Annotated in this window: 59 protein-coding genes and 3 tRNA genes (2 of these 62 cut by a window edge); 19 read left to right on the top strand and 43 right to left on the bottom strand. The window is 71.9% G+C overall.

All coding sequences use genetic code 11. The features are described from left to right. The 20 genes from MUB56_RS08315 to MUB56_RS08220 form a co-directional block, all read right to left on the bottom strand. On the bottom strand, positions 1-404 hold the 5' end (the start) of the coding sequence (locus MUB56_RS08315; protein ID WP_244931431.1) for a DNA-directed RNA polymerase subunit beta. The gene continues 3,076 nt to the left of window position 1, outside the view; only the first 404 of its 3,480 coding nucleotides appear in the window; it begins with the start codon at positions 402-404; its stop codon lies off the left edge, out of view. A 239-nt stretch (positions 405-643) separates the two neighbouring features. After that, positions 644-1,408 carry a DnaJ domain-containing protein gene (locus tag MUB56_RS08310; RefSeq protein ID WP_244931430.1) on the bottom strand — a complete coding sequence of 255 codons (765 nt, stop codon included), beginning with the start codon at positions 1,406-1,408 and terminating at the stop codon, positions 644-646. Then, positions 1,405-2,061, bottom strand: a complete 657-nt coding sequence (locus tag MUB56_RS08305) for a hypothetical protein (RefSeq protein ID WP_244931429.1) — start codon at positions 2,059-2,061, stop codon at positions 1,405-1,407. The genes MUB56_RS08310 and MUB56_RS08305 overlap by 4 nt, the downstream gene beginning before the upstream one ends. Further along, positions 2,058-3,344, bottom strand: coding sequence for an MlaD family protein (locus MUB56_RS08300; RefSeq protein WP_244931428.1), 1,287 nt, complete (start codon positions 3,342-3,344; stop codon positions 2,058-2,060). The genes MUB56_RS08305 and MUB56_RS08300 overlap by 4 nt, the downstream gene beginning before the upstream one ends. Continuing rightward, entirely contained in the window at positions 3,341-4,741 is a 1,401-nt protein-coding gene (locus tag MUB56_RS08295) for an MCE family protein (protein WP_244931427.1), read from the bottom strand. The genes MUB56_RS08300 and MUB56_RS08295 overlap by 4 nt, the downstream gene beginning before the upstream one ends. Beyond that, positions 4,738-5,874 carry an MCE family protein gene (locus MUB56_RS08290; protein ID WP_244931426.1) on the bottom strand — a complete coding sequence of 379 codons (1,137 nt, stop codon included), beginning with the start codon at positions 5,872-5,874 and terminating at the stop codon, positions 4,738-4,740. The genes MUB56_RS08295 and MUB56_RS08290 overlap by 4 nt, the downstream gene beginning before the upstream one ends. Then, the gene (locus MUB56_RS08285; RefSeq protein WP_244931425.1) at positions 5,871-6,854 is read right to left on the bottom strand and encodes an MCE family protein; all 984 of its coding nucleotides are present in this window, start codon (positions 6,852-6,854) and stop codon (positions 5,871-5,873) included. Before MUB56_RS08285 ends, MUB56_RS08290 begins: the two co-directional genes overlap by 4 nt. A 67-nt stretch (positions 6,855-6,921) precedes the next feature. Beyond that, positions 6,922-7,956: an MlaD family protein gene (locus MUB56_RS08280; RefSeq protein ID WP_244931424.1), complete on the bottom strand. Its 1,035-nt coding sequence runs from the start codon at positions 7,954-7,956 to the stop codon at positions 6,922-6,924. Continuing rightward, a complete protein-coding gene (locus MUB56_RS08275) occupies positions 7,953-9,224 on the bottom strand; it encodes an MCE family protein (protein ID WP_244931423.1) in 1,272 nt (423 codons plus the stop codon). The genes MUB56_RS08280 and MUB56_RS08275 overlap by 4 nt, the downstream gene beginning before the upstream one ends. Before the next feature lie 5 nt (positions 9,225-9,229). Continuing rightward, complete coding sequence (locus MUB56_RS08270; RefSeq protein WP_244931422.1) at positions 9,230-10,057, bottom strand: ABC transporter permease; 828 nt, start codon at positions 10,055-10,057, stop codon at positions 9,230-9,232. Positions 10,058-10,223: 166 nt separating this feature from the next. Then, entirely contained in the window at positions 10,224-11,009 is a 786-nt protein-coding gene (locus MUB56_RS08265) for an ABC transporter permease (protein WP_244931421.1), read from the bottom strand. A gap of 9 nt (positions 11,010-11,018) precedes the next feature. After that, a complete protein-coding gene (locus MUB56_RS08260) occupies positions 11,019-11,972 on the bottom strand; it encodes an ABC transporter ATP-binding protein (RefSeq protein WP_244931420.1) in 954 nt (317 codons plus the stop codon). A gap of 338 nt (positions 11,973-12,310) precedes the next feature. Continuing rightward, positions 12,311-12,700 (bottom strand): 50S ribosomal protein L7/L12, encoded by a 390-nt coding sequence (gene rplL / locus MUB56_RS08255; RefSeq protein ID WP_244931419.1) that lies wholly within the window; start codon positions 12,698-12,700, stop codon positions 12,311-12,313. Positions 12,701-12,789: 89 nt separating this feature from the next. Beyond that, positions 12,790-13,461 carry a 50S ribosomal protein L10 gene (gene rplJ / locus MUB56_RS08250; RefSeq protein WP_244931418.1) on the bottom strand — a complete coding sequence of 224 codons (672 nt, stop codon included), beginning with the start codon at positions 13,459-13,461 and terminating at the stop codon, positions 12,790-12,792. A gap of 261 nt (positions 13,462-13,722) precedes the next feature. Continuing rightward, positions 13,723-14,673, bottom strand: coding sequence for a D-2-hydroxyacid dehydrogenase family protein (locus MUB56_RS08245; RefSeq protein WP_244931417.1), 951 nt, complete (start codon positions 14,671-14,673; stop codon positions 13,723-13,725). Positions 14,674-14,741: 68 nt separating this feature from the next. After that, positions 14,742-15,458: a 50S ribosomal protein L1 gene (gene rplA / locus MUB56_RS08240; RefSeq protein ID WP_244931416.1), complete on the bottom strand. Its 717-nt coding sequence runs from the start codon at positions 15,456-15,458 to the stop codon at positions 14,742-14,744. Positions 15,459-15,552: 94 nt separating this feature from the next. Next, on the bottom strand, positions 15,553-15,981 hold the full coding sequence (gene rplK / locus MUB56_RS08235; protein WP_244931415.1) for a 50S ribosomal protein L11: 429 nt from the start codon (positions 15,979-15,981) through the stop codon (positions 15,553-15,555). A gap of 153 nt (positions 15,982-16,134) precedes the next feature. Beyond that, a complete protein-coding gene (gene nusG / locus MUB56_RS08230; protein ID WP_244932368.1) occupies positions 16,135-16,881 on the bottom strand; it encodes a transcription termination/antitermination protein NusG in 747 nt (248 codons plus the stop codon). Between the two features lie 252 nt (positions 16,882-17,133). Further along, a complete protein-coding gene (gene secE, locus MUB56_RS08225; RefSeq protein WP_244931414.1) occupies positions 17,134-17,382 on the bottom strand; it encodes a preprotein translocase subunit SecE in 249 nt (82 codons plus the stop codon). Between the two features lie 51 nt (positions 17,383-17,433). Continuing rightward, a tRNA-Trp gene (locus tag MUB56_RS08220) sits at positions 17,434-17,506 on the bottom strand. 296 nt (positions 17,507-17,802) lie between these two features. Between MUB56_RS08220 and MUB56_RS08215 the strand changes: the two genes are divergently transcribed. From MUB56_RS08215 to MUB56_RS08190, 6 genes are read left to right on the top strand one after another with little or no spacing between them, the layout of a single operon-like run. Then, positions 17,803-18,714, top strand: a complete 912-nt coding sequence (locus tag MUB56_RS08215; RefSeq protein WP_244931413.1) for a MetQ/NlpA family ABC transporter substrate-binding protein — start codon at positions 17,803-17,805, stop codon at positions 18,712-18,714. 43 nt (positions 18,715-18,757) lie between these two features. Continuing rightward, a complete protein-coding gene (locus tag MUB56_RS08210; RefSeq protein ID WP_244931412.1) occupies positions 18,758-19,786 on the top strand; it encodes a methionine ABC transporter ATP-binding protein in 1,029 nt (342 codons plus the stop codon). Beyond that, positions 19,786-20,466, top strand: coding sequence for an ABC transporter permease subunit (locus tag MUB56_RS08205; RefSeq protein ID WP_244931411.1), 681 nt, complete (start codon positions 19,786-19,788; stop codon positions 20,464-20,466). Before MUB56_RS08210 ends, MUB56_RS08205 begins: the two co-directional genes overlap by 1 nt. A gap of 25 nt (positions 20,467-20,491) precedes the next feature. Next, positions 20,492-21,712: a pyridoxal phosphate-dependent aminotransferase gene (locus MUB56_RS08200; protein ID WP_244931410.1), complete on the top strand. Its 1,221-nt coding sequence runs from the start codon at positions 20,492-20,494 to the stop codon at positions 21,710-21,712. Between the two features lie 2 nt (positions 21,713-21,714). Next, positions 21,715-22,746, top strand: coding sequence for an adenosine deaminase (locus MUB56_RS08195; RefSeq protein ID WP_244931409.1), 1,032 nt, complete (start codon positions 21,715-21,717; stop codon positions 22,744-22,746). Next, on the top strand, positions 22,743-23,237 hold the full coding sequence (locus tag MUB56_RS08190) for a DUF4190 domain-containing protein (RefSeq protein ID WP_244931408.1): 495 nt from the start codon (positions 22,743-22,745) through the stop codon (positions 23,235-23,237). The genes MUB56_RS08195 and MUB56_RS08190 overlap by 4 nt, the downstream gene beginning before the upstream one ends. Positions 23,238-23,390: 153 nt before the next feature. Here MUB56_RS08190 and MUB56_RS08185 read toward each other — a convergent pair whose 3' ends face one another. The 7 genes from MUB56_RS08185 to MUB56_RS08155 all read right to left on the bottom strand — a co-directional run bounded on the left by MUB56_RS08185 (position 23,391) and on the right by MUB56_RS08155 (position 27,171). After that, positions 23,391-24,419, bottom strand: coding sequence for a UDP-N-acetylmuramate dehydrogenase (locus MUB56_RS08185; RefSeq protein ID WP_244931407.1), 1,029 nt, complete (start codon positions 24,417-24,419; stop codon positions 23,391-23,393). A 10-nt stretch (positions 24,420-24,429) separates the two neighbouring features. Beyond that, complete coding sequence (locus tag MUB56_RS08180; protein ID WP_244931406.1) at positions 24,430-24,807, bottom strand: MaoC/PaaZ C-terminal domain-containing protein; 378 nt, start codon at positions 24,805-24,807, stop codon at positions 24,430-24,432. Continuing rightward, positions 24,804-25,205: a MaoC family dehydratase N-terminal domain-containing protein gene (locus MUB56_RS08175; protein ID WP_244931405.1), complete on the bottom strand. Its 402-nt coding sequence runs from the start codon at positions 25,203-25,205 to the stop codon at positions 24,804-24,806. The genes MUB56_RS08180 and MUB56_RS08175 overlap by 4 nt, the downstream gene beginning before the upstream one ends. 78 nt (positions 25,206-25,283) lie before the next feature. Continuing rightward, positions 25,284-25,454 (bottom strand): 50S ribosomal protein L33, encoded by a 171-nt coding sequence (rpmG, locus tag MUB56_RS08170; RefSeq protein ID WP_182525673.1) that lies wholly within the window; start codon positions 25,452-25,454, stop codon positions 25,284-25,286. 47 nt (positions 25,455-25,501) lie between these two features. Beyond that, positions 25,502-25,575 (bottom strand) — tRNA-Met (locus MUB56_RS08165). 52 nt (positions 25,576-25,627) lie between these two features. Then, positions 25,628-25,700, bottom strand: a tRNA-Thr gene (locus tag MUB56_RS08160). Between the two features lie 46 nt (positions 25,701-25,746). Next, positions 25,747-27,171, bottom strand: coding sequence for an amidase (locus tag MUB56_RS08155; RefSeq protein ID WP_244931404.1), 1,425 nt, complete (start codon positions 27,169-27,171; stop codon positions 25,747-25,749). 17 nt (positions 27,172-27,188) lie between these two features. Between MUB56_RS08155 and MUB56_RS08150 the strand changes: the two genes are divergently transcribed. Further along, positions 27,189-28,079, top strand: a complete 891-nt coding sequence (locus MUB56_RS08150; protein WP_244931403.1) for an alpha/beta hydrolase — start codon at positions 27,189-27,191, stop codon at positions 28,077-28,079. On the opposite strand, the gene MUB56_RS08145 is transcribed toward MUB56_RS08150, so the two are convergent. The 6 genes from MUB56_RS08145 to MUB56_RS08120 form a co-directional block, all read right to left on the bottom strand. Next, positions 28,068-28,763 (bottom strand): LrgB family protein, encoded by a 696-nt coding sequence (locus MUB56_RS08145; protein ID WP_244931402.1) that lies wholly within the window; start codon positions 28,761-28,763, stop codon positions 28,068-28,070. The two genes, MUB56_RS08150 and MUB56_RS08145, sit on opposite strands and share 12 nt — an antisense overlap. Continuing rightward, positions 28,760-29,104: a CidA/LrgA family protein gene (locus tag MUB56_RS08140; RefSeq protein WP_244931401.1), complete on the bottom strand. Its 345-nt coding sequence runs from the start codon at positions 29,102-29,104 to the stop codon at positions 28,760-28,762. The genes MUB56_RS08145 and MUB56_RS08140 overlap by 4 nt, the downstream gene beginning before the upstream one ends. Positions 29,105-29,270: 166 nt before the next feature. Next, positions 29,271-29,849 (bottom strand): DNA-3-methyladenine glycosylase I, encoded by a 579-nt coding sequence (locus MUB56_RS08135; RefSeq protein WP_244931400.1) that lies wholly within the window; start codon positions 29,847-29,849, stop codon positions 29,271-29,273. Between the two features lie 76 nt (positions 29,850-29,925). Next, positions 29,926-30,978 carry a pirin family protein gene (locus tag MUB56_RS08130; protein ID WP_244931399.1) on the bottom strand — a complete coding sequence of 351 codons (1,053 nt, stop codon included), beginning with the start codon at positions 30,976-30,978 and terminating at the stop codon, positions 29,926-29,928. Then, positions 30,975-31,220: a DUF1272 domain-containing protein gene (locus MUB56_RS08125; RefSeq protein WP_244931398.1), complete on the bottom strand. Its 246-nt coding sequence runs from the start codon at positions 31,218-31,220 to the stop codon at positions 30,975-30,977. Before MUB56_RS08125 ends, MUB56_RS08130 begins: the two co-directional genes overlap by 4 nt. Positions 31,221-31,333: 113 nt before the next feature. After that, entirely contained in the window at positions 31,334-33,712 is a 2,379-nt protein-coding gene (locus MUB56_RS08120; protein WP_244931397.1) for an FdhF/YdeP family oxidoreductase, read from the bottom strand. Positions 33,713-33,854: 142 nt separating this feature from the next. Here MUB56_RS08120 and MUB56_RS08115 point away from each other — a divergent pair, with 142 nt between their 5' ends. Both MUB56_RS08115 and MUB56_RS08110 read left to right on the top strand, forming a co-directional pair. Continuing rightward, positions 33,855-34,643, top strand: a complete 789-nt coding sequence (locus MUB56_RS08115) for a hypothetical protein (protein WP_244931396.1) — start codon at positions 33,855-33,857, stop codon at positions 34,641-34,643. Between the two features lie 94 nt (positions 34,644-34,737). Further along, on the top strand, positions 34,738-35,862 hold the full coding sequence (locus MUB56_RS08110; protein WP_348536717.1) for a glycosyltransferase: 1,125 nt from the start codon (positions 34,738-34,740) through the stop codon (positions 35,860-35,862). 79 nt (positions 35,863-35,941) lie between these two features. On the opposite strand, the gene MUB56_RS08105 is transcribed toward MUB56_RS08110, so the two are convergent. Continuing rightward, positions 35,942-37,123, bottom strand: coding sequence for a homogentisate 1,2-dioxygenase domain-containing protein (locus MUB56_RS08105; RefSeq protein WP_244931395.1), 1,182 nt, complete (start codon positions 37,121-37,123; stop codon positions 35,942-35,944). Between the two features lie 66 nt (positions 37,124-37,189). On the opposite strand from MUB56_RS08105, the gene MUB56_RS08100 reads away from it, so the two are divergent. Then, complete coding sequence (locus tag MUB56_RS08100; RefSeq protein WP_244931394.1) at positions 37,190-37,984, top strand: hypothetical protein; 795 nt, start codon at positions 37,190-37,192, stop codon at positions 37,982-37,984. Then, positions 37,977-39,092, top strand: a complete 1,116-nt coding sequence (locus MUB56_RS08095; protein ID WP_244931393.1) for a fumarylacetoacetate hydrolase family protein — start codon at positions 37,977-37,979, stop codon at positions 39,090-39,092. Before MUB56_RS08100 ends, MUB56_RS08095 begins: the two co-directional genes overlap by 8 nt. Here MUB56_RS08095 and MUB56_RS08090 read toward each other — a convergent pair. Both MUB56_RS08090 and mptB read right to left on the bottom strand, forming a co-directional pair. Next, positions 39,014-40,165 (bottom strand): glycosyltransferase 87 family protein, encoded by a 1,152-nt coding sequence (locus MUB56_RS08090; RefSeq protein ID WP_244931392.1) that lies wholly within the window; start codon positions 40,163-40,165, stop codon positions 39,014-39,016. The genes MUB56_RS08095 and MUB56_RS08090 overlap by 79 nt on opposite strands. Then, positions 40,165-41,616: a polyprenol phosphomannose-dependent alpha 1,6 mannosyltransferase MptB gene (gene mptB / locus MUB56_RS08085; protein WP_244931391.1), complete on the bottom strand. Its 1,452-nt coding sequence runs from the start codon at positions 41,614-41,616 to the stop codon at positions 40,165-40,167. The genes MUB56_RS08090 and mptB overlap by 1 nt, the downstream gene beginning before the upstream one ends. Positions 41,617-41,696: 80 nt before the next feature. On the opposite strand from mptB, the gene MUB56_RS08080 reads away from it, so the two are divergent. Beyond that, positions 41,697-42,167 (top strand): nitroreductase family deazaflavin-dependent oxidoreductase, encoded by a 471-nt coding sequence (locus tag MUB56_RS08080; RefSeq protein ID WP_244931390.1) that lies wholly within the window; start codon positions 41,697-41,699, stop codon positions 42,165-42,167. A 9-nt stretch (positions 42,168-42,176) separates the two neighbouring features. After that, positions 42,177-43,115: a phosphodiesterase gene (locus MUB56_RS08075; protein ID WP_244931389.1), complete on the top strand. Its 939-nt coding sequence runs from the start codon at positions 42,177-42,179 to the stop codon at positions 43,113-43,115. Positions 43,116-43,132: 17 nt separating this feature from the next. Here the strand turns inward: MUB56_RS08075 and MUB56_RS08070 are convergent, their stop codons facing one another. From MUB56_RS08070 to MUB56_RS08060, 3 genes are all read right to left on the bottom strand, one after another. Then, positions 43,133-45,127: an FAD-dependent oxidoreductase gene (locus MUB56_RS08070; protein ID WP_244931388.1), complete on the bottom strand. Its 1,995-nt coding sequence runs from the start codon at positions 45,125-45,127 to the stop codon at positions 43,133-43,135. Between the two features lie 8 nt (positions 45,128-45,135). After that, positions 45,136-46,239: a hypothetical protein gene (locus MUB56_RS08065; RefSeq protein WP_244931387.1), complete on the bottom strand. Its 1,104-nt coding sequence runs from the start codon at positions 46,237-46,239 to the stop codon at positions 45,136-45,138. Positions 46,240-46,323: 84 nt separating this feature from the next. After that, entirely contained in the window at positions 46,324-46,623 is a 300-nt protein-coding gene (locus MUB56_RS08060) for an STAS domain-containing protein (protein WP_244931386.1), read from the bottom strand. 160 nt (positions 46,624-46,783) lie between these two features. On the opposite strand from MUB56_RS08060, the gene MUB56_RS08055 reads away from it, so the two are divergent. The 3 genes from MUB56_RS08055 to MUB56_RS08045 are packed head-to-tail and all read left to right on the top strand — an operon-like array spanning position 46,784 to position 49,058. Further along, on the top strand, positions 46,784-47,209 hold the full coding sequence (locus MUB56_RS08055; RefSeq protein ID WP_244931385.1) for an adenylyltransferase/cytidyltransferase family protein: 426 nt from the start codon (positions 46,784-46,786) through the stop codon (positions 47,207-47,209). Next, entirely contained in the window at positions 47,206-48,804 is a 1,599-nt protein-coding gene (locus MUB56_RS08050) for a class I SAM-dependent methyltransferase (RefSeq protein WP_244931384.1), read from the top strand. The genes MUB56_RS08055 and MUB56_RS08050 overlap by 4 nt, the downstream gene beginning before the upstream one ends. Next, positions 48,801-49,058, top strand: coding sequence for a DUF6752 domain-containing protein (locus tag MUB56_RS08045; protein WP_244931383.1), 258 nt, complete (start codon positions 48,801-48,803; stop codon positions 49,056-49,058). The genes MUB56_RS08050 and MUB56_RS08045 overlap by 4 nt, the downstream gene beginning before the upstream one ends. Here the strand turns inward: MUB56_RS08045 and MUB56_RS08040 are convergent. Next, on the bottom strand, positions 49,055-50,302 hold the full coding sequence (locus MUB56_RS08040) for an FAD-dependent oxidoreductase (protein WP_244931382.1): 1,248 nt from the start codon (positions 50,300-50,302) through the stop codon (positions 49,055-49,057). The two genes, MUB56_RS08045 and MUB56_RS08040, sit on opposite strands and share 4 nt — an antisense overlap. A gap of 103 nt (positions 50,303-50,405) precedes the next feature. Between MUB56_RS08040 and MUB56_RS08035 the strand changes: the two genes are divergently transcribed. From MUB56_RS08035 to MUB56_RS08025, 3 genes are read left to right on the top strand one after another with little or no spacing between them, the layout of a single operon-like run. After that, positions 50,406-51,140, top strand: coding sequence for an antibiotic biosynthesis monooxygenase (locus MUB56_RS08035; RefSeq protein WP_244931381.1), 735 nt, complete (start codon positions 50,406-50,408; stop codon positions 51,138-51,140). 37 nt (positions 51,141-51,177) lie between these two features. After that, a complete protein-coding gene (locus tag MUB56_RS08030; protein WP_244931380.1) occupies positions 51,178-51,510 on the top strand; it encodes a bifunctional 3-phenylpropionate/cinnamic acid dioxygenase ferredoxin subunit in 333 nt (110 codons plus the stop codon). Further along, a complete protein-coding gene (locus MUB56_RS08025; protein ID WP_244931379.1) occupies positions 51,507-52,475 on the top strand; it encodes an aldo/keto reductase in 969 nt (322 codons plus the stop codon). Before MUB56_RS08030 ends, MUB56_RS08025 begins: the two co-directional genes overlap by 4 nt. A 302-nt stretch (positions 52,476-52,777) precedes the next feature. Here the strand turns inward: MUB56_RS08025 and MUB56_RS08020 are convergent, their stop codons facing one another. The 3 genes in view from MUB56_RS08020 to MUB56_RS08010 are tightly spaced (at most 17 nt apart) and all read right to left on the bottom strand, a layout consistent with a single transcriptional unit that may run on beyond the window. Further along, positions 52,778-53,326, bottom strand: coding sequence for a 3-phenylpropionate/cinnamic acid dioxygenase subunit beta (locus MUB56_RS08020; protein ID WP_244931378.1), 549 nt, complete (start codon positions 53,324-53,326; stop codon positions 52,778-52,780). Positions 53,327-53,343: 17 nt separating this feature from the next. Further along, positions 53,344-54,465, bottom strand: a complete 1,122-nt coding sequence (locus MUB56_RS08015) for a VOC family protein (protein WP_244931377.1) — start codon at positions 54,463-54,465, stop codon at positions 53,344-53,346. Beyond that, positions 54,462-54,561 carry the 3' portion of an aromatic ring-hydroxylating dioxygenase subunit alpha gene (locus MUB56_RS08010; protein ID WP_244931376.1) on the bottom strand. Its footprint extends 1,223 nt past the window's final position, so the window shows 100 of its 1,323 coding nt (coding positions 1,224-1,323); its start codon lies off the right edge, out of view; its stop codon occupies positions 54,462-54,464. The genes MUB56_RS08015 and MUB56_RS08010 overlap by 4 nt, the downstream gene beginning before the upstream one ends.

The raw sequence follows: 54,561 nt of genomic DNA, 5'->3' as shown, positions 1-54,561 counted from the left end.
ACGGTCTGGCCCTTGATCTCACCGGTGTCGTTGTTGGTGAACTCCGCCGAGACGTAGAGCGGAGCGGAGTAGGTGAAGTCCTTCTCCTTGCACTCGTCCACGGTGTACTTCGGGTCGTAGAAGACCGGGTTCTCGAACGAGAGGGACATCGTCTCGGAGAAGTCCTCGATCGGGGAGATCTCCTCGAAGATCTCCTGGAGACCGGACTTGCTGGAGACGTCCTCACCCTCGCTGCGGCGACGCTCTACGACGGCGTCCCACTTCTCGTTGCCGATCAGCCAGTCGAAGGCGTCGGTCTGGAGAGAGAGGAGCTGAGGGACCTCGATCGGGTCCTGGATCTTGTTGAACGAGATGCGACGGTTGCCCTGAGAGTTGGCAGGTCCGGAGGTGCTGCGCGCGGCCAAGAGGTGTCCTTCGACAGTTCGCACTGGATCGCGTCCAGGCCCACCACTAAGTCAACCACCGGGCAGGAGACTCGCATTTGAGGGCAGACGCAAAGCGCTACGATACCCCGAACCAGGGCGCCACACAATATCTGCGTGCGCCGGGAATGACGAGCTTGGCGTCGATCATGCGGTGCGTCGGCTCCCAGGTCAAGCGGTTCCGCACAAACCCACCCCGCGTGTCGCCCGGACGATCCGGCTCAGACCACCCGCATCGCGGCCACCAGCCACTCGTCCTCGACGCGCTCCATGGTCATCGTCACCCAGGTGCGGGTGACCTGCGGCTCGGTCTGCTCCTTGTTCGTGGCGGCCTGGTCGATGAAGAGGAACACCTGCACCCGGTCGTCGTCGGTGGCCCGGACGATGCTGGAGTCGACCACCGAGGTGGCCAGCCTGGTGCCGGTGTTCGGCGCGTTCGCGTCGATGACCTCCTCGAAGAGCTGGTCGCGCTCCTTCTGGTACGACGCGGTGAGGTACGCCGCTGCCGCCGACCGCGAGCCCTCGAGGTCGGCGGCGTCGTAGGACAGCACCGGGGGCACGGCCCGCTCCGCCGCGGCCTGGGCGGCCCGGGCCGCGTCGGCCACCGCGTCGTCGGACGGCTGGCGGGCCAGCAGGGCCGCCGCGACGACCAGCGCCGCCGTGAGCACGCCGACACCGAGCAGCATCCAGGCCGGCACCACCCGGCGCCGCGGGCCGGAGGTCGGCACCGGCTTCGCGACGGTCTCCTCCGCGGTCTCCTCCCAGGGCTCCCCCACGAGCTCGTCGACCGGCTGCTGCGCGGCGAGCTCGGCGTCGTACGCCGCCCGTCGGACGGGGTCGAGCAGCACCTCGGCCGCCTGGTTGAGCGTGCGGAAGCGTCGGTCGCCCGGGTCGAGCTCGGCGATCGCGCCCTTCCAGGCCCCGCGGATCTCGGCCTCGGGAGCATCGGGATCGACGCCGAGCAGGTCGTACCAGGTGGGCGTCATCGGCCGGCTCCGTCGGTGGGCGAGGGAGTCGGCGAGAGAGCCGGAGTGTCGGCGGGCGAGCCGGACGGTTCGGCATCGGGCGACGCGGCGGAGGCGATGTTGGAGTCGTCGACCAGCCAGGCGCCGTCGACCTTGACCAGGTCGACGACCATCCGGAAGGTCTGGGTCTGGACGTCCTGGGTGCTGCCGTCCTCCGCACGCTGGGTGAAGGTCGACTCCCCCGCCACGAGCGCGCGGGCCGAGTCGCCGTCGAGGTACTGCACGCCGACGCCGTGCACCTGCGCGGACTGCCCGACGCCCTGGCTCTTGACCAGCTGCTCGATCGCGGCGATCGACTCCTCGTAGGCGGCACCGAACTTGTCGGACACGACCTCCTCGACCTGGGCCCGGTTCTCGGCCAGCCGGCCGGCCTCGTCGAGGTCGTCGGGACCGTAGGTGTAGCTGCGGAGCATGAACTGGCGGGCCTGGCTCATCACCGCGTCGCGCTGGCCCTGTCGGTCCTCGGCGTCGCCGCCGCGGGCCGCGAGCAGCCAGACGACGGCGCCGGCGGAGCAGAGCAGCAGCACGACCAGGGCGACGAGGAGCACGGCCCGGAACCGCGCGGAACGCGGCGCCGCGGCGCTCCCGGCCGGGTCGTGCGGGCTGCTCGTCACGGTCGGGCGAGCAGGGGCTGAAGGTAGAGCCATTTCCACGACTCCTCTCCGGGTGAGGGTGGGGCCACCGTGTCGGGACGGGCGGGGTCCGCCGTCCCGTTCGGCAGCCAGGTCAGCTCGCCGCTCCCCCGGTCGTACGACGCCACCACCGGCGCGTCGTAGTCCGCGGGCGCGCGGGGGGCGAGGTTCTGGGGACCGCGGGCGTTGCTCGTGCCGGCCGGCTCGGTGCAGCCGGCCTTGGCGTTCATCGGCCGGTCGTCGCGGTCCTGGGGGGTCCGCCTGTCGGTGCTCTCGTAGCCCTGGCGGCAGCTGGGGTGCGTGGTGAGGATCAGCCCGAAGTGCGCGTCGTACAGGCCGGTGTCGGGCGACTTCGAGACGACGGTGTAGCCGCCCTCGACGATGTAGGGATAGACCACCAGCAGCTGCTCGATGCCGGGGAGGTTCGCGGTGACGACCTCGCCGGTGGTGACCAGGTTGTTGATGAGGTCGCCGAGCTCGACGCCGTTCTGCTTCAGGAACGTGCGCAGCTCGGTGGCGGCCAGCGAGCCGGTCTCGATGAGCCGGCGCAGTGCGGGGTCGGAGGCGGCCAGCTCGCCGGTGAAGAGCTTCAGCCGGCTGGCGAAGGTGCGCAGCGCGCCGGCGCTGTCGACCTGGCCCTGCAGCACCGTGTTGCTGTCGCGGATCAGCGCGGCGGTGACGTCGAAGTTGGCGTTGGCGGTCTCCAGGAACGAGTTGCCGGTGTCGATGATCCGCTGCAGGTCCGGCCCCGTGCCCTCGAAGGCGTCACCCAGCTCGGAGACGGTGGTGCGCAGCGCCTCCCGGTCGACGGAGCCGGCCGTGTCGGAGAGGTCGGTCAGCAGCTTCTCGGTGGCGATCGGGATCCGGGTCGCCTCCTCCTCGATCTCGGAGGACTCCGCGAGGTAGGGGCCCTTGTCGACCTGCGGCTGCAGCTCGACGTACTGCTCCCCCACGGCAGAGCGGTTGCCGACGACGGCGAGGGTGTCGGCCGGGATCCGGTCCTGGTCGTTGTCGATGGACAGGTGGACGTCGACGCCGGCGTCGGTCAGCACGAGCTCGCTGACCTCCCCGACCTTCACCCCCCGGTACGACACCTCGCCACCGGCGAAGATGCCGCCGGAGTCGGGGAAGTGGGCGACGACGGCGTAGCTGTCGTCGATGAAGAGCCGGTCGAGGCGGGCGTAGCGGGCGCCCACGAAGCTGACCCCCACCAGGGTGACGATCACGAAGACCAGCAGCTGGACCTTGGTACGACGGGTGATCATCGGCTCACCATCCCCGGAACGAGCAGGTTGACCAGGCCCGGGTCGTAGGCCTCCGCCAGCTGACCCAGGGTGGGCCCGCCGCCGGCGGCCCCCTCGCCGGTCGCCGGCCGACCGAGGCCGAGCCCGCCGAGGAGGTCGTTGACGCCCGGGACCGGGAGCGAGGGCAGGCCGGGCACCTGGTTGAGCAGCCGGCAGACCACGGTGTCGCGGTTGGCGGGCTTCTGGCACTCCGACTTCAGCTTCAGCAGCGCCTCGACACTGCCGAGCACCTTGCGGCACGCGGCGCTGTCGAGCCCCGCACTGGTGATGCAGCGCAGCACGTTGTCGAGGATCACCGTCGGGTCGATGTCGCTGGGCAGCAGCGTCGGGAGCTGGGTCGCGCCCGGGGTCAGGCCGAGGGAGAGGTCGAGGTCGAGCTCGACGGAGAGGTTGGTGTAGTCGCCCATGTGCAGGTTGCGCGCGACCTGGGGGTCCCGGCCGACGACCTCGTCGACGAACGGGTAGGTCAGGAAGACGTGGAACGCCTTGACGAAGGAGTCGCCCGACCTGGCGAGCTGGCGCAGCGTCGGCTCCAGCTGGGTGAGCGTCGAGATCGTCGCGTCCTTGGTCTGCTCGATGACCCGGACGCCGACGTCGCCGAGCTCGTTGAGGCTCCGCAGCATCTTGACCAGGTCCTCGCGCTGCCGGTCCAGGGAGTCCAGCGCGCTGGGCAACTCGTCGAGGGCAGCGTCGATGGTGCCCTGCTGCTCCTGCGCCGTGCGGGCCAGCCGGTCGAGGGACTCGATGGCCCCGACGATGTCGGCCTTGCCGGCGTCGAGGTTGGCCATCAGCGTGTCGACCTGGGTCAGCACGGACCGGGCCGCCCCCTCGCGGCCCTCCAGGGCCTGGTTGAGCTCGCCCGCGATCGTCTTCAGCTGGGCGATCCCGCCGCCGTTGAGGACCAGGCTCAGCGCGCCGAGCACCTCCTCGACCTCAGGGTTGCGCCCGGTGCGCTCCAGGGGGATGGTCTCGCCGCTGGTCAGCTCCCCCTCAGCACCGGACGCGGGTGCGCTGAGGGAGACGAACTTCTCGCCCAGCAGGCTGGTCTGCCGGATCTCCGCGATGGTGTTCTCGGGGAGCCGGGTGTCCCCACGGAGCTCGAGGGTCACCTCGGCGACGTACCCGGACAGGTTGACGTCGGTGACCTGGCCGACCGAGACGTCGTTGACCTTCACCGTCGACTTGGGCACCAGGTCCAGCACGTCGGTGAACATCACCGTGACCTCGATGGCGTCGTCGCCGGCGTCGGTGCCACCGGGCAGCGGCAGCTGGTAGACGTCGAAGTCGCAGCCGGCGAGCAGCACCGAGCCCAGCAGCACCCCCAGCAGGGCCTGTCCGCTCCTGCGCAGCCGCCTCATCGCTTCGCCTCCACGAGTCCGCCGAGGGTCGGGTCGAGGACGGCCGACGGGTCCGCCGGCGCCCGGCCCGACAGCGCGCCGGCCCGCGGCAGGATGCCCTGCACCAGCTGGCACAGCGTCCCGGTGGGGTCGTTCTGGGCGAGGATGCTGCACAGCAGCAGCCCGGGGTCGGAGACGATCTCATTGGCCAGGTTGCCGATGTTGGCATTGGTGTCGAGGGTGCCGGCCTCCGGGTTGTAGGTCAGGTAGAGGTTGTTCAGCGCCAGCGGACCTGCTTTCAGGATCTCGTCGAGCGCGCCGCGCTGCTTGACCAGCACCTTGGCGACCCGGTTCAGCCCGGCGATGTCGCGTCCGAGCACCTCGCGGTTGTCGCTGACGAAGGTCGAGACCTCCCCGAGGGCGGCCGAGAGGTTCTCCAGCGAGGCCGAGAGCTCCTCCCGCTCCCCGGCGAGCATCGTGGACACCTCGCCGAGCGAGGTGTTGAACGACCGCACGGTCTGGTCGTTCTCGGCCAGGGCGCTGATGAACGACTCCAGCTGGGTGGCCGACTTGAACAGCTCGTCCTTGTTGTCGTCGAGGGTCGTGCTCAGCTTGCCGAAGTCCTTGATGGTCTGGTTGAGCTGCACGCCCTGGCCTGCGAAGTTCTGAGCCGTCGTCTCCAGCAGGTCGGTCAGCGCGCCGTTCTTGTTGGCGCCGCTCGGCCCGAGGGCGACGGTGAGGTCGTCGATGCTGGAGTAGATCTGGTCGAGCTCGAGCGGGACCGAGGTGCGGTCGGCCGTCAGCGTGGCCGAGTCGGCGAGCACCTTGCCCTTCTCGTACGCCGGGGTCAGCTGGATGAACCGGTCGCCGACGATCGACGGCGCCACGATCACCGCCCGTGCGTCGGCCGGGACGTCGACCTCGGCGTCGTACTCCATCTCCACGACGACGTCGGTGCCCGAGGGCGTCACGCTGACGACCCGACCGACGGGGACCCCGAGCACTCGCACGTCACTGCCCTCGTATATCGAGACCGTGCGCGGGAAGTGCGCCGTGAGGCGCTTGTGGTCCTCGGAGCCGAGCATGGTCAGCCCGGCGGCGGCCACCAGGGCGAGGATCACGAGCAGCGGGATCACCCGCTTGGCGGTGGTCATCCGACACCTCCGCCGTTGGTCAGGTCGGGCACCGGCGGGAGGTTCTGGATGTAGGTGTCGAACCAGGGACCGCCGCCCAGCGTGCTGGCGAAGACGCGGTAGAACGGCGCCATCAGCCGCAGGCTGTTGTCGAGGTTGTCCTCGTTCTTGTTGAGCACGCGCAGCACGTTCTCCAGCTCGGTCAGGGCGGGCTTGAGGTCGTCGCGGGACTCGCGGATCAACGCGGTCAGCGACTTCGAGAGCGTCGTGGTCGAGACCAGGAGCCGATGTACGGCGTCGCGGCGGGCGACCAGGGCGCGCAGCAGGACGTCGGAGTCCTTCATCAGCTTGACGATGTCCTGGTCGCGGGCGTCGAGCACCGCGGTCACCCGGTCGAGGTTCTGCAGCAGGGTGCCGATCTGCTCGTTCTTCTCGGCGATGTTGGTCGACAGGGCCGAGACGCCCGTCAGCGCGTCGCGGAACTCCTCCGGGGTGTTGCGGGTCAGGTCGGCCAGGGTCGTGAGCGACTCGGCGAGCTGGTCGGTGTCGATCTCCTCGGAGGTCTCCCCGAGCCCCTCGAAGGCCTCGACGACGTCGTACGGCGAGCTGGTCCGCTCGACCGGGATCTCGCTGTCCTCGGCGAGCTGGCCCGAACCGGCCGGCTCGAGGGCGAGGTACATCGCGCCCAGCAGCGTCTTCACCCGGATCGCGGCCCGGGTGTCGCCCCCGAAGCCGGAGTCGGTCTTGACCTTGAAGGTGACCTTGACGTGGCCGCCGTCGAGGTCGACCGACTCGACCTTGCCGACCCGGACCCCGGCGATCCGGACCTCGTCGTTGGCCTTGAGCCCACCGGACTCGGCGAAGGCGGCGTAGTAGGTGTCGCCGCCGCCGATCAGCGGCAGGTCCTGGGCCCGGAAGGCGGCCAGGAGCAGACCGGTGAGGACGGCGAGGCTGATCGCGCCGATGACGACGGGGTTGCGCTGGCGGAAGGGGACGCTCATCGGGGCCCCCTCGGAGTCGGGACCGGAGGGAGCGCAGCGAGCGGAGAGCGCGACTTCGTGGGGTGGTTCATCCCAGATCACACCTCTCGCCGCCGACGTTGTACTTCACCGGGACCGAGATCCCGGCCGGCAGCCGGACGCGGCCCTGGAAGTGGCAGAGGTAGAAGTTGAACCAGGCGCCGTAGATGGCGGTCCGACCGACCTTCTCCAGCTTGATCGGCAGCACCTGGAGGGCGCGGTCGAGCTCGCCCTTGTTCTCGTCGATGTCGCCGGCGAGGCGGCGCAGCTGCTTGACGTCCTCGACGAACGGCTCCTTGATGCCGGTGACGAGGTCGGCGGTCTGCTCCGACAGCAGCGAGATCTGGTCGAGCGAGGAGAGGATCGCCCGGCGGTCCGTCTTCAGCCCGCCCACCAGGGACTTGAAGTTGATGATCAGCTGGGAGAGCTGGTCGTCGCGGTCGCCGAGGTGGTCGAGCACGTCGTTGAGGTTGGTGATCAGCGAGGAGATCACCTCGTCGCGCTCGGCCAGGGTGCTGGTCACCGAGGCGGTGTGGCCGAGCAGGCTCTCCAACGTGCCGCCCTCGCCCTGGAAGACCTGGACGATCTCGTAGGAGAGCTGGTTGATGTCGGACGGCGAGAGCGCCTGGAAGAGCGGCTTGAAGCCGTTGAAGAGGACGGTCAGGTCGAGGGCGGGCTTGGTCCGCGCCACCGGGATGGTCGCTCCCTCGTCGAGCGGCGTGGTGTCGCCGACCCCCTCGGCCAGCGAGATGTAGCGCTGCCCGACGAGGTTGCGGTAGCGGATCGACGCGGTGGTGGACTCCCGCACCGCCGACGCCTCCGCCACGTCGAAGGTCACCAGCGCGCGGGTGCGGTCGACGACCTCCACGCCCTTGACGGTGCCGACCTTGACCCCCGCGATCCGGATCTCGTCGCCCTTCACGACGCCGGTGGCGTCGGTGAACTCGGCGCGGTACTCGCGGGAGTCGGTGAAGGAGAGGTTGCCGATGGTGACGACCAGGACGCCGGTCGCCAGGGTCGTGACGAGGATGAAGACCAGGAGCTTGACCAGGTCGCCGGCGGTGCGCTTGTCGAGGAGCTTCATCGCAGCGACACCTCAGCGCCCCGGGCCATCGGCCCGAGCAGCAGCACTCCGAGGTCGCTGACGTCGCCGGCCGGCCGGCCGGTCCCGTCGGCGAGCAGCGAGCGCAGCAGACCGGCCTCGGCCGAGGTGCCGGCGTACGCGTCCCGGAGGCCGTGGCCGGGCGCGACCCGCGAGGTGCCCTTGCCGGTCGGCTCGTCGACGCCGTCGTCCAGGTTCGGCTGGCGGCGCAGCGGGTTCTCCTGACCGGAGTTCGGCGTCGGAAGGTGCAGGCAGCTGGGGCCACGGTCCTCGGCGAACACCGGCTTGTCCTCGGGGCCGTACGGCCGCGGCTGGTTGGGCAGCGTCTCGAGCACGATGTGCAGGGTGTGGCCGCGGAAGGCCTCTGCCTGGAGCTCGCCGGCACCGACGATCCCCTTGAGCAGGCAGGGGTACTCCGGGGCGTACTTGGCCAGCAGGCCCACGAACGGCTCGGTGACCTCGCCGAGCCGGATCAGGTTCGCCTCGTTGTCGGCGAGGAACTCGCGTGCCGTCCCGGAGAAGGCGGACACGTCGCGGAAGAGCAGGTTCAGCGCCTTCTCGCGCTCCTCGAGGGTGCCGGTCGTGGTGATCGTGTCCTGCAGGATCTGGCCCACCTCCGGGAGGATCTCGTCGTAGGTGTCGGCGACCTGGACGGTGAGCCGGAGGTCCTCGACGAGGGCCGGGATCTGGGGGTTGAGCCTCTTCAGATAGCTGTCGACGGTCTCCAGGTTGTCGCCGAGCCGGTCGCCGCGTCCCTCGAGCGCCGTCGCGATCGCGGTGAGCGTCAGGTTGAGGTCGGCGGGCTGCACGGTGCGCAGCAGCGGGTAGAGGTCGGAGAGGACCTCCTCGACCTCGGTCGGCAGCTCGGTGCGCCCGATCGTGGCGCCGGCCTCGAGCGAGGCGCCCGCGGGCCGCTCCGGGACGACCAGCGAGACGTACTTCTCGCCGAACAGCGTCTTCGGGACGATCGAGCCGGTGACGTCGGCCGGGATGGTGTCGCGCTGCTCGGGGAAGATGCCGAGCTCGACCTCCGCCCCGTCGGTGTCGGCGCGTACGTCGAGCACCTCGCCCACGATCACGCCGCGGATCTTGACGTCGGCGCGGCGGGGCAGCTGCATGCCGATCTTCGAGGTCTGCAGGGTGACGCGGTCGTAGTCGGTGAACTTCTGGGTGAAGACGCCGTAGGTGAGGTAGCCCGAGAGCACGACCAGGGCGAGGAAGACGACGCCGAGCAGCTTGGTGCGCACCACCGCCCTCACCCCGCCAGACGCACGGTCGTCGACGTGCCCCAGATGGCCATGGACAGGAACAGGTCGATCACGTTGATCGCGACGATGCTGGTGCGCACCGCCCGGCCGACGGCCACGCCGACGCCCGCGGGACCGCCGGAGGCGTTGTAGCCGTGGTAGCAGTGGATCAGGATCACCACGACGGCGAAGACCAGCACCTTGCCGAAGGACCACAGCACGTCGCCGGGTGGCAGGAACTGGTTGAAGTAGTGGTCGTAGGTGCCCGTCGACTGCCCGTAGAACTGGGTGACCACCAGCCGGCTCGCGAAGTACGACGACAGCAGCCCCACGACGTACAGCGGGATGATCGCGATCAGGCCGCCGATCACCCGGGTGGCCACCAGGAACGGCATCGACGGGATCGCCATCACCTCGAGGGCGTCGACCTCCTCGGAGATCCGCATCGCGCCGAGCTGGGCGGTGAAGCCGCACCCGACCGTGGCGGCGAGCGCGATGCCGGCGACCAGCGGCGCGATCTCGCGGGTGTTGAAGTAGGCCGAGACGAAGCCGGAGAACGCGGCGGTGCCGAGCTGGTTGAGCGCGGCGTACCCCGAGAGGCCGACCTGGGCGCCGGTGAAGAAGGTCATGCCGATGATGACCCCGATGGTGCCGCCGATGACGGCGAGCGCGCCGGAGCCGAGGGTGACCTCGGCCAGGATCCGGAGGATCTCACGCGGGTAGCGCACCACCGAGCGGGGCAGCGCGCGCAGGACGCGCAGGTAGAACCGGAGCTGCTCGCCCAGGGTGTCGAGGGCGCCCATCGGGCGCTGGTAGACGCTGCGGAAGTTGGCCATGGCTAGGGCATGCCTCCTTGCTCCAGGCCGTCGCGAGCGGCGTCTCCGGGAGTGCCCGGCAAGGCGGAGGAGGGAGACATGAGGGAGTCATGGCGACCGACGACAACGCCGTCCGGGTGCCCCGGAGGCGTCGCGCAGCAGGCCGTGGAGTGAGGAGTCATGCCCTTCAACCCGTCTTCGGGGGCACGACCTGCAGGTAGATCGCGCTGAGGACGAAGTTGACGACGAACAGCAGCAGGAAGGTGATCACCACGGACTCGTTGACCGCGTCACCGACGCCCTTGGGGCCGCCGGCGGCGTTCATGCCCTTGTAGGCGGCGACGACCGCCGCGATCATCCCGAAGATCAGTGCCTTGAGGAGCCCGACCCACAGGTCGGGGAGCTGGGCCAGGGCGGTGAAGCTCGCGATGTAGGCGCCGGGCGTGCCGTCTTGGAGGATCACGTTGAACACGTAGCCACCGGAGACCCCGACCACGCTGACCATGCCGTTGAGGAAGAACGCGACGAGCATGCACGCCAGCACCCGGGGTACGACGAGCCGCTGGATCGGGTCGATGCCCAGCACCATCATCGCGTCCAGCTCCTCGCGGATCCGCCGGGCGCCGAGGTCGGCGGCGATCGCGGACCCGCCGGCTCCCGCGATCAGCAGGGCGGTGGCGATCGGTCCGGCCTGCTGGATGACGGCGAGCACGGAGGCGGAGCCGGTGAACGACTGGGCACCGAACTGGCGGATCAGGCCGCCGACCTGCAGCGCGATGACCGCGCCGAACGGGATGGCGACCAGCGCCGTCGGGATGATCGTGACCGAGGCGATGAACCACGCCTGCTGGAGGAACTCGCGCAGCTGGAAGGGACGCCGGAAGAGCGCGCGTCCGACGTCGAGGGCGAAGGCGAACAGATTGCCTGCGGCCCCGACCGGCGCGAGGAGCCGGGTCGCGGTGAGGGGTGCCATCGAGGCGGATCAGCCGCCCGTCACCATGGACATGTTCGCGTCGAACGACCCGGGCGGCGGGGTGATGCCGTTCTCGCGGCACCAGGAGCCGGGCTCACGCTGCGAGCGCCGGGCGATGCCGTTGGAGGGCTCCAGCTGCATCGGGATCGGCGGGAGCGGCGGGAGCTCCTGGCCCTGCTCGGCGGCGAGCTCGTCGGCGTCCTTCTCCTCCGACATGCCGATCGGGCCGACCTTCTGCGCGTTCAGGAACTGACGCACGACCGGCTCCTCGGAGCTCAGCAGCATCTCGCGCGGGCCGAACATGGCGAGGTGGCGGTGGTAGAGCAGGCCGATGTTGTCGGGGACGGTGCGCGCGGTGTTGATGTCGTGGGTGACGATCAGGAACGTCGCGTCGATCTGAGCGTTGAGGTCGACGATCAGCTGGTTGAGGAAGGCCGTGCGGACCGGGTCGAGGCCGGAGTCGGGCTCGTCGAAGAGCACGATCTCGGGGTCGAGGACCAGGGCCCGAGCCAGTCCGGCGCGCTTGCGCATGCCACCGGAGATCTCACCGGGGAGCTTGTCCTCGGCGCCGATCAGACCGACCAGGTCCATCTTCTCCATGACGATGTCGCGGACCTCGGACTCGGACTTCTTGGTGTGCTCGCGCAGCGGGAACGCGACGTTGTCGTAGAGGTTCATCGAGCCGAACATGGCGCCGTCCTGGAACAGCACGCCGAACAGCTTGCGGATCTCGTAGAGCTCCTTCTCCGAGCAGCTCGCGATGTCGGTGCCCTCGATGATGATCGAGCCCTTGTCGGGCTTCAGCAGACCGATCAGGGTCTTCAGGAACACCGACTTGCCGGTGCCGGAGGGGCCGAGCATCACGCAGATCTCCCCCGCCGGGACGGTCAGCGTGACGTCACCCCAGATGAGCTGCTTGCCGAACGACTTGCTGAGGTCGTCGACCTTGATCTCCACGCCCATGCTGGTGACACCCTTCTGCGACCGTCGGTCCGAGCAGTCACTGCTCTCGACACGCGTTCGGTGAACGCCTGTCCCCACTGACCGGTAACAACGGGAGAACGGCGGCGAGGTTACGCCGTCGTGTGTCGGCCGTCACGGGCTCGGCACGGGCCGAGATCACCGTCGAAACCCCTCACGACCTGCACAAACACTGTTCTTAACCGGATCTGCGAGGGCTTGTGCCCGGGTGGCGGAGGTCTCAAACGCCTCAGCAGACGCGACAGGGGCGGCCACCCGTCTGCACGGGTGACCGCCCCTGGCGGCGATGCGGCTGGATCAGCCGATCAGGTGAGGATTCGTCACTTGAGGGTGACGGTGGCCCCGGCGCCCTCGAGCGCCTCCTTGGCCTTCTCGGCGGAGGCCTTGTCGGCCTTCTCGAGGATCGCCTTCGGTGCGGACTCGACGAGGTCCTTGGCCTCCTTCAGGCCGAGGGACGTGAGCGCGCGCACCTCCTTGATCACGTTGATCTTCTTCTCGCCAGCGGCCTCCAGGATGACGTCGAACTCGTCCTGGGCAGCGGCCTCCTCGGCGCCCGCGCCACCGCCGGCGGCGGGGGCAGCGGCCACGGCGACCGGGGCGGCGGCGGTGACGCCGAAGGTCTCCTCGAACTGCTTCACGAACTCGGAGAGCTCGATCAGGGTCATCTCCTTGAAAGCGTCAAGGAGCTCGTCGGTGCTGAGCTTCGCCATGGTGGCGTTCCTTCCATTCGGCGGCCGGCGCAGCGACTGCGGTCCGGCCTGGTTTCAGGTGGTGGGTGTCGTGGCGAGATCCCGAAGGATCAGGCCTCGGCGGAGTCGCCCTCGTCGGAGGCGGCCGCGTCGGCGGGCGCCTCGTCAGCGGGGGCCTCGGGCTCGGGGGCTGCCTCGGCAGCCTCCTCGACCGGTGCCTCCTCGGCGGCGGCCGGCGTACCGGCACCACCTGCGAGGATCGTGGGGTCCTCCTGCGCCTTCGCCTGCAGGGCGCCGGCGAGCCGGGCAGCCTGTGCGAGCGGGGCGTTGAGGAGGTAGACGGCCTGGCTGAGCGAAGCGAGCATGGCGCCCGCGAGCTTGCCCAGGAGCACCTCGCGCGACTCGAGATCGGCCAGTTTGGCGATCTCGGCAGCGTCGAGGATGTTGCCGTCCAGGACTCCACCCTTGATGACAAGGGTGGGGTTGGCCTTGGCAAAGTCACGCAGACCCTTGGCCGCCTCGACGACGTCGCCCTGAATGAAGGCGATCGCGGTCGGGCCGGTCAGCAGGTCGTCGAAGCCCGAGATGCCCACCTGGTTGGCGGCGATCTTGGCCAGCGTGTTCTTGACCACGGCGTAGTTGGCGTTCTCACCCAGGGAGCGGCGAAGGTCCTGCAGCTCCTTGACGGTGAGACCGCGGTACTCGGTCAGCACGGCACCCGCGGCGTCGTTGAAGGACTCAACGATCTCCGCGACGGCGGCGTTCCTGTCTGCCCGCGCCATGGGTCTCCTTCCGGACTGGGAGACCACCGGCACGGAGCCCGCAAATGACGAACGCCCCGAGCGCAGGCTCAGGGCGTGACACGAACGAATCGTGTGGTTGCTCTGTCCCCTGCGCAGGCCGTCCGCAACTGCGGAACCTTCGGTCGGTCTGCATGCGCAGTCCGACCACCGGCGGTCTCTGGTTTCAACAGGGGACTGTACGGCGGTCGCGGACCATCGTCCAAATCGGGCTGGACGATTCGTCCACCATCGCTGGACGCCTCAGGTCAGCAGCCGCATCGGCGCACCGGCGAGCCAGGCGGCGACGTCCTCGGCCGCCTCGCCGAAGAACCGGCGGTAGTTGTCCTCGGTGACGTAGCCCAGGTGCGGCGTGGCCAGCACCCGCGGGTGGTCGCGGAGCGGGTGGGCCGCTGGCAGCGGCTCGGTGTCGAAGACGTCGACGGCGGCCCCGGCGAGCCGGCCCGCGTCGAGGTGGCGGAGCAGGGCGGCGGTGTCGACCAGGCCAGCCCGCGAGGTGTTCACGAGGTACGACGAGGGCCGCAGCAGGGCGAGCTCGCGCTCACCCACGATCTCGCGGGTCGTCGCGGCCAGCACCAGGTGGATCGAGAGCACGTCGGCAGCCGCGAACAGCCCGTCCCGGTCGACGAGCCGTGCTCCCCCGTCGGCCGCCCGCTGCCCGGTCAGGTGCGGGCTCCAGGCCACCACGTCCATGTCGAACGCCGCCGCCACCCGGGCCACCCGCGAGCCGATCGCGCCGAGCCCGAGCAGGCCGAGCGTCCGGCCGGCCAGGTCGGCGCCGACAGTGGTCTGCCAGCCGCCCGCCGCCAGGGACCGACTCTCGGGTCCGACCTGCCGGAGCAGGCCGAGCACCAGCGCCCAGGTCAGCTCGGCCGTCGAGGTCTTCGACGAGGCGGTGCCGCAGACCGGAATCCCGCGCTCCCGGCAGGCGTCGAGGTCGATCGAAGCGTTGCGCATCCCGGTCGTGACGACCAGCCGCAGGTCCGGCAGCCGGTCGAGCAGGTCCCGGGTGAGCGGGGTCCGCTCGCGCATCAGCACCACCACGGCGGCACCCGCGAGGGCGGCCGCGGTGCCGTCGGGGTCGAGGTGCTCGCGCACCACCTCGACGTCGACCGGCAGCGCGGACCAGTCGGCGTACGACAGCGCGACGCCCTGGTAGTCGTCGAGGATCACGCAGCGCAGGGTCGGGGCCATGGACCGCAACGTACGACGCCCCGGTCACCGTGACGGTGACCGGGGCGGCGTGATGCTGAGGTGCTACGTCAGTTCGTCTCGTCCTCGACCGCGACGTTCTTGACGCGGTTGGGGTCGACCTGGACGCCGGGGCCCATGGTCGTGGAGACGGTGACCTTCTTCAGGTAGCGGCCCTTGGAGCTGGCGGGCTTGAGCCGCAGCACCTCCTCGAGCGCCGCGGCGTAGTTCTCCGCGAGCTGGACCTCGGAGAAGGAGGCCTTGCCGATGATGAAGTGCAGGTTCGAGTGACGGTCGACGCGGAACTCGATCTTGCCGCCCTTGATGTCGGACACGGCCTTGGCCACGTCCGGCGTCACGGTGCCGGTCTTCGGGTTCGGCATCAGGCCGCGGGGACCGAGCACGCGGCCCAGGCGACCGACCTTGCCCATCATGTCGGGGGTCGCGACGACGGCGTCGAAGTCGAGCCAGCCGCCGGCCACCTTCTCGATCAGCTCGTCGCCACCGACGACGTCGGCGCCGGCCTCGCGGGCGGCCTCGGCCTTGTCACCGTTCGCGAACACCAGGACGCGGGCGGTCTTGCCGGTGCCGTGCGGGAGGTTGACGGTGCCGCGGACCATCTGGTCGGCCTTGCGGGGGTCGACGCCGAGACGCATGACGACGTCCACGGTCTCGTCGAACTTCTTCTTGCTGGTGTCCTTGGCGATCTTGATCGCCGGGAGGGGCGCGTAGAGCTCGTCCTTGTCGAACTGCTCTGCCGCCGCGCGGTAGGTCTTGCTGCGCTGCATGTCTGGTTCTCTTTTCTTCGGTGCCAGTCGTGGTCAGGTGAGCCAGCGCGGCTCTGCCACTAGTCCGGGGTGTGGGGCGGGTGCCCCGGGCGCGTCAGTTGGTCGTGACGCCCATGGAGCGAGCGGTGCCCTCGACGATCTTCATCGCGGCGTCGATGTCGTTGGCGTTGAGGTCGGGCAGCTTGGTCTGCGCGATCTCGCGGATCTGGTCCTTGGTCAGCTTGCCGACCTTCTCCTTGTGCGGGACGCCCGAGCCCTTCTGCAGGCCGGCGGCCTTCTTGATCAGCTCGGCGGCCGGAGGGGTCTTCGTGATGAAGGTGAAGGACCGGTCCTCGTAGATGGTGATCTCGACGGGGATCACGTTGCCGCGCATGGCCTCGGTCTGGGCGTTGTACGCCTTGCAGAACTCCATGATGTTCACGCCGTGCGGACCGAGAGCGGTACCGACCGGCGGGGCCGGCGTCGCGGCACCGGCCTGCAGCTGCACCTTGACCAGGGCAGCGATCTTCTTCTTCGGAGGCATGTTGCTTCTCTTTCTGTTCCGTGGTCATGACGAGGGCGTACGCCGCCCTCTGCCACCTGCTTGTTGCTGAGCAACCGATCTATTCTGCGGGTTGGGCCCGCGTGCTGGCGAATCGGCTGTGCGTGTGACGGTCCGGCGCGCAGCGCCGGAACCTCACACGCGCTGGATCTGGCTGAACGACAGCTCGACCGGGGTCTCCCGGCCGAAGATCTCGACGAGTGCCTTGACCCGCTGGGACTCGGCGTTGATCTCGGTGATCGTCGCGTGCAGCGTCGCGAACGGGCCGTCGACGACCATGACCGAGTCGGAGACGTCGAAGTCGGCGACCTCGACCGGGCGCTTGGCGGTGGTGCCGGCCGGAGCGGGGGCACCGGCGGCGGACGCTGCGGCGGCGGCCTCGGCCTCGGCCTGCGCGACCACGGCGGGGGCGAGCATGCTCTCGACCTCGCTCATGCTCAGCGGGACCGGCTGGTGGCTGTGGCCGACGAAGCCGGTGACCGACGGCGTGTGCCGCACGGCCGACCAGGACTCGTCGGTGAGGTCCATGCGGACCAGGACGTAGCCGGGGAGGACGGTGCGCTTGACCATCTTGCGCTGCCCGTTCTTGATCTCCGCGACCTCCTCGGTGGGGACCACGATCTCGTGGATGTAGTCCTCCATGTTGAGGGAGATGATGCGGTTCTCCAGGTTCGACTTCACCCGGTTCTCCATGCCGGAGTAGGTGTGCACGACGAACCAGTCGCCCGGCTTCGCCCACAGCTCCCGGCGGAACGCCTCGAGCGGGTCCTCGTCGGCGGCCTCGGCCTCGTCGGCGTCAGCAGCCTCCGGCTCCTCGTCGCCCTCGGCCGCACTGAGGTCCTGGCTGGTCGCACCCTCGGCGTCGGTGTCGTCGAGACCCATGGCCTCGTCGGTGTCCTCGTCGGTGACCTCCACGTCGAGACGGGGGTCCTCCTCGATCTCCGGACCGTCGTTCGGCTCGCCGTACTGGTCCTCGAGGCTGGCCTCAGGCTCGGTCTCGGGGGTCGCGTTGACCTCGAACGGGTCCTGCTGCTCCGACACGTGCTGCTCCATCACTTCGCTGTGCTCGTCTGTCCCGGCTGGTCGCCGGCACCGGTGGACCGAGGCCCGCGGGTCAGCCCGCGAGCGCCCCGGTCACGTCTGGTCGGGCCCCGTGAAGATCTCGAACACGAGCTTGCCGAAGGCCAGGTCGAGCGCCGAGACCAGGGCGATCATCACGATCACGAACACCATGACCACGAAGAAGTACGTGACCAGCTGTTCCTGGGTCGGATACACGACCTTGCGGAGCTCCGCGACGACCTGTCGGTAGAACGTGGGAAGACTCGTGCGCTTGTCGGCCTTCTCGTCGCGCGGGCCGCGTACCGCCTTGCTGTCCGACACGACGCCAACCTCTCCTCGTTCGTCCACCTGACCAGGTGACCAGTTGTCCTGCAGGGCACGAGGGACTTGAACCCCCAACCTTCGGTTTTGGAGACCGATGCTCTGCCAGTTGAGCTAGTGCCCTCCGATGGAATCCGGGCATGCCGAAGCATCTGGGAAATCCATCAGTCGGGATTCTACGGGTACGACCTGAGCCCCGTCCAAACGGATCGCCGCTGGGCGGTGTCGCCAGCGCCACGCGGTGGGCGGGAATCCATCCGGACCACCCACCGTTGAGGGCCGATGTCCCCCAGGGCTCACCCGCCCCGCGGCACGAAACAATTCTTTGTCCATCGACTTTGAGTACTACCGTCTGCTCCGAAGGGCCACCGCCCCTCGCGCAGGAGACCTCCGGCCACCAGCCGGAACGGAGAGGAACCCATGTCCGACCAGCTCGTTGACGCCCCCAAGTCCCGCACCGGCCTGTACGCCGTCCTGGCGGTCGTCGTACTCGCCCTGATCGCCGCCGTCGCGTTCTTCGCCCTGCGCGGCGACGACGGGAAGGACACCGTCAAGATCGGCGTCGTCGGCGCCAGCGATCCCTACTGGGAGACCTACCAGCAGGCCGCCGCCGACGAGGGCATCGACGTCGAGATCATCGACTTCGCCGACTACCCGCAGCCCAACCCGGCGCTCACCGAGGGTGACCTCGACCTCAACCAGTTCCAGCACATCGTCTACCTGGCCGGCTACAACGTCGACTCGGGCGAGGACCTGGTGCCGATCGGCTCGACCGCGATCTACCCCCTCGGCCTGTACTCGACCCAGCACGACTCCGTCGAGGACATCCCGGACGGCTCGACCGTCGCCGTACCGGACGACGAGAGCAACCTGGCCCGCGGTCTGCTCATCCTGCAGTCGGCCGGCCTGATCGAGCTCGAGGACGGCGGCTCCATCTACTCCACGCTCGACGACGTCGACGAGGCGGCCTCCCGGGTGAAGGTCACGGCACTCAAGGCCGACCTGACCCCGACCTCGCTGCCGGACGTGGCGGCCGCGGTCATCAACAACGACTTCGTCGAGGACGCCGGCCTGAAGTTCTCCGACGCGATCGCCCAGGACGACCCCGAGGACGCGAACGCGCTGCCGTACGTCAACATCTTCGCGGCCCGCGCCGAGGACAAGGACGACGAGACCCTCCAGAAGCTCGTCAAGATCTTCCAGGACACCCAGGAGGTGCAGGACGGCGTGCAGGAGGTCTCCGGCGACACCGCCGAGCTCGTGCGGGTCCCGGTCGCCGACCTCGAGAAGTCGCTGGCCCAGGTCGAGGAGGACACCCGCGCCCAGCGGTGACGCCGCTCGACCACCTCCGCCCCACCCGAAGGACCCGAACGCCATGGCCCTGCTCGAGATCCGAGACGTCCGCAAAGAGTTCCCCGCCCGCTCCCGCGACGGCAGTCCGATCGTCGCGGTGGACGGCGTCGACCTCGACGTCGAGGCCGGCGAGATCTTCGGGATCGTCGGCTACTCCGGCGCCGGGAAGTCCACCCTGGTCCGCCTGGTGAACGCACTCGAGCCGGCGACCTCGGGCTCGATCAGGGTCGACGGCACCGAGATCGTCGGCATCGGCGAGCGCCGGCTGCAGGAGGTACGCCGGGGCATCGGGATGATCTTCCAGCAGTTCAACCTGATGAGCTCCCGCACGGTCTACGGCAACCTCGCGTTCCCGCTCCAGGTCGCCGGCGTGCCGAAGTCGGAGCACCGGGCGCGGATCTCGGAGCTCCTGCACTTCGTCGGCCTGGCCGACCAGGCGCTCGCCTACCCCGAGCAGCTCTCCGGGGGCCAGAAGCAGCGGGTCGGGATCGCCCGCGCCCTGGCCACCTCGCCCCGGCTGCTGCTCGCCGACGAGGCCACCAGTGCGCTCGACCCGGAGACCACCCAGGAGGTGCTGGCCCTGCTCAAGCAGGTCAACACCGAGCTCGGCATCACCATCGTCCTGATCACCCACGAGATGGAGGTGATCAAGACCATCGCCGACAAGGTCGCGGTGATGGAGCACGGCAAGGTGATCGAGCAGGGCCCGGTCTTCGACCTGTTCTCCCGTCCGCAGCACCCGGCGACCCGCCGCTTCGTCTCCACCCTCGTCGACGACGAGCCGTCGGCCCGGGCCCTCGACGTGCTGCGGGAGCGCCACGACGGGCGCTTCGTCACCCTCGCCTTCCGCGACCCCGCGGTGCGCCAGTCCCAGGTCTTCGCCGAGCTGATCTCGCGCGACGTGGCGTTCGAGCTCGTCTACGGCGGCATCGAGGACATCCAGGGCCAGACCTTCGGCAACCTGACGCTCTCACTCACCGGCGACCCGGCGCAGATCGATGCGGCGCTGGCCGTCGTACGCGAGCGGGTCGACGTGCGAGAGGTGGCCTGATGCCCTCCGACCTGCTGGGTGACACCCGGCTCTTCGACCTCACCGACCTGCTGTGGGAGGAGACCTTCGCGACGCTCTACATCGTCGGGCTGACCCTCCTGATCGGCGGCCTCCTCGGTCTCGTGCTGGGGCTCGTGCTCTCCACGACCCGCCCCGGCGGGCTGCTCGCCCACCGGCCGGCCTCCGTGGGGCTCAACCTGCTCGTGAACTTCTTCCGGCCGATCCCGTTCGTGATCTTCATCGGCGCGGTCCAGCCCCTCGCGCGGGCGGTGGTCGGCACCGGCATCGGCGAGAAGGCGATCATCTTCGCGATGACCCTGGCCGCTACGTTCGGCATCAGCCGGATCGTCGAGCAGAACCTGGTCGGCGTCGACCCCGGCGTGATCGAGGCGGCCCGCTCGATGGGTGCGGGGCGGCTCCGGATCGTCCTCACCGTGCTCATCCCCGAGGCCCTCGGTCCGCTGATCCTCGGCTACACGTTCGTGCTCGTGGCGATCATCGACATGTCCGCGATCGCGGGCGCGATCGGCGCCGGCGGGCTCGGCGCGTTCGCCCTGCAGTACGGCTGGCGCCAGTTCGACACGGTCGTCACCTGGACCACCGTCCTGATCATCGTCGCGCTCGTCCAGATCGCCCAGTTCGGCGGCAACCGCCTGGCGCGGAAGGTCATGCGCCGCTGACCGGACCGGCCTCTACGATGGAGCCATGACCTCTTCTGCATCGGGCAGCCCTCGTGACCGTCGCGTCTCCCAGCGGATCGGCGCCATCGCCGAGTCCGCGACGCTGAAGGTGGATGCGAAGGCGAAGGCGCTGAAGGCCGAAGGCCGCCCGGTGGTCGGCTTCGGCGCGGGCGAGCCCGACTTCCCGACGCCGGACTACATCGTCGAGGCGGCCGTCGAGGCCAGCCGTGACCCCAAGAACCACCGCTACACCCCGGCCGGCGGGCTGCCCGAGCTGAAGAAGGCGATCGTCGAGAAGACCGCCCGCGACAGCGGCCTGGTCGTCGAGCCCGCGCAGGTGCTGGTCACCAACGGCGGCAAGCAGGCCATCTACGAGGCGTTCGCCGCGATGCTCGACCCGGGCGACGAGGTGATCGTGCCCGCGCCGTACTGGACCACCTACCCGGAGTCGATCCAGCTCGCCGGCGGCGTGCCGGTCGAGGTGCTCGCCGACGAGACCCAGGACTACAAGGTCACGCCTGAGCAGCTCGAGGCCGCCCGCACCGACAAGACCAAGGTGCTGCTGTTCGTCTCGCCGTCCAACCCGACCGGCGCCGTCTACACCGCCGACGAGATCCGGGCGATCGGCGCGTGGGTCGAGGAGCACCAGCTGTGGGTGCTCACCGACGAGATCTACGAGCACCTCGTCTACGACAACATCGAGACCGGCTCGCTGCCGGTGCTCTGCCCCGAGCTCGCCGACCACTGCGTGATCGTCAACGGCGTCGCCAAGACCTACGCCATGACCGGCTGGCGGGTCGGCTGGGTGATCGGGCCGAAGGACATCGTCAAGGCGGCCACCAACCTGCAGTCGCACGCGACCTCCAACGTCGCCAACGTCTCCCAGCGCGCCGCGATCGCCGCCCTCGAGGGCGACCTGTCGGCCGTCGACCAGATGAAGGTCGCCTTCGACCGTCGCCGCGGCATCATCGTCTCGATGCTCAACGAGATCGACGGCGTGGTGTGCCCGACGCCGGGCGGCGCGTTCTACGCCTACCCGTCCGTGAAGGGCCTGCTCGGCAAGGAGTACGCCGGTCGCACGATCACCACCTCCGCCGAGCTCGCCGAGTACATCCTCGACGAGGCCGAGGTCGCGATCGTGCCCGGCGAGGCCTTCGGGTCGCCGGGCTACCTGCGGCTGTCGTACGCCCTCGGGGACGACGACATCATCGAGGGGATCACCCGCCTCCAGAAGCTCTTCGCCTGACGTTGAGGGACCTGCTCGCACTCCCCAAGGCGCACCTGCACCTGCACTTCACCGGGTCGATGCGCCACGAGACCCTGCTCGAGCTCGCCGAGCGGGACGGCATCTCGCTGCCCGACCAGCTCGTCTCCGAGTGGCCGCCGACGCTGTCCGCGGCCGACGAGAAGGGCTGGTTCCGGTTCCAGCGGCTCTACGACGTCGCCCGCTCGGTGCTGCGCACCGAGGGCGACGTACGCCGGCTGGTGCGCGAGGCCGCCGAGGACGACGTGCGCGACGGCGGCCGGTGGCTGGAGATCCAGGTCGACCCGAGCGGGTACGGCGCCCGCTTCGGCGGGATCACCGCCTTCACCGACCTGGTCCTCGACGCGGTCCGGGAGGCGTCCGCCGCGACCGGCCTCGGCATGGCGGTCGTGATCGCCGCCAACCGCACCCGGCACCCGCTCGACGCCCGCACCCTGGCCCGACTGGCCGCCCAGTACGCCGGCCGCGGCGTGGTGGGCTTCGGACTCTCCAACGACGAGCGGCGCGGCAGCACCGTCGACTTCGCGGGCGCGTTCGCGATCGCGGAGCGGGCCGGTCTGGCGCTCGTGCCGCACGGCGGTGAGCTCCGCGGCCCCGAGCACGTCGCCGCCTGCCTCGACGCCCTGCACGCCGACCGGCTCGGCCACGGGATCCGCTCCACCGAGGATCCGGCCCTGCTGGACCGGATCGTGAGCGCCGGTGTCGCGCTCGAGGTCTGCCCGGTCTCCAACGTCGCGCTCGGCGTCTACTCCGACCTGACCTCGGTCCCGCTGCCGACGCTGCTCGCCGCCGGGGCCACGGTCGCCCTGGGCGCCGACGACCCGCTGCTGTTCGGCTCCCGGCTCGCGGGCCAGTACGCCACGATGCGGGCCGCCCACGACCTGTCCGACACCACCCTCGCCGAGCTGGCCCGGATGTCCGTGCGCGCCTCCCGGGCCCCCGAGGACGTCCGCGCCGGCGTGCTCCGCGAGATCGACGCGTGGATCGCCGACGACCAGGGCACGATGGCGCCATGACCAGCGGTCCCGAGCAGCCCGAGCGGCCCGAGCAGCCGCAGTGGCCCCAGTACGGCCAGCAGCCCGATCCGCCGTACGGCCAGCAGCACGAGCAGCCCCGGGAGTACGGCCGGCCGCCGTTCCAGCAGCCGTACGGGCAGCCGCCCTTCCAGCAGCCCTTCGGCTACCAGCGCGAGAGCCACACCGGCGCGACCACCTCGATGGTGCTCGGCATCATCGCGCTGGCGTCCCTGCCCCTGGCGGCCATGTGCTGCGGCGTGACCCTGCCCGGGATGCTCACGGCGCCTTTCGCCTGGGTCCTGGGCGTGCGCGCCAAGCGCGAGATCGACGCCCAGCCGGGCCGCTACGGCAACCGCGGCTTCGCCGAGGCGGGCGTCGTGATGGGCATCATCGGCACCGTGCTGACGGTGCTGGCCATCGCCGCGGCGGTCCTGTTCTTCGGGCTGCTCGCCTTCTCGGTGCCCGACCCGGTCGTCGGGACCAACGTCTAGGAGTCTGCTGGACAAGGCGGTCGAAGCGAGCGTCGTGAGGGACGTGCGCCGGCACGGCGGAGGCGCGAAGGCACACGGGGCGTGCGTCGAGCGGCGACAACGCAGCCGGCGTGCGTTCATCGCGGCGCGTAGCCGGCCGGATTGTTCAGGCTCCTAGAGCTGACAGCCGACCAGGACCGGCTCGTTGACGAGCCGGATGCCGAACCGCTCCTCGACCCCGTCGCGCACCTCGCGGGCCAGGGCCAGCAGGTCGTCGGCCCGGGCCGAGCCGCGGTTCGTCAGCGCGAGGGTGTGCTTGGTCGACAGCCGCGCCGGCCCCGCGCCGTACCCCTTGGCGAAGCCGGCGTGCTCGATCAGCCAGGCCGCGCTGGTCTTGACGCCGCCGTCGGGCTGGGGCCACGCCGGGGCGCCGTCGGGTACGTCGGCGGGCGCGACGACCGGGTTGGTGAAGAACGACCCCGCGCTCCAGGTGTCGTGGTCGGCCTCGTCGAGGACCATCCCCTTGCCGCGGCGCAGCCCGAGCACGGCGTCGCGGACGTCGGCCAGCGGCGCGCGAGCGCCCGGCTCGACCCCGAGGGCGCGGGCCAGCTCGGCGTACGCGACCGGCGCCCCGAGGCTGCCCTGTCGGAACTGGAAGGTGACCGCGAGCACGACGTGGCGGTCGGGACCGGCCTTGAAGCGGCTGTGCCGGTAGCCGAAGCCGCAGTCGGCGTGGGCGAAGGTGCGGACCCCGCGCAGCCTGCGGTCCCAGACCCGCACCGAGGCGATCGTCTGGGCGACCTCCTGGCCGTAGGCGCCGACGTTCTGGATCGGGGTCGCGCCGACCGAGCCCGGGATCCCGGAGAGGGCCTCGACGCCCACCCAACCGCGCTCGGCGGCCAGCGCCACCAGGTCGTCCCAGGTCTCGCCGGCGGCGACGGTGGCGAGCACTCCCCCGCAGGTCGCCTCGTCGTCCTCGACGTCGAGCGTGAGACCGCTGGTGGCGACCTCGACGACGGTGCCGGGGAAGCCCTCGTCGGCGACCAGGAGGTTGCTGCCGCCGCCGAGCACCAGCACCGGCTCCCCGGCCATCTCGGCGGCCGTCACGGCCCCGGTGAGCTCGTCCTCGGTCGTCGCCCGCACGTAGCTGCCGGCGCCGCCACCGACGCGCAGCGTGGTGTGGTCGGCGAGGAGCTCGCTCATGCGGGAGAGCTCATGCGCGGACGACGGCCTTGGGCATGCCCAGGACCTTCTGGCCGTCGCAGGTGACCGTGAGCGCGAGGGTGGTCAGCCCGTCCTCGCTCGCCTTGACCTCGCCCGCGACCTCGATCGCGACGGCGCCCTCCGCGGGCACCACGACCGGGTTGGTGAACTTGCAGCCCAGGCTGACCACCTCGGCTCCGGGGAACCAGGTCGCGACCGCGCGGGCGGTCAGCGCCATCGTGTACATCCCGTGCGCGATCACACCCGGCAGGCCGACGCTGCGCGCGACCTCCTCGTCCTGGTGGATCGGGTTCTGGTCACCGCTCGCGGCCGCGTAGGCCACCAGGTCGGCGCGGGTGATCTCGTAGTGCTGGGTCGCCAGGCTCATGCCGGGGCCCCCCGGTGGACGAGGGTGGCGCTGGTCGAGCAGACCAGCGCGCCGTCGGCGTCGGTGATCTCCGAGGTGGTGCCGATGATGTCGTTGCCGCCGATCTGGCGCAGTGAGGCGACGCTCAGCGTCGCGGTGAGGACGTCGCCGGGCATGACCGGCCGCTCGTAGGCGAACTTCTGCTCCCCGTGCACGATCCGGAACAGGTCGAGCTGCTCGGCCTCCAAGAAGGCGTTCATCGCGTCGAAGGCGAGCACGATGGGGAAGGTCGCCGGTGCGGCGCCCCCGTCGTACGACGAACCGGTGGCGACGGCGAAGTCACGCACCCGCTCCTCGGAGACGGCGTACGGACTGGTCGGGGGGAAGACCCGCCCGACGAGGGAGGCATCGACTGGCATGCCGGCCAGCCTATCGAGGTCGCTCCCAACGCCGACGACCCGCCCGAGCGGTGCTCGGACGGGTCGGCAAGCGAAAGGTCAGCGGGTCTCGCGGTGCGCCTGGTGCGTGCGGCAGCGCGGGCAGAACTTCGCCAGCTCCAGACGATCGGGGTCGTTGCGCCGGTTCTTCTTGGTGATGTAGTTGCGCTCCTTGCACTCAACGCACGCGAGAGTGATCTTGGGGCGAACGTCGGAGCTCTTGCTGGCCACGGGAAGTCCTTGGGGTCGATGGCGGTGCGTTGCTGCTCGGTGGTGAGTAGCGGGGGCGGGACTCGAACCCGCGACACCACGATTATGAGCCGTGTGCTCTAACCACCTGAGCTACCCCGCCACGAGGGCAGGATGGTGTGGCCACTCTAGCCGGCCACACAACCCTCACCCAGAGCCCCTTTACGGAATCGAACCGTAGACCTTCTCCTTACCATGGAGACGCTCTGCCGACTGAGCTAAAGGGGCAACGACGGAGAACGATACACAGCACCTTCGGGAACGAGAAATCGGGTCAGTCCTGGTGCTCCGGGGCCGTGATCCGGGCGAACGGGAAGGCCTCTTCGAGCTCGTAGGCGAGCTCCAGCAGGGTCGCCTCGCGACCCGCTGCGGCGCCGAACATCATCCCCAGCGGGAGCCCCGCGGCGGTGGTCGCGAGGGGCAGCGAGACCGCCGGTTCGCCGGTGACGTTCTGCCACGGGGTGAAGGCCACCCACTCCATGAGGCGGCCCATCACGACGTCGTACTCCTGGGTCGGGTCGAGGTGCCCGACCCGCGGCGTCTCGGTGCCGAGGGTGGGGGTCAGCACGACGTCCCAGCGCTCGTGGAGGGCGCCGCCGGCCGGCTTGGCCCGGTTGAGGCGGCGGATCGCCGCGGGCACGCGGTGCAGGTTGCGCAGCCCGTTCCGGGCCAGGCCGCGGGTGAGGTTGTCGAGCCGGTCGGGGTCCCAGGACCGGCCGTTGGTCCGGCGTCCGGTGCGCACGATGGCCAGCGCCAGCAGGGACCAGTAGAGGACGAAGTCGTCGGGGAACCGGGGGTCGGCGGGCGCCGCGACCTCCTCGACCACGTGGCCGAGCTCCTCGAGCTGCGCGGCGACCTTCAGCGTGAGATTGGCCACCTCCGGGCTCGCACCGGCGCCGACGCCCTGGGTGTTCACGGCGATCCGGAGCCGGCCGCGGACCGGCCGCGTGATGTCGCCCACGGGCGGCAGGTGCAGCGCCCGGTAGACCTTCTCGGCCTCGCGCAGGAACGCCGCCGTGTCCCGCACCGAGCGGGTGAGCACGCCGTCGGAGACGAGCCGGATCGGCATCTGCCGGGTCAGCGCGTCCTGCGGCAGCCGGTCGCGGGTCGGCTTGAGACCGACCAGGCCGTTGACCGCGGCCGGGATCCGGATCGAGCCGCCGCCGTCGTTGGCGTGCGCGATCGGCACGGCCCCCGCCGCCACGAGCGCGGCCGAACCGGCCGAGGACGCACCGGCGCTGTGCTCGGTCGACCAGGGTGAGCGGACCGGGCCGAGCCGGGGGTGCTCGGCGGCGGCGCTGAAGCCGTACTCGGAGAGCCGGGTCTTCCCGAGGGGCAGCAGACCGGTCGCGAGGAACATCCGGGCCAGGTCGCCGTCGCGGGGCTGCGGCCGGGCCTCGAACGCGTCGGTGCCGTGCTGGGTCGGGAGGTGCTGGACGTCGACGTTGTCCTTCACGAACGTCGGAACGCCGGAGAAGAACCCGCCCCGGGGGTCGCGCGCCTGCGCTCGGGCCCGGTCGAAGGCGACGTACGCCACCGCACCCAGCGTCGGGTCCACGTCCTCGACCCGGGAGATGGCGGCGTCCACCGCCTCGGGGACCGACACTCGGCCGGCATGGAGGGCGGCGACCAGGCCGACGGCGTCGAGATCGCCGAGGGCGTCGTCACGGAAGGCGTGCACGCGGGGCATGCCAGCCATCCAACTACGCTCCGGCCGTGGTGTCCTGGCAGCTGAGCGGCGTGGCGGCGCTGATGCGCGCCACCCGCAAACGAAGGTTCCTGACGGCCGAGGGCGGTCACGCGATGCTCGCGCGAGCCAAGGGGTCCCCCGCTCCCCCGGCCTCGCTGACCCGCTGGACCTCCGTGTCGACCCGGACGGTGGCCGGCTTCGACGTGCACCGGGTCGCCCGGCCCGGTGCCCGCCCCGACCTGCCGGTCGTGATCTACCTGCACGGCGGCGCCTACGTGAGCGAGATCGCGTCGCAGCACTGGTCGCTGGTCGGACGCCTGGCCCGCGAGCTCGACGTGGAGGTGTGGGTGCCGGTCTACGGCCTCGCTCCCGCACATGACGCGACCGCGGCGCACGAGCTGGTCGGGGCCCTCCTGGAGGCGCTGTACGCCGGCGGCCGCTCCTGCTGGCTGGCCGGCGACTCGGCCGGGGGCGGCCTGGCCCTCGCCGCGGCCCAGGAGGCCGTGGCTCGCGGGCGCTCGACGGTGCGCGGGCTGACGCTGATCGCCCCGTGGCTCGACCTGGGGATGCGCAACCCCGAGGTCGACGCGCTGGAGCCGCACGACCCGTGGCTCGCGCGGGCGGCCCTCCGACCGATCGCCGACGCGTGGGCCGGCGGCCTGTCGCTGGACGACCCGCGGGTGAGTCCGCTGTTCGGCGCGGTCGCCGGCCTGCCGCCCGTGGACCTCTGGGTCGGCACCCACGACATCACGCTGCCCGACTGCCGGCTGCTGCGCGACCGGCTGGCCGGGGTGGTGCCGGTGGACTTCCACGAGCTGCCGGGCGGGCTGCACGTCGTACCCCTGCTGCCCGTGCCGGAGGGCGAGCAGGCCCGGCGGCGGATCGTGGCCCGGATCGGTCTCGGGCTACAGGAGTAGCGCGAGGACCAGCGGGAGCACCAGGCTGGTCGCGAGGGCCGTGAGGCCCATCGAGAGGCCGGAGAACGCGCCCCCGGTGCGGTCCTCGGCCAGCGCGCGGGAGGTGCCGATGCCGTGCGAGACCGCGCCCAGGGCGATGCCGCGGGCGGCGCGGGCCCGGACGCGCAGCAGGGTCAGCACGGCCGGACCCGCGACGGCGCCGAGGATGCCCGCGACGATCGTGAGTGCGGCGGTCAGCTCCGGGAGCCCGCCGTTCGCCTCCGACAGGGCGATGGAGACCGGGGTGGTCGCGGCCTTCGGGGCGAGGGTGCGCTCGAGGAGCTCGCCGCCGCCGAGGACCCGGGTGAGCAGCACCGCCGAGCCGACGCTGACCGCCGCACCGAGGGGTACGGCGACCAGCAGCGGCCCCAGCAGTCCCCGCAGCCGGCTCGCCTGCCGGTGCAGCGGCACCGCGAGCGCGACCGTGGCCGGACCCAGCCAGAAGGTCAGCAGCTCGGTGCCGTCGCGGTAGTCCGCCACGTCCACGTCGAGGAGCAGCAGGGCCGCCCCCATCAGCACCACCGCGACCAGCACCGGCTGGGCGACCGCATGTCCGCCGGTGCGCGCGTGCACCGCCCGGCCGACCTGGTAGGCCAGCAGGGTCAGCCCCAGGAAGAAGAGCGGGGACTCCAGCAGCCAGCTCATCCGCGCCCCCGCGCCAGCAGGGTCACGGTCCAGCCCACGACGGCGAGCCCGAGGACCCAGGACCCGGCGAGCGCCACCGCGATGGGGAGGGCGTCGTCGCGGATCAGCGCGAGGTAGCCGACCACCCCGGCGCCGGCCGGCACGAACAGCAGCTGCAGGTGCCGGAGCAGGGCGTCACTCGTGCGTACGACGCCCGAGTCGTCGGCGGGCCGGCGTACCTGCAGGACGGCGAAGAGCACCACCATGCCCACCACCGGACCCGGCACCGGCGCGTCGGTCGCCCGCACCAGCACCTCCCCCACGAGCTGGCAGCCCAGCAGCCACGTCAGTCCGGTGATCACCCGCCCATCCTCCACAACCGCGGTGGGCTGCGGGGTGGGGCGGGCTCGGGGCGGCACCGTCGTACGGCTCGGTGGCCCTGGGGACCAGGTCGTCTGACGTCCGGCGGTACGTCGTACGGTCCGGTCGCTCAGACAGCCAGCACGTACGACGTCCCGGGGCCGGAGGTCAGGCGGAGGCACCCCGCCGGTGGCAGCCGACGAGGTGCGGGTCGAAGACGCCGATCGCCTCCATCAGCGCGTACATCGTGGTCGGGCCGACGAAGGCGAAGCCGACCTTCTTCAGCCCCTTCGACAGTGCCTTCGACTCCTCGGAGGTGGTCGCCATCTCGGCGGTGTCGGCCCAGGCCGGCGGAGCGTCGGGGGCGAAGGAGAGCACGAACGCCTCGAGTCCGCCCCGCTCGCGCAACGCCACCGTGGCGGTGGCGTTGGTGATCGCGGCGTCGACCTTCAGCCGGTTGCGGACGATGCCCGCGTCGGCCATCAGCCGGGCCCGGTCGGCGTCGTCGAAGGCCGCGATCGCCTCGGCGTCGAAGCCGGCGAACGCCGCCCGGAAGCTCTCGCGCTTGTTGAGGATCGTCGACCAGGACAGCCCGGACTGGAACGCCTCCAGGGTCAGCCGCTCCAGGTAGGCCGACTCACCGTGGACGCGGTTGCCCCACTCGGTGTCGTGGTAGTCGCGCATCACGCCCGGGCCGCCCGCCCAGGGGCATCGCGTCACGCCGTCCTCGCCGGTCACAGGTCCCATCCGCCCATCGTGTCGTACGGCGCCGACAGTGGGCGTTCCGCACGGCCGTCAGCGGGTCCGCCGGCGTGCGTCCCCGCTAGCGGCGCTCGCGGAGCCGGGCGTTGGGCAGGGGCGGGGCCGGGATGGGGGCCAGGTGGTCACCGGCGACGATGCCGAAGCGACCCTCGCGCACCAGCTGACCGTCCGGCACCACGCGCTCGCGGGAGCCACCCTCGTGGAGGCCGCCGGCGTCGTCGGGATCGACCGGTGACCCGCCGGCGTCGAGGATCTGGGCCTGCCACTGCTCACGAAAGCCGACGATCTCGTCGTGGCTGCGGCCGACGAAGTTCCACCACATCACGATCGCCTCGCCGAACGGCGGCCCGCCCAGGAGCAGCAGACGTACGGCGGACGCGCCGGCCCGCAGCTCCAGGTGGTTGGCGCCCGGCGGGACGTAGGCGAGCTCGTCCTTCGCCACCTCGACCCCGGCGACGGTAAGGGAGCCGGTGTCGACCAGAACGCCGTGCTCGTACGACGCGTCGACGTCGAGCGTGACCGAGGCGCCCGGATCGAGCAGCAGCTCGGCCCCCAGCAGCGGGGTGAAGGTGGACACCGGCGAGGTGTCGCCGAGCAGGGAGCCGAGGAAGACCCGCGCCTCGAAGCCCGGACCGGTGATCGGCGACGGCGCGTGGTGGGCGAACGTCGCTGCCGTGTCGCGCGCGGCGTCGGGCAGCGCCACCCACAGCTGCGCGCCGTGCAGCGTCGTGGTGGCCGCGGTGGAGACCTCGGAGTGGCTGATGCCGTGGCCGGCGGTCATCAGGTTCACCTCGCCGGGGCGGACCATGGCGTGGTTGCCCGCGCTGTCGCGGTGCTCGATCTCGCCGGTGAACAGCCAGCTGACCGTCTGCAGACCGGTGTGCGGATGCGGGGCCACCTTCATACCGCCGGTCTCCGCGACGTCGTCGGGCCCGTAGTGGTCCAGGAAGCACCAGGCGCCGATCAGCGAGCGGCCGCGCTGGGGCAGCGTGCGTCGTACGCCCATCGCGCGGGGGCCGCCCAGGGGTACGTCCCGTGGCGTCATGATCTCGACCGCCGACGTCACGTGCGCCTCGCAGGTGAGGACGGCGGGGTCGCGCTCGGGGTTGGTCATGCCCGGGCACCGCAGGCCTGGGCCAGGACCCGCACGGTCGAGGCGGGGTCCTGCACCAGCTTCGCCGCCGGCCGGACCGGACGCGGGACCAGGTTGCCGCCGCAGTTGGGGCAGGTCCCGAGCAGGACGGTCTCCACGCAGTCGCGGCACCAGGTGCACTCGTAGGTGCAGATCATCGCGTCGGGCGCGTCCGGCGGCAGATCCTTGTCACAGCACTCGCAGTTGGGTCGCAGCTCCAGCATGGCCCCATTCTCCCCGTTGAGTCCGGAGTTCTGGCAGTTGAGTCCGGACTTTCTCCGGGCCAAACCGCCCGGGATCCCCGACTCAACCGCCGGGGGGCCCGACTCAACCGTGGTCAGGAGAGCTGGTCGGGCTCGACGTGGCGCTTGGCCTCGTCGCCTCGGTCGTGGGCGGGGGTGTAGGTGCCCGCCAGGGTGGAGATCACCCCGGTACCGCCACCGTCGGAGCGCTCCAGACGCACGATGATCGACTTGTACGCCGGCTGGTTGCTGCCCGCGGCCGTGTGGTCCAGGGCGATCAGCGGATTGGTCTCGGGGTAGTACGCCGCGGCACACCCGCGCGGCTGGTCGTAGGCCACCACCCGGAACGTCGGCACCTGCCGCACCGAGCCGTCCTCCCACTCGCTGACGATGTCGACCAGGTCGCCCTCGGCGAAGCCCAGCGAGGTGATGTCGTCGGGGTGCACGAAGACCACCCGGCGGCCGTTCTCGATGCCGCGGTAGCGGTCGGAGAGCCCGTAGATCGTGGTGTTGAACTGGTCGTGCGAGCGGATCGTCTGCAGCACGAGCTTGCCCGGCGGCACCTCCAGGACCTCCAACGGGCTCGCGGTGAAGATGGCGCGGTCGGCCTTGGTCGGGAAGGTCCGGGTGTCGCGCGGCGGGTGCGGCAGCACGAACCCGCCGGGCTGCGACGCCTTCTCGTCGTACGCCGCGCACCCGGGGACCACCCGCGCGATCGAGCGGCGTACCTCGGAGTAGTCGGCACGGAACGCCGCCCAGTCGATGCCGTGCCGGTCGCCGAGCGTCGCCTCGGCGAGCGAGCAGACGATGTCGACCTCGGATCGCAGGTGCTCCGACGCCGGCTTCAGCGGCCCCTGCGAGGTGTGCACGGCGGACATCGAGTCCTCGACGCTGACCTTCTGCGGCCGACCGCCGGTCAGGTCCTTCTCGCTGCGTCCGAGTGCGGGCAGGATCAGGGCCTCGCGGCCGTGTACGACGTGGGAGCGGTTGAGCTTGGTCGAGACGTGCACGGTCAGGTCGGCCGCCCGCAGCGCGTCCTCGGTGACGGAGGTGTCGGGGGCGGCGGAGACGAAGTTGCCGCCCATGGCGACGAAGACCTTCGCGTCGCCGTCGCGGAGCGCGCGGATCGCGGCGACGGAGTCGTACCCGTCCTCGCGCGGGGGGTCGAAGCCGAACTCGCGCTGCAGGCTGTCGAGGAAGTGCGCCGGCGGCCGCTCCCAGATGCCCATGGTCCGGTCGCCCTGCACGTTGGAGTGGCCGCGGACCGGGCACAGGCCGGCACCGGGCTTGCCGATGTTGCCCTGCAGGAACGCGAGGTTCGCGATCTCCTTGACCGTCGCGACCGCGTTGTGGTGCTGGGTGATGCCCATCGCCCAGCAGAAGACGGTCCGCGACGAGGACGCCAGCAGGTCCGCGGTGTCCTCGATCTGCGCGCGGGTCAGGCCGGTCGAGCGGAGCACCTTGTCCCAGTCCAGGTCGGCCAGCGCGGCGGCGTACTGCTCGAATCCGGTGGTGTGGCGCTCGACGAAGTCGCGGTCCACCGCGCCACGCTCGATCAGCAGGGCCCCGAGCGCCTGCAGCAGGGCCAGGTCGCCGCTGCTGCGGATCTGCAGGTAGCGGTCGGCCAGGCCGGTGCCGGACCCGACGACGCCCCGCACCTTCTGGGGGTTCTTGAACCGGACCAGGCCCGCCTCCTTCAGCGGGTTGACGGCGACGATCGTGGCGCCGTTGCCCTTGGCCTCCTCCAGCGCGGAGAGCATCCGGGGGTGGTTGGTGCCGGGGTTCTGGCCCAGGATCACGATCAGCTCGGCCTGGTGGACGTCCTCGAGCGAGACCGACCCCTTGCCGATGCCGATCACCTCGGCCAACCCGACCGAGGTCGACTCGTGGCACATGTTCGAGCAGTCCGGCAGGTTGTTGGTGCCGTAGGCGCGGACGAAGAGCTGGTAGAGGTAGGCGGCCTCGTTCGAGGTCTTGCCGGAGGTGTAGAAGATGGCCTGGTCCGGCTCGACCGCGTTCAGGTGCCGGCCCATCAGTGCGAACGCGTCGTCCCAGGCGATCGGCTCGTAGTGGGTGCCGCCCGCGCGCAGCACCATCGGCTCGGTCACCCGGCCCTGGCTGTTGAGCCAGTAGTCGGTGTGCTCGGCCAGCTCGGCCACCGGGTGCCGGGCGAAGAACTCCCGCCCGATCAGGTCGCGGGTCGCCTCGTCGGCGACGGCCTTGGCGCCGTTCTCGCAGAACTCCGCCGTGTGCCGGTGGTCCGGGCTGGGGTCCGGCCAGGCGCAGCCCTGGCAGTCGAAGCCGTCGGTCTGGTTGAGCTTGGTCAGCGTCCGGGCGGTCCGGGTGACGCCCATCTGGCCGATCGCCCGCTTCATGGTGATCGCCACCGCCTTCGCACCGGCGGCGTGGTCCGCGGGGGCACCGACCTCCACGTCGGCCTCGTCGATCTCCTGCGCCCGTGCTCGTCGACCCATCCCTCATGTCTACCCGGTCACACCGCGCAGATCGACGGCGACCGACACATCACCCGAAATCACCATTTCGGGTGACCCCTCTCGGCCACTAGGTTCCTGCCACCAGCCGCCCTCCTCCAGCGGCCCCCACCCGAGGAGTCAGATGTCCACGAACGAGCCGCCGGTCGATCCGCCCGCTCCCCCGCCCCCCGGCGGGGAGTACCCCAGCTACGGTGCGCCACCGCCGTCCGCGCCGTACGGCGGCGCTCCGGACGCCGGCGGGTACGGCGCCTTGCCTCCGTCGGGCGGGTACGGCGCCCCGCCGACCGGTCCCAGCGGCTACAGCGTCGGGACCGCGTGGAGCTACGGCTGGTCGAAGTTCACCGCCAACGTCGGGCAGATCCTGATCGCGGTCCTGGTGCTGGTCGGCGTCCAGATCGTCGCGCAGATCCTGGGCTACATCGTCGATGACGCGCTGGTCCTCCGCTGGGTGTTCAGCCTGGCGGCGTGGGTGCTCTCCATGATCATCGGCGCCGGGATCGTGCGGGCCGCCCTCGACATCACCGAGGGCAAGACCGTCAACGCCGCGAACATCCTGGCCCCGCACAAGCTCGGCGAGGTCGTCATCGCCTCGCTGCTGACCGGTGTCGCCACCTTCATCGGCCTGATCCTGTGCGTGCTCCCGGGTCTGGCCGTCATGTTCTTCACCTCGTTCACCCTCTACTTCCTGATGGACCGCGAGGAGCTCGGCGCGATCGACGCCATCAGGGCGAGCTTCGACTTCACCTGGAACAACGCGAGCAACGTCATCGTGTGGTTCCTGGTCAGCCTGGCCACCTGGTTCGTCGGCGCACTGCTGTGCGGCGTGGGCCTGATCGCCGCCGTACCCGTCGTGCTGATCGGCACGGCGTACACCTACAAGAAGCTCACCGGCCAGCCGGTCGCACCCTGAGCCGACGACGCGGCGTCAGCGGCCACCCCCGATCGTGCCGCTGGCGTCGTGTCGTCGTCGCCGTCCGTTCACCGCCCGTCGACAGAGTGCGGAGGTGCGCATCGCCCAGCTCGCCAACTTCATCGGCCCCGCCTCCGGGGGCATGCGGACCGCCGTCGCCGCGCTCGGGCGGGGGTACGCCCGGGCGGGCGCCCGCCGGCTGCTCGTCGTCCCGGGCCCGGTCGACGCCCGGACGTCGACGCCCGAGGGTGACGTCGTCCAGCTGCGCGCACCGCGTGTCGGCGGCGGCTACCGGCTGATCGTCGAGCCCTGGCGGGTGATCGACGTACTGGAGGAGTTCGCGCCGACGTCCGTCGAGTCGAGCGACAAGCTGACCCTGCTGCCAGTGGCCCGGTGGGCGCGCCGCAACGGCGTCCGCTCGGTGCTCTTCTCCCACGAGCGGCTGGGCGACATGCTCGCGATGCGCACGGGCCTGGACGCCGCCTCGAAGGTCTCGATCTCGCTGCTGAACCGGCTGCTGGTCCGCAGTTTCGACACCGTGGTCGTGACGTCCGACTACGCCCGGCGCGAGTTCCAGGCGCTCGCCGACACCGTCGGCTGCCCGATCGAGCAGGTGCCGCTCGGGGTCGACCTCGCGACCTTCCGGCCGCAGCCCCCCTCCGCACCGTCCGCGCCCGGCGCTGAGCTGCGTCTGGTGCACGTCGGCCGGCTGTCCCGCGAGAAGTCGCCCCACCTCGCGGTCGCGACCGCTGTCGAGCTGCACCGGCGGGGGGTGCCCCTCCGCCTCGACGTGTACGGCGAGGGCCCGCACCGCGACGAGCTGGCCGCGCTGGCCGGGAGCGCGCCGGCGACCTTCCATGGCTTCGTCGACGGGCGGGCCGACCTGGCCCGCCGGATCGCCTCGGCCGACGTTTCGCTGTCGGTGTGCCCGAGCGAGACCTTCGGGCTGGCCGTGCTCGAGGCACTCGCCTGCGGGACCCCGGTCGTGACCGCCGACCGCGGGGGTGCGCGCGAGCTGGTCGACGCCGCCTCGGGTGCGTGGGGTGCCCCCGACGCGTCCTCGCTGGCCGACGCGGTCCTGGAGGTCGCGGCTCGTCCGCTCGCCTTGCGCCGAGCCGCGGCTCGTGCGCGGGCCGAGCAGTTCCCGTGGTCGGCCACCGTCGAGCGAATGCTCGACGTGCACGCCGGGTCGCGGGTCGTCGTACCGGTCGGAGCGTAAGGCGGACCGAGGCTGCACCGCTGACCTCACGTGCGGGTTGCGGGGGTTTCGACACGCTCAGGACGTCGTCCTTCGTCGCTCAACCACCGGCGGGGTCGCTCGCCCAGGTCCAGGCGTAGGCGTCGTCCTCGACCGCGAGGCCTCCCTCACCGAGCTCGAGCGGAGCGAAGGTGTCGACCATGACGGCGGACTCGTCGAAGGCCTCCACACCGAGCGAGGCCTCGATGGCCGACGGCTGGGGGCCGTGGGGGTGGCCCCCGGGATGCAGGGAGATCGAGCCGAGGCCGATGCCGGAGCCCTTGCGCGCCTCGTAGTCGCCGGCGACGTAGAACATCACCTCGTCGCTGTCGACGTTGGAGTGGAAGTACGGCACCGGGATGGCGAGCGGGTGGTAGTCGACCTTGCGGGGCAGGAAGTTGCAGACCACGAAGTTGCGGCCCTCGAAGACCTGGTGCACCGGCGGCGGCTGGTGCACCTTGCCGGTGATCGGCATGTAGTCGTCGACGTTGAGCGTGTAGGGGTAGAGGCAGCCGTCCCAGCCGACCACGTCGAACGGGTGGGTCGCATACGTCATCCGGGTGCCGACCACCCCGGAGCTGGTGCGGTGCTTGACCAGCACCTCCACGTCCGACCCGTAGTCCAGCAACGGGGACGAGGGCCCGTGCAGGTCGCGCTCGCAGTACGGCGCGTGCTCCAGCAGCTGGCCGCAGCGGGAGAGGTAGCGCTTCGGCGGCGCGACGTGACTGTTCGCCTCGATCGCGTAGAGCCGGGACGCCTCCGCGGGCACCCAGCGGTGCGTGGTCGCGCGCGGGACGACGACGTAGTCGCCGGCGCGGTAGGGCACGACGCCGAACACCGTCTCAACGACGCCGCTGCCGGACTCGACGAAGACGCACTCGTCGCCGATCGCGTTGCGGTAGTACGCCGAGGACGTCGTACCGGTGGCGACGTACGAGATCCGGACGTCCCCGTTGCCCAGGACCAGCCGCCGGTCGACGACCGCGTCGCCACCGGTCTCGAGGGCGTGCAGGCGCAGGTGCCGCGGCTTCAGCGGGTGGTTGGGCACGGTCCGCTGCTCGGGCAGCTCCCACACCTCGCTGGCGACGATCGCCGAGGGCACGCCGCGGTGGTAGAGCAGCGAGGAGTCCGAGGAGAAGCCCTCCTCCCCCATCAGCTCCTCGCGGTAGAGGCGCCCGTCGGGGTCGCGGTGCTGGGTGTGCCGCTGCCGCGGTAGCTCGCCGACCGCCCGGTAGTACGCCATGACACCCTCCACCCGCCGTCCGATTATCGGACGTTCGCAGTCGATATGTGCCGGTAGGGTACGCAGGTGCCCCTCTCCACGGAACCCTTCTGGGCGGCGCTCGTCGACGACGCCGCGATCTTCCCGCCGGGCGACGCCGACTTCGGCGCCGCCGTCGCGGCGCACCTCGCGCGCGAGGAGCCGCTGGTCGGCAGCTTCGTGCTCCGCGACACCGACCTGCCCGCCGTCCCCCGCGACACGGACCTCGCCGTCTCGGTCGTGCTGACGGGCGGGGCCGGTCAGGTGGCCGGCCCGGCGGCGTACTGCGCTCGCACCGGGCTGCGGCTCGCCGGCCTCGAGGTCGCGCTGCGCGACCTCGACGACCTGGCCGGCAACGCCCGGCGGGTGGTCACCGCGGTCGACGCCGCCCGGGCGGACGGCTCCCTCGACGAGGACGTCCCGGTGTACGTCGAGCTGCCGGACACCGGGGCGCCGTCGTACGGCTGGCTCGCGGCCGCCGACGAGGTGGCCGGCGCCGAGCTGCGGCTGAAGTACCGCACCAGCGACGTGTCCGCCGCCGCCCTGGCGGCCTGGATCGACGCGGCACTCGATCGCGAGACGCCGTTCAAGTGCACCGCCGGCCTGCACCACGCGCTGCGTCACGAGGACGGGCACGGCTTCCTGAATGTGCTGCTGGCCACCGTCCGGGCCTTCGACGGGGCCGGGGCCGCCGAGGTGGTCGCCACCCTCGAGGACCGCGACCCTCCGCTCGATCCCGCCGAGCTGGCCCGCGGCCGGCGCTGGTTCACCTCCTTCGGGTCGTGCAGCATCGCGGAGCCGCTGGCCGACCTGCGGGCGCTGGGGCTGTACGGCCATGGGTGAGACCGCGGGCTTCGGCCTCGACCACCTGCCGTACGGCGTCTTCTCGGTCGACGGCGGCGAGCGCCGGGTCGGCGTACGGCTCCACGACACCGTCGTCGACCTGCACGCGCTCACCGAGCGGGCGGAGTTCGCGCAGCCGTCCCTGAACGCCTTCCTGGCCCTTGGCCCGGAGGTCTGGCGACAGACCCGCGAGCAGCTGGCCGAGCTCACGCACCTCGCCCCCGGGATCCCGCTCGACGACGTCGTGCTGCACCTGCCGTTCGAGGTCGCCGACTACGTCGACTTCTACGCCTCCGAGCACCACGCGACCAACGTCGGGCGGATCCTCCGGCCCGACCAGGAGCCGCTGCTGCCGAACTGGAAGCACCTGCCCGTCGGCTACCACGGCCGGGCCGGCACCGTCGTGGTGAGCGGCACCCCGGTCGTACGGCCCGTTGGACAGCTGCCCGGCGGCGGGGTCTACGCCCCCACCCGACGTCTCGACATCGAGGCCGAGCTGGGCTTCGTGGTCGGCGCGCCGAGCCCGCTCGCCGCACCGGTGCCGTACGACGACCTGGCCCGGCACGTCTTCGGCGTGGTTGGCCTCAACGACTGGTCGGCGCGCGACGTGCAGGCGTGGGAGTACGTCCCGCTGGGGCCGTTCCTCGGCAAGTCCTTCGCGACCAGCATCAGCGCCTGGGTCACCCCGCTCGCGGCCCTGGACGCCGCCTGGTGCGACCTGCCCGGCCAGGACCCGCGGCCGCTCCCGCACCTGCTGCCGAGCGACCCGGCCGAGCAGCCCCGCGGGCTCGACATCGAGGTCGAGGTCGAGCTGGACGGGGAGGTGGTCAGCCGGCCGGCGTACCGGACGACGTACTGGAGCCCGGCGCAGCTGCTCGCCCACCTGACCTCCAACGGCGCCTCGCTGCGCACCGGAGACCTGCTCGCGTCCGGGACGATCAGCGGGCCCGAGCCCGGGCAGCGCGGGTCGCTCCTGGAGCTGTGGTGGGGCGAGCGGTTCCTCGACGACGGTGCCGAGGTGGTGCTGCGCTACACCGCACCCTCGACCAGCGGCGGGCGGCTGTCGCTGGGCGAGGTGCGGGGCCGGGTCGAGCCGGCCCGCACGTAGGACGCCGCGGCCCAGCCACCCAGGAGCAGCGCGGCCCAGACGTAGGCGTTGCCGACCAGGTGGTCCAGCGGCCCCCAGCCCAGCTCGCGGTCCTCGCGGTGCGGGGGCCACCAGATGCAGGCCGAGGCGAACAGCGCCGTCCACGCGACCGCGATCCGGCGCGATCGACGCCACAGCACCACCACGGCAGGGGCGGCCCAGACCCAGTGGTGGCTCCACGACACCGGTGAGGCGAGCAGCATCGCGAGCGCACCCAGCAGCAGCGCCAGGTCGGCCTGGCCGCGGCGCCACCAGAGCGCGCCCAGCACCAGCAGCGCCCCCGACAGGGCCCCCGCGACGACCAGCCAGAGAGGCGTCGGCGCCTCTCGGCCGAGCATCCGGACCAGCACGCCGTTGACCGACTGGTTGCTGGTGAAGGAGAGCCCGCCGATCCGGGCGGGGTCCCACAGCGTGTGCGTCCAGTACGTCGCGGAGTCGCCTGCAGCCAGCAGGAAGCCGAGCGCCACCGTGCCGACGAAGGCCGCCACCGCCCGGACCGCCGGGACCCGGCGGCCGGCCAGCACCAGCAGGGCGACGAGGACGAGCGGCGTGAGCTTGATGCCCGCCGCGACCCCGATCAGCACGCCGGCGGTTCGACGGTCGGGGCGCAGGACGTCGTACGCCACCAGGAGCATCAGGAACAGGTTGACCTGGCCGAAGGAGAGCGACTGCCAGACCGGCTCGAGCAGCAGGCAGCCGGCCGTCAGCGCGAGGACGGCGTGCGGGTGGCGTCGGGGCAGCAGCAGCCGGAGGACCGCGAGCAGGGCGGCGACGCTGGCGGCCGCCCAGCCGGCGGCGAGCAGCACCGGCGGCAGTTGCGCGACCGGCGCCATCAGCCCGGCCGCGAACGGCGGGTAGGTGAAGGGCAGGCCGGTGGCGGGGTCCGCGCCGTCGTACAGCCCGGCCCCGTCGGCGAGCGCCACCCCGCCGAAGCGGTAGACGTCCAGGTCGATGAAGCCGCGGGTGACCTCGACGTACGCCGCCACGGCGCCGACGGCCAGCAACAGGACCCAGGTCAGGGCGTGGCCACGCACTAGGGGACGGCGAGCCATCGCGACCTCACGATCTTGTCGAGCCGGTTGCGGGCCGAACGGGTGAGCAGCAGCACCGGCACCAGGACGGCGACGAGCATGCTGCCGAGCACGATCGCCAGGTAGGCGCCGTGCAGCGAGGAGTCGAGCGGGGCGACGAGGCCGAGCACGACCGACGCCGCGAGCAGGCCGCTGGCAGCCACCCGGCCGAGACGGAGCGCGGCGAGGAACGGGGTGACCCAGAGGAAGTACCAGAGGTGCACCACGGGGCTGAGCACGACGAGCGTGCCGACCACCACGGCGACCGCGGCGAGCGCCGGCTCGCGGCGACCCGTCGGCCAGGTCAGCGCGACCCAGACCGCGACCCCCGCCGCCGTGACGGTGCCGGCCTGGCGGACCAGGTCGAGGAAGAGCGCGTTCGGGAGGCCGGTGCCGAGCACCCGGGCGACCCAGTCGAAGGCGCCGCCGACCAGGGTGGTGAGCGAGAGCGGCGTGTTGACCGTGGCCGGGACGGTGAGACCGCCGACCCAGCCGAGGCCGAGGCCGGTCACGACGCTGAGGCCGACCAGGGTCCCGAGCGAGACGACCGCGACGCCGCCCAGTCGACGGAGACGCTCGGCCGTCGTCGCGAGCACCGGCAGCGAGACCAGGGCGACCGCGACGCAGACCAGCCCGCCCGGCGCCTTCACCGCGGCGGCGCACCCGCCGAGGACGGCCGCCAGCGCCCACCCGTGCTCGGCCGCGACCACCAGTGCCGCCGCCATCAGGCCCACCATCAGCAGGTCGTTGTGGAGGCCACCGACGCCGTTCGCGAGCATCAGGGGCGAGGCCAGCGCGACGACCGAGGCCAGCGCCGGGTCGACCCCGGCCCAGCGGGCCATCCGCGGCACCGCCCAGGCGAGCAGCACCAGGCCGATCAGCGCGACCCCGCGGTGGCCGATCGCGAGGATCCACGGGTTGCCCGTGACGTCGGCGAAGAGGTCGCCGGCGACCAGCGGCAACGGGCCGTACGGCGTCGCGGTGTCCATCCACATCGGGTCGACCGCCTGCACGACCGGGCCGTGCAGCACCGACGGGCCGTGGTCGTACGGCGAGATCCCGACGTGCGCCATGGTCCCCTGGGCGGCGTACGACCAGCCGTCCCGGGAGAACAGCGGCGGCGCGAGGAGCAGCGGCGCCGACCACACCACGACCGCGTGCCGGACCAGCACGAGCGCGCCGTCCCGCTCCGCGCCGACGGCCACGGCGACGTGCCGGCACAGCGCGAGCCAGGCGGCCGCGAGCAGCCCCAGGCCGAGCAGCACGACCGTCAGACCGGCCATCCGGCCGACCTCCGAGCCGCGGATCTCCACGAGCAGCCCCACCTGGAGCAGCTGGGTCGAGCGGGGCAGCGTCGACACCACCAGACCGCCGAGCAGCACCAGCACGCTGCCTGTCAGACCACGAGTGAACACGTGCGGACGGTAGGGAGGCGCGGCGACGCGGCGGTGAACGTCGCGGGTCGCGTCGACCACTGGGACCCTACGATCCGGGCATGGGACTCCTCACGCCGCTCGCGGTCCGCCTCGGCGCCATCTCGTGGATGCCGAAGCTGCTCCCGCAGGTCGTCTGGACCGACCGTCAACTGCACCGCCTGACCCGGGATCGCTACGGCGTCCTCGACGTCGCCGGCCTGCCGAACCTGGTGCTCACCGTCGTCGGTCGCCGCTCCGGCCTGCCCCGCTCGACGCCGTTGCTCTGTGTCCCGCACCAGGGCCGCTGGCTGGTCGCCGGCTCGTACTTCGGAGGCCCCGACATGCCGGCGTGGGTGTTCAACCTGCGCGCGGCCGGCGAGGCGACCATCCGCGTCGAGCGGACGTCGTACGTCGTGACCGCGCGGGAGCTCACCGGAGACGAGCGGAGCGCCGCGTGGCAGGTGATGCTCCGGACCTGGCCCAACTTCGCGACCTACGAGAAGCGCACCAACCGGGTGATTCCCGTCTTCGAGCTGGCCCGGAAGCCGTAGCGTTCCCCCGTGCAGCTCGGTCAACACCCCGCCCCCACCCACGCGATCGCCCACCTGAGCGACCCGCACCTGCTCGCGAACGGCGTGCGCCAGTACGGCGCGGTCGACACCGAGGCCGGCCTGCGCCGGGCCCTCGAGCGGCTGGCCCACGTCTCACCTGCTCCGCAGGCGCTGGTCTTCACCGGAGACCTGGCCGACAAGGCCGAGCCCGAGGCCTATGCGCGGCTGCGCGAGATCGTCGAACCCGCCGCCGCGGACCTCGGCGCCGAGGTGATCTGGACGATGGGCAACCACGACGAGCGAGGGGCCTACTCCCGCGGTCTGTTCGGCGTCGAGCCCGACTCCCCCGACGCCAGCCAGGACCGGGTGCACGAGGTCGACGGGCTGCGCATCGTCGCGCTCGACACCAGCGTGGTCGGCTACCACCACGGCGAGCTGAGCGACGACCAGCTCCGCTGGCTGGCCGACGTGCTGGCCACCCCGGCGCCGCACGGCACGATCGTGGCGATGCACCACCCGCCGGTGCCGACCCCGATGCTGCCGGCGGCGGAGGTGATCGAGCTCGCCGACCAGCACCTGCTCGCCGACGTGCTCCGCGGCACCGACGTCCGCACGATCCTGGCCGGCCACCTGCACTACTCGACGTACTCCACCTTCGCCGGCATCCCCGTCTCGGTGGCCTCCGCGACCTGCTACGCCTCCGACCCGGCGCCGATGCAGCGCTTCGTCTCCGGCGTGGACGGGCACCAGTCCTTCTCGATGATGCACGTGTACGACGACCGCGTCGTGCAGACGCTCGTCCCGCTGGCGCAGGCGCCGGAGCTGACCGGCTTCCCCTCCGACGTGCGCGCCCAGGTCGAGGCGCTGACGCCCGAGGAGCGGCGCGAGTTCCTGTCGAAGAAGGACTCGGACTTCAACAACGACCTGGAGTCGCACGAGCCCCGCTGACCCCAGCCATCGCCGGTCTAGAGGGCGTGGGCAACTCGGGAGGCGGACTCGACGGCGCCGCGGATCAGGCCGAGGCCGGTGCAGTCGCCCACCGGGTGGACGGGCACGCCGGGGAGCCGGGCGACCAGGGCGTCGTGCAGGGTCAGGTCGGCCTGCGCGGCTCCGGCGAGGACGACGGTGTCCGCGGCCAGGTCCCTCGTCGTGCCGCCCGCGGGCCGGAAGGACAGCCCGCCGGGAGTGATCCGCTCGACGACCGCGCCGACGTGAGCGGTGACGCCGAGCCGGTCGAGGCGGTCCATGTGCTCGGTACGGCGCTTCCAGCCGACCTCGGGCGCGAGCTCGGCGCCCTCCTCCAGGATCGTGACGAGGCGCCCGCGGTCGGCCAGGAACTCCGCCAGCTCGACCGCGACCAGGTCCCCGCCGACGAGCGCGACCCGGCGACCGACCGGCAGCCAGGCCCGGCTCGCGGCGCGCAGCAGACCGGGACGGAGCAGCCGCTGGCCGGGCAGGCGCGCGAGCCGCTCGCGGAGCTCGACGCCCCGTCGTACGTGGGGAAGCTCGGCGCCGGGCAGCGTCGGCACCTCTATCCGGGCGCCGGTGGCGACGACGACCGCGTCGGGGGCGAGGGCGGCGACGGCCTCCGGCGTCGCCTCTGCACCGAGGCGTACGTCGACCCCCGCCAGCGCGACCTCCGCGAGCAGCCAGGTCAGGAAGGGCTCGTTCTCGGGATGCACCACCGACGCCCAGACCAGGGCACCGCCGAGCCGGCCGCCTCGCTCGAGCAGCGTCACCCGGTGGCCGCGACCGGCGGCGACCCGGGCCGTCTCCAGACCGCCGGGACCGCCGCCGACGACCACCACGTGGCGGGGTCGGACGACCGGCTCGGGCAGCAGCTCCAGCTCGCGACCGGTCCGGGCGTTGACGGCGCAGTCCACCGAGAAGCGCTGCTCGAGGGAGTCGATGCAGTTCTCGCACGAGATGCAGCGGCGGACCCGGTCGCCCCGGCCGCTCGCGAGCTTGCGCGGCAGGTCGGGGTCGGCGAGCAGCGGCCGCGCCATCGCGACGAAGTCGGCCCGTCCGTCGGCCAGCACCCGCTCGGCGAGCACCGGGTCGTGCAGCCGCCCGACCGCGATCACCGGCACGTCGACGACCTGCTTGACCGCGGCGGCCGCGCCGACGTTGATTCCGTCGCCGTCGTCCGCGCCGTTGACCATCCGGGTGACCAGCCGGTCGATCACCCCGCCACTGACGTGGAACGCGGCCACCCCCGCCTCGACGAGCAGCGGGGCGGCACCCGCGGTCTCCCACACCGGCCGACCGCCGGCGACCCGCTCGTAACCCGAGATCCGCAGGGTGACCGGCAGGTCCACCTCGGCCCGGATCGCCGCCAGCACCTCCAGCAGCAACCGCAGCCGGCCCTCCGGGCTGGACCCGCGGTAGCGGTCGGTGCGCCGGTTGCGCTGCGGCGCCAGGAACGAGCCGATCATCATGTAGCCGTGCGCGGCGTGCAGCTCCAGGCCGTCGTACCCCGCCTCCGCGACGCGGCGCACCGCCGCCCGGTAGAGGTCGAGCAGCTCGACGATCTGATCCTTCGTCAGCTCCGTCGACGGCCGCCCGGTGAGGTACGACGGGATCACCGACGGGCCGAGGGACGGCACGCCGTGCATCTCGGGGCCGAGCCCGTCCGGGCCCGCGTGCACGACCTGCGGCTGGATCCGGGCACCGTGCGCGTGCACCGCCTCGACCAGCCGGCGGTGCGCGACGACGGCCTCGTCGGTGCCGAGGTGCAGACCGCCCGGGGTCTCAGGGTGGCGGTGGTCGATCCCCGTCGCGCCGAGGGTGACCAGCCCGACGCCGCCCGCGGCGCGCTCGGCGAAGTAGGCGACGGTGCGCTCCGAGGGCAGCCCGTCCGGGGTGCCGTACATCGTCTCCATCGGCGACATGACGATGCGATTGCGGGTCGTCATCGACCCGATCCGGCCCGGGCGCAGCAGGTGCGGGAAGTCGCTCACGGTGCGGATCAACGGGCGGCGTACGCCGCCTCGACGAACCGGCCGCCGAAGGCGCGGAGCGGCAGGTCGGCGCTGGTAACGATGCCGGGCGGGGCCGCGACCACGGCGGGGATCGAGTTGAGTGCCGGCATCCCGGTCACGGTCATGCCGATCGAGGCGAACGCCTCGACCGAGGAGAAGTCGGTGCCGGGCTTCGGCAGGATCAGGTGCTTGCTGTAGATCACCGGGTCGCCCTGGATCTTGGTGATGTAGCAGCCCTGGACGTCCCACTTCGGCTCGGTCAGCGGCGTCATCTGCCACTCCAGGTGCAGCTCGACGCGGGGTACGCCGGCGACCTTCCCGACGTACTGGAACGCGGCGCCGCCGACGGAGCCCTGCGGGAGGAGGTACCAGCCCAGGTCGACGTCCTTGGTGCAGGCGCCGAGCTGGTAGTCGAAGGTGACCTCGTCGAGCTCGATGCCGAAGCAGTCGGCCATCAAGTGCACCCCGTCGCCGAAGACGCGGGTGCCGATCTCCAGCAGCCGCGGCACCTCCGGGTCGTCGACGGGCCGGCCGAAGCCGCAGTTGGCCCAGGTGTCGGACGAGTGGTGGCAGGAGACGTCGACGGACTCGATGCAGGTGACATTCTCGATCTCGGCGACGTCGGCGGAGTGCACCGTGGTGAGGATCTGGGCGAGCCCGGGGTTCATGCCGGTGCCGTAGAACGTCGAGCCGCCGGCCGCGCACGCCGCCGCGATCAGCTCGGTCTCGGTGCGGCCGTCGGGGCGAGGGTGGTTGGCGTCGCGGTGGTGGCCGGTGATCCAGTCGGCCGTCGTCACGATGTCGATGCCGGCCTCGAGGACCCGGACGTAGAGGTCGACGTCGGGCCACACCCCGTGGAAGGTCAGCACGTCCGGCCGCGCCGCCAGGATCTCCTCGACCGTCCCGGTGGCCAGGACCCCGACCGGGCCGATGCCGGCGATCTCGCCCGCGTCGCGGCCGACCTTGTCGGACGAGTAGCAGTGCAGCCCGACCAGCTCCAGCTCGCGATGGTGCTGCAGCCGCTTGACCATCTCGGTGCCGACGTTGCCGGTGGCGACCTGGAAGACCCGGATCGGACGCTGGAGTGCCATGACGCGGAACCTAGACCCGTCGTTCTTTCGGGACAAGGGCTGTCCGGAATCCCGCGGGGCGCGCCGGGTCGCCCGCCCCACCGCTCAGGTCGCCTCGTGCGGGATGACCAGCACCTGCAGGACCCGCTGGGCGATCGACCCGGACCGGGCGGCGACCACGAGGCGGCGGCCCGCGGCCTCCGCGCCGCGCATCGAGCCGACCAGGACCGAGACCGCCTGGGAGCAGACGTACGACGCGTCGCTGAGGTCGACGGTCAGCTCGGCGGCCGCGCCGTGGATCTCGAGCGCGCTGCGCAGGGCCGGGACACCGAGCTCGTCGAGGTCGCCCTCGACGCGGAGCCGGTCGGCGCCGTCGGGCTCGATCCGACAGGAGGGAAGGGGCACGGCGCCACCGTAGCCACCCCTCCTTCACCGCGGGCCGGCGGAAGGTCATCCATCTCGGCCACCCCCCGCGCGGCGCGCCGGTCTAGCACGATTGCGCATCTTCCCTATAGATCGGATAAAGTCGAGCAACTTAGTACGTCTTAATGAACGAGGAGTGCTCATGGGACCGGTCATCGGCTACGTGCCGGGCGTCTACGACCTCTTCCACGTGGGTCACCTCAACGCGCTGCGTCAGGCCCGCTCGAGGTGCGACGTGCTGGTCGCCGGCGTCGTCTCGGACGAGGTGTGCGAGCAGAAGAAGGGCGTGCGCCCGTTCGTACCCCTCGCCGAGCGGCTCGAGATCGTGGACGCGATCGGCATCGTCGACGCCGTCTTCGCCGAGACCACGGCCGACAAGGCCGACGCCTGGCGGCAGGTGGGCTTCCACCGGCTCTTCAAGGGTGACGACTGGCAGGGCACGGCGAAGGGCGATGCCCTGGTGGTCCAGATGCAGGAGCTGGGCGTCGAGATCGCCTGGTTCCCCTACACGCTGCAGACCTCGAGCACGGCGCTGCGCTCGGTCATCGGCAGCGCCCTCGCCGGATGACCGCGACCGTCACCGACGACGGCGTCTGGCTCGACTCCCCGCACCCCACCCCCCTGGTCGTCACCCTGGACGGTCGCTACGTCTGGTCCTTCACCCCGTTGCGTGACGGGCGGCCGGAGGGCTCCGGGCTGCTCGTCGAGTGGCCGTCGGCACTGACGTCGTACCTCCACGGGCGCAGCGCGGTCCGGGTCGCCGACGTCGACGGCGGGCGGGCGGTCTTCGACGACGAGGTGGTGCTCGGGACGCCGGCCGACGAGCTGGCCCGGGTGCGGGTCGAGGACCGGCACGGCAACCCGCTGGCCATCGACAAGGTCGGCCACCTGTGCCGGGCCTTCGACGACACCGACGAGGCGATCCGCGAGGAGATCCTGCACGGCACCCGCCGCGCGCTCGACGACCTGCGCGAGCACGCCGGTGTCGAGGCCTACCTGAACTACGGCGCCCTGCTCGGCGCCGTGCGCGACGGGGCGATGATCGCCCACGACTCCGACACCGACGTCTGCTACCTCTCGCGGCATGCCTCGCCGGCCGACGTGATCCTGGAGTCGTTCCACGTCGAGCGGGTGATGCGCTCGCGCGGCTGGCGCTGCATCCGGATGTCCGGCGGCGACGTGAAGCTGCTGCTGCCGCTCTCCGACGGCCGCGAGTGCCACATCGACATCTTCGTCGCGTTCTACGTCGGCGACACCTTCTTCCAACTCGGCAACCGCAGCGGGACGCTGCCCGTCTCCGCGATCCTGCCGGTCTCGACGATCGAGCTGCACGGCGTCGAGTTCCCGGCACCGGCCGACCCCGAGGCGATGCTGGCCTTCGTCTACGGGCCGAGCTGGCGGGTCCCCGACCCGTCGTTCAAGTACGCCGACCCGCCCGCCGGCATCCGTCGCCTCGACGGGTGGCTGCGCGGGTTCCGCACCCAGGTCGGGACCTGGACCGACCTGCACCGCCGCGGCCCCTCCGCGCCGACCCGGCGCTCGGACTTCGCCGGCTGGGTGCACAGCCAGCTGCCGCGCCACGCGCCCGTCGTCGACCTCGGGTGCGGCACCGGTCGCGACGCGCTCTGGTACGCCCGGACCGGGCGTCCCGTCCTCGCCGTCGACTTCGCGCGGGCCGCCCGCAGCGTGTTCCAGCAGCGGGCCCGGCGCCTCGACGTGGAGGTGCCGTTCGAGGTCGTCGCCCTCGGGGACCTGCGAGCCGTGCTGACGCTGGGCGCCGACCTGGCCCGCAGACCCCACCACGTGCACGCCCGCCAGCTGGTCGGTGCCCTCGACGAGGCCGAGCGCGCCAACCTGTGGCGACTGTGCCGGATGACCGGACGCACCTCGTTCCTCGAGCTGGCCATCGCCGGGCCCGGGCTGCCGGAGCCGGTGGGCCCGGCCCGACGCGTCGACCTGGACGCGCTGGTGGCCGAGATCGAGGCGGCCGGCGGGGTCGTCGAGCACCAGGAGGTCGGTCCCGGCACCGACCTGGTCGGCCGGCCCGATCCGGCCGTCGCCCGGCTCCGGCTCGGCTGGCCCCGTCGCGGGCCGTCCCGTCGCGGGTCGTCCCGAACCACCCAGAGCAGCACCCCGAGAAGCAAGCACAGGAGCGACGCATGAGTGCCGTCCCGTTCAGCGCCGTCCAGTCCCGGGCCCGGATCGCCCGCGACCGCTGGGAGCAGTTGCGCCCCCGCCCCGTCTCCGTCCGCGCCCGGCTGGCCGCGCTGGAGGAGGAGGCGCAGGAGAACCGTCAGCTCAACCGGCGCATCGCCGAGCTCACCGACGTGGTCACCGAGCTGCTCATCCCGCTGTCCGAGCGCGACGAGGACCGGGTCGCCGAGGTGCTGGCGGCCTACCGCGCCGGGCAGGCCTAACGCCTCCCGGACGGCGAGGTCGCCCGCGCCGTCCGCCGCAGGTCCACCGACTCGTCGGCGAACAGCGCGGGGTCGACGACGGCGCCGGACTCGATGAGCAGCATCGCCCCGCGCAGGTCGCGGGGCCGGTTCAGCGAGACCGCGCCCACGACCCGGCCGGCGTCGAGGTGGAGGGTGCACGAGTCGCCGTCGCCGCCGCGTCGTACGACGTCGCGGCCGCGGGCCGGGACGCCCGCGACCTGCAGGCGCACCTCGCCCTGGTCGGACCAGAACCAGGCCACCGGCGGCGCCGGCGGTGCCAGCCCCAGCATCGTGTGGGCCGCCGCGACCCCCTGCACCTGGGCGCTCTGCCACTGCTCGACCCGGACCCGGCCGCCGTGCCACGGGTCCGGGGAGCAGGCGACGTCCCCGGCGGCGAGCACGTGCGGGTTCGACGTCGTCTGACCGGCGTCGGTGAGGACGCCGTCGCCGACCTCGAGACCGGCGGCGCGGGCGAGCTCGTCGGCCGGCGTCATGCCGATGCCCACGACCACGCAGCTCGCCGCGATCCGCCGGCCGTCGGTGAGGACGACCTCCCGGACCCGGTCGTCGCCGGCGATCGTGGCGACCCCGAGTCCGAGCTCGACGCGGATCCCGCTCGCGCGGTGGGCCCGGGCGACCTGCTCGCCGGCCGTGGCCGGGACGGCCCGGGCCAGCAGCCGGTCGGCCGCCTCGACGACGGTGACCTCGCAGCCCAGCGCGCGCGCCGCCGCCGCGACCTCCAGGCCGATGAAGCCGCCGCCCAAGACGACGACCGGTCCCCCGGCGACCAGCAGCGTGCGCAGCCGCTCGGCGTCCTCCCGGGTCCGCAGCACGGTGACTCCGGGCAGGTCGGCGCCCGGGACCCGCAGCGCGCGGGCCCGGCCGCCCGTGGCGAGCAGCACCCGGTCGACGGGCACCCGGATCCCGGACTCGAGCGTCAGCCGGCCGGAATCGACGTCGAGGTCCGTGACGCGGTCGCCCAGCACCAGCTCGAGGTCCAGCTCGGCGACGAGCTCGGGGCCGAGGAGCTCGGTCCGGGCGCTCTCCCGGGTGCCGAGCAGCACCTCCTTGGACAGCGGCGGCCGGTCGTAGGGCGCGTGCGGCTCGTCGGTGACCAGCAGCAGCCGGCCGTCGTACCCCTGGGCGCGCAGGGTCTGCGCGGCCCAGAAGGCGGCGAGGCCGCCGCCGACCAGGCCGATCGAGCTCGGCGGTGTGAGATCCATGGGGCAGGTCTACCGACGCCGGGTCGAGCACGCCGCGCGGCGCGTTCCGGTGCGCCGAACGGCGCCGTTGGTCCGGCCCGGTCGCGGCGCTCAGGGTGGGTCCGTGCCCCTCCGGATCCTGCATCGCCTCACGCTGCCCGCCACCGCCACCGCCAGCGCCACCGCCACCGGCCGGCTGGCCGCTGAGGCCGTCGCCGCCCGCTCGTTGCCCGGCTGCCGCGAGGCCGAGGCGTACCGCAGCCTGAGCTCCCCCGACCAGGTCGCGGTCGTCCAGCTGTGGGAGGACGAGGACGCCCACGACGCGTACGCCGCCGCGGTCGCCGACGGCGCGGTCGCCTCGCTGCCGGCCGAGCTGGCCAGCCGCGACGAGGCGGGCACCGAGGCCTACGCCCACGAGTACGCCGCGCCCGTCGAGGGCGTCTGGACCGCCGCCTCGCAGAGCGCCGGTCGGCGCATCGTGTGGCCCGCGCGCGGGGCGGTGCGGATCGTGATCCAGTCCTGCTTCGCCGACCCCGACGCCGAGGCGCCCGGCCTCCTCGCCAACGAGGCCGAGACCCGGCGCGAGCCGGGCTGCCTGGAGTTCGCCTGGATGCGCGGGGTCGAGGACCCGCGACACATCCTGCTGCTGGAGCTGTGGGAGTCCCAGCGGATCTACGACCAGCACTGGCTCCTGCGCCGCCGCAGCGGCAGCGGCGGCCCGGCCCGGGTCCGGGCCGAGCGCACGTTCGGCAGCAACGGCGCCGAGTTCTACCGCCAGCAGGAGTTCCGCCTGCTCTACGACCGCTGGCTGCCGCGCGCCGAGGACGCCTGGTCCACCACGGTCGACTGGCCGGCCTGACCCACGACCGACGTACCCCCGCGACGAGAGGACCACGATGACCTGGCTGAAGGTGTGTGCCGCGACCGAGATCGAGGACGGCGAGGGGTTCAAGGTCGACTCGGTGCGCCCGCCGATCGCGCTCTTCCACCTCGACGGCGAGTTCTATGCGACCGCCGACACCTGCTCCCATGCCGACTCCTCGCTCTCGGAGGGGTACGTCGAGGACGGCGAGGTCGAGTGCGTGTGGCACATGGCGAAGTTCTGCCTGCGCACCGGCGCGGCGAAGACCCTCCCGGCGACCGGACCGATCCGGACCTACGAGGTCAGGGTCGAGGACGGCGAGATCCACGTGCTGCTCGACGACAGCGTGATCGCGCTGCCCGCGTGAGGGTCCCGCTCGGCGACACCGGGCCGGCCGTGTCCCGGCTGGCGATCGGGACGGCCACCTTCGGGGTGGCCCCGCGGGCGGAGGACGTCGACCGGCTGGTCGGAGCCGCCCTGGACGCCGGGATCAACCTGCTCGACACCGCCAGCTCGTACGGCGACCAGGCCCGCTTCGACCGCCCCGGCCGGCCGGCCGCGACGGAGCGGGCCTCGGCCGAGGAGCTGCTCGGCCGGGTGCTCGGAGCGCGTCGCGACGAGGTGGTGCTCTGCACCAAGGTCGGCGAGCGGATCCTCGACGGCCCCGACGGTGCGGGGCTCGGTCGCACGCACGTGCGGCGCGCGCTGGAGCGCAGCCTGCGCCGGCTGCGCACCGACCACGTGGACGTCCTGCACGCCCACCACCCCGACCCGACCGTCCCGGTCGACGAGCTGCTGCTGACTTTCGACGAGCTGATCCGTGACGGCTCGATCCGGCACTACGGGATCTCGACGTACGCCGGCTGGCAGGCCACCGAGGTCGTGCTGCGCGCCGACGCCCTCGGCGTACCCCGTCCGGCCGTGCACCAGGTCCGCTACAGCGCCCGGCACCGCCAGGTCGAGTCGGAGGTGCTGCCCGCCTGCCGCCATCTCGGCGTGCCGGTGACCGCGTTCAGCCCGCTGGCCGGCGGTCTGCTCGCCGCCGGCACCGCGGAGCGCACCCACCTGGGCTCCGCCCGCTGGCAGGGGCCGGGACCGGACGCCGACGACCGCCGCTTCGCCGCCGCCTTCGCCGCGGTGGCCGACGCGCACGGCCTCGACCCCGCGGTGCTCGCGCTCGCCTGGGTGCTCGCCCAGGAGGGCGTCGTCAGCGCCGTGATCGGACCGGAGTCGGTCGAGGAGCTGGCCGCGCTGAACCCGGCCATGACGGTGGACCTGGACAGCGAGGTCCGGGACGCCGTCGGGATACTCCGTCACACCAGCGGGGTCTGAAGGCGGGATTCCCACCCCTGTGTGACGGAGTACCCCACCTTCCTGCCCAGCCGGCGGTCTGGTCCGGTCGACTCCTGCGGAACTCCGACGGCGTCAACTGGTTCTGGTTCGGCGACGAGAGCTGGCGGCGCACCGACGACGGTCCCGAGGCCGATACACGCTCGTGGCAGGTCCTCTACGGGTACGCCGAGCTCAGCGACGCCGACCACCTGGAGTACACCCTGGACGGCGAGGTCGTCGCCACCTACCGGCGGGCCGAGCACGCACCCGGCTGCGCCTGAGGCGGCGCCCCCGCCCGGACCTCAGAAGAACGAGCTGAGGTTCTTGATCAGCAGGGTCGCCATGTCGAACCGGATCTCGCGGTGCGCCAGCTCGAAGCCCGCTGCCCCGTCCGCGCGCCGGATCACGTCCCGGCGCTGACCGACGATCTCGTCCTGGTCGCGCTCGCTCCGGGTGCGGTAGACCACGAAGTTCGACGACACGGCGTACTCCCCCGGCCGGTCGGTCTCGAAGACCCGCACGTTGCTGACCAGGTGCCGGGTGCGCGAGGGCGGGTCCTCGGCCCACGCCATGTGGGTGGCCAGCCGCTCCACCCGCTGCACCATGTCGGCCCGCGTCTCCTCGAAGTACGCCGAGCCGCCCGGCGCCGCGGTCTCGTGCCTGCGCTCGCGGTAGACCCGGTTCTCGCGGGTCGGCGACCAGTAGTACAGGTCCTCGGCGAGCAGCTCGAGCCACTCCTCGAAGCGCCACTCGTCGAGCAGGTCGGCCTCCAGGTAGAGGAACTGTGCGACGGCGTGGGTGGTCTCGGCGTCGGCGGGCCGCACCGAGCCGTGCTTGATCAGGATGTCCATCGTCGTCTCCGTGGCGATCACACGACCGCGGCCAGGGCCGCGAAGTCGATGACGTAGTGGGGCCGGACCAGGTGCGGCTCGGCGGCGAAGTGGCGACAGGTCGCCTCCAGCATCCAGCCGCCCAGGTCGGGGGCGGTGTCGTAGTAGACGAACTCGCCGGAGCCGCCGACGAGCGTCGAGCCCATGGCCAGCGGCACGCCGATCGAGTCGAGCCACTCCCGGTTGGCGTCCCACAGCTCCTCGTCGGCGGTGACCGACAGCAGCAGGTGGTGCACGCCCTCGCCGTACAGGTCGCGGAACTCCCGGTTGTAGTGGCTCGGGCCGAGCGTCGGCTCGATGATCTCGAAGCCGAAGTCCCGGAACGGCGCGAGGCCGGTGTAGTACTCGTGGTCGACGTCCTCGCCGCGGTAGAACGGCCGGTCCAGCAGGCCCGGCTCGGTGCGCCAGTCGCGCATCCGGAACTGCTCGATGCCGAAGACCTCGTGGTAGCGCTCGATGGTCTCCACGACGTTCTCGACCACGACGCCGAAGTGCCCGACGCCCTGCACCGGCAGCGGGCCGACGCCCGCCGGCCGCTCGTAGGTCCCGGAGTGGTCCCAGACCTCGTCGGCCGGCAGTACCGGGCGCTCCTCGTCGCTCACGACGACCTCGACGTGGTAGCCGCCGAGCACCTTGCGGGTGTCGACGAAGTGCCGCTCGACGACGCCGTCGACCGTCATCGAGGCCGAGACCCTGATGCCGGCCGCGGCCAGCCGCTCGCGGATCACCGCGAACTCCGCCCGGGTGGCGACACTCAGGGTCAGGTGGCTGATGCCCTGCCTGCGGCGGAAGCGCAGCTCGTGGAAGGGCGTCTCGCCGGTCAGCGGCTGGACCAGCTCGAAGGTCACCGGTACGCCGTCCGGCCCGGGCGAGACCCCGGCCTCGCGGGCCGCGCCGTGCGTCGTACCGGTGGCGGTGCGGAACGACGCCTCGACGCGTCGGCCGTGGGAGGTCACGTCGCTGAGCCGGTCGGCCCCGAGCTCGCGCACCTCCCAGGTGTCGATGCCGAGGATCTCGGCGTAGCGGCGGGTGGCCCGCTCGAGGTCGTCGACGACGACCCCGATCGAGATCAGCCGCTCCACGGGCAGCAGTGCGCTCATCGACTCACTCCGTTCTTGTCGAGCGGGCGAGCCGTCACGGGCTCGTCTCGCTCCCGCTTGCGCTCGATGACGTCGGCCCAGGTCGGCGACATCATC

The organism is Nocardioides sp. W7 (assembly GCF_022919075.1).
Taxonomy (GTDB): domain Bacteria; phylum Actinomycetota; class Actinomycetes; order Propionibacteriales; family Nocardioidaceae; genus Nocardioides.
The sequence above is the reverse complement of the archived record's forward strand: the minus strand, read 5'-3'. Positions and strand labels throughout refer to the sequence as shown.

Bases quoted from the DNA above. Each gene is read 5' to 3' on its own strand.
- MUB56_RS08310 (WP_244931430.1), bottom strand. From the start codon at position 1,408: ATGACGCCCACCTGGTACGACCTGCTCGGCGTCGATCCCGATGCTCCC.
- MUB56_RS08300 (WP_244931428.1), bottom strand. From the start codon at position 3,344: ATGATCACCCGTCGTACCAAGGTCCAGCTGCTGGTCTTCGTGATCGTC.
- MUB56_RS08295 (WP_244931427.1), bottom strand. From the start codon at position 4,741: ATGAGGCGGCTGCGCAGGAGCGGACAGGCCCTGCTGGGGGTGCTGCTG.
- MUB56_RS08290 (WP_244931426.1), bottom strand. From the start codon at position 5,874: ATGACCACCGCCAAGCGGGTGATCCCGCTGCTCGTGATCCTCGCCCTG.
- MUB56_RS08285 (WP_244931425.1), bottom strand. From the start codon at position 6,854: ATGAGCGTCCCCTTCCGCCAGCGCAACCCCGTCGTCATCGGCGCGATC.
- MUB56_RS08280 (WP_244931424.1), bottom strand. From the start codon at position 7,956: ATGAAGCTCCTCGACAAGCGCACCGCCGGCGACCTGGTCAAGCTCCTG.
- MUB56_RS08270 (WP_244931422.1), bottom strand. From the start codon at position 10,057: ATGGCCAACTTCCGCAGCGTCTACCAGCGCCCGATGGGCGCCCTCGAC.
- MUB56_RS08265 (WP_244931421.1), bottom strand. From the start codon at position 11,009: ATGGCACCCCTCACCGCGACCCGGCTCCTCGCGCCGGTCGGGGCCGCA.
- MUB56_RS08260 (WP_244931420.1), bottom strand. From the start codon at position 11,972: ATGGGCGTGGAGATCAAGGTCGACGACCTCAGCAAGTCGTTCGGCAAG.
- rplL (WP_244931419.1), bottom strand. From the start codon at position 12,700: ATGGCGAAGCTCAGCACCGACGAGCTCCTTGACGCTTTCAAGGAGATG.
- rplJ (WP_244931418.1), bottom strand. From the start codon at position 13,461: ATGGCGCGGGCAGACAGGAACGCCGCCGTCGCGGAGATCGTTGAGTCC.
- MUB56_RS08245 (WP_244931417.1), bottom strand. From the start codon at position 14,673: ATGGCCCCGACCCTGCGCTGCGTGATCCTCGACGACTACCAGGGCGTC.
- rplA (WP_244931416.1), bottom strand. From the start codon at position 15,458: ATGCAGCGCAGCAAGACCTACCGCGCGGCGGCAGAGCAGTTCGACAAG.
- rplK (WP_244931415.1), bottom strand. From the start codon at position 15,981: ATGCCTCCGAAGAAGAAGATCGCTGCCCTGGTCAAGGTGCAGCTGCAG.
- nusG (WP_244932368.1), bottom strand. From the start codon at position 16,881: ATGGGTCTCGACGACACCGACGCCGAGGGTGCGACCAGCCAGGACCTC.
- MUB56_RS08215 (WP_244931413.1), top strand. From the start codon at position 17,803: ATGTCCGACCAGCTCGTTGACGCCCCCAAGTCCCGCACCGGCCTGTAC.
- MUB56_RS08210 (WP_244931412.1), top strand. From the start codon at position 18,758: ATGGCCCTGCTCGAGATCCGAGACGTCCGCAAAGAGTTCCCCGCCCGC.
- MUB56_RS08205 (WP_244931411.1), top strand. From the start codon at position 19,786: ATGCCCTCCGACCTGCTGGGTGACACCCGGCTCTTCGACCTCACCGAC.
- MUB56_RS08200 (WP_244931410.1), top strand. From the start codon at position 20,492: ATGACCTCTTCTGCATCGGGCAGCCCTCGTGACCGTCGCGTCTCCCAG.
- MUB56_RS08190 (WP_244931408.1), top strand. From the start codon at position 22,743: ATGACCAGCGGTCCCGAGCAGCCCGAGCGGCCCGAGCAGCCGCAGTGG.
- MUB56_RS08185 (WP_244931407.1), bottom strand. From the start codon at position 24,419: ATGAGCGAGCTCCTCGCCGACCACACCACGCTGCGCGTCGGTGGCGGC.
- MUB56_RS08180 (WP_244931406.1), bottom strand. From the start codon at position 24,807: ATGAGCCTGGCGACCCAGCACTACGAGATCACCCGCGCCGACCTGGTG.
- MUB56_RS08175 (WP_244931405.1), bottom strand. From the start codon at position 25,205: ATGCCAGTCGATGCCTCCCTCGTCGGGCGGGTCTTCCCCCCGACCAGT.
- MUB56_RS08155 (WP_244931404.1), bottom strand. From the start codon at position 27,171: ATGGCTGGCATGCCCCGCGTGCACGCCTTCCGTGACGACGCCCTCGGC.
- MUB56_RS08145 (WP_244931402.1), bottom strand. From the start codon at position 28,763: ATGAGCTGGCTGCTGGAGTCCCCGCTCTTCTTCCTGGGGCTGACCCTG.
- MUB56_RS08135 (WP_244931400.1), bottom strand. From the start codon at position 29,849: ATGGGACCTGTGACCGGCGAGGACGGCGTGACGCGATGCCCCTGGGCG.
- MUB56_RS08130 (WP_244931399.1), bottom strand. From the start codon at position 30,978: ATGACCAACCCCGAGCGCGACCCCGCCGTCCTCACCTGCGAGGCGCAC.
- MUB56_RS08125 (WP_244931398.1), bottom strand. From the start codon at position 31,220: ATGCTGGAGCTGCGACCCAACTGCGAGTGCTGTGACAAGGATCTGCCG.
- MUB56_RS08120 (WP_244931397.1), bottom strand. From the start codon at position 33,712: ATGGGTCGACGAGCACGGGCGCAGGAGATCGACGAGGCCGACGTGGAG.
- MUB56_RS08115 (WP_244931396.1), top strand. From the start codon at position 33,855: ATGTCCACGAACGAGCCGCCGGTCGATCCGCCCGCTCCCCCGCCCCCC.
- MUB56_RS08105 (WP_244931395.1), bottom strand. From the start codon at position 37,123: ATGGCGTACTACCGGGCGGTCGGCGAGCTACCGCGGCAGCGGCACACC.
- MUB56_RS08095 (WP_244931393.1), top strand. From the start codon at position 37,977: ATGGGTGAGACCGCGGGCTTCGGCCTCGACCACCTGCCGTACGGCGTC.
- MUB56_RS08080 (WP_244931390.1), top strand. From the start codon at position 41,697: ATGGGACTCCTCACGCCGCTCGCGGTCCGCCTCGGCGCCATCTCGTGG.
- MUB56_RS08065 (WP_244931387.1), bottom strand. From the start codon at position 46,239: ATGGCACTCCAGCGTCCGATCCGGGTCTTCCAGGTCGCCACCGGCAAC.
- MUB56_RS08055 (WP_244931385.1), top strand. From the start codon at position 46,784: ATGGGACCGGTCATCGGCTACGTGCCGGGCGTCTACGACCTCTTCCAC.
- MUB56_RS08050 (WP_244931384.1), top strand. From the start codon at position 47,206: ATGACCGCGACCGTCACCGACGACGGCGTCTGGCTCGACTCCCCGCAC.
- MUB56_RS08045 (WP_244931383.1), top strand. From the start codon at position 48,801: ATGAGTGCCGTCCCGTTCAGCGCCGTCCAGTCCCGGGCCCGGATCGCC.
- MUB56_RS08040 (WP_244931382.1), bottom strand. From the start codon at position 50,302: ATGGATCTCACACCGCCGAGCTCGATCGGCCTGGTCGGCGGCGGCCTC.
- MUB56_RS08030 (WP_244931380.1), top strand. From the start codon at position 51,178: ATGACCTGGCTGAAGGTGTGTGCCGCGACCGAGATCGAGGACGGCGAG.
- MUB56_RS08020 (WP_244931378.1), bottom strand. From the start codon at position 53,326: ATGGACATCCTGATCAAGCACGGCTCGGTGCGGCCCGCCGACGCCGAG.
- MUB56_RS08015 (WP_244931377.1), bottom strand. From the start codon at position 54,465: ATGAGCGCACTGCTGCCCGTGGAGCGGCTGATCTCGATCGGGGTCGTC.